Source organism: Eggerthella timonensis, assembly GCF_900184265.1.
Lineage (GTDB): Bacteria > Actinomycetota > Coriobacteriia > Coriobacteriales > Eggerthellaceae > Eggerthella > Eggerthella timonensis.
In genome coordinates this window covers 1,838,806-1,896,476 of record NZ_FXXA01000002.1, presented here as the reverse complement: position 1 = coordinate 1,896,476, position 57,671 = coordinate 1,838,806, and the positions used below count along the sequence as shown (strand labels likewise).

Annotated in this window: 17 protein-coding genes (2 of these 17 only partly in view); 3 read left to right on the top strand and 14 right to left on the bottom strand. The window is 64.9% G+C overall.

The annotated features are described in order from the left end of the window. The 7 genes from C1A15_RS07740 to C1A15_RS07705 form a co-directional block, all read right to left on the bottom strand. Window positions 1-2,629, bottom strand: partial view of a leucine-rich repeat protein gene (locus C1A15_RS07740; RefSeq protein WP_180953033.1) — the 5' end (the start) only. 5,603 nt of this gene lie to the left of the window's left edge; only the first 2,629 of its 8,232 coding nucleotides appear in the window; its start codon is at window positions 2,627-2,629; the stop codon falls past the left edge of the window. Window positions 2,630-3,204: 575 nt separating this feature from the next. After that, window positions 3,205-8,670 (bottom strand): leucine-rich repeat protein, encoded by a 5,466-nt coding sequence (locus C1A15_RS07735; RefSeq protein WP_180953032.1) that lies wholly within the window; start codon window positions 8,668-8,670, stop codon window positions 3,205-3,207. Between the two features lie 1,339 nt (window positions 8,671-10,009). Continuing rightward, window positions 10,010-18,751, bottom strand: coding sequence for a leucine-rich repeat protein (locus C1A15_RS07730; protein WP_180953031.1), 8,742 nt, complete (start codon window positions 18,749-18,751; stop codon window positions 10,010-10,012). Window positions 18,752-19,288: 537 nt separating this feature from the next. Next, complete coding sequence (locus C1A15_RS07725; RefSeq protein ID WP_101722021.1) at window positions 19,289-28,096, bottom strand: leucine-rich repeat protein; 8,808 nt, start codon at window positions 28,094-28,096, stop codon at window positions 19,289-19,291. Between the two features lie 863 nt (window positions 28,097-28,959). Next, window positions 28,960-38,058, bottom strand: a complete 9,099-nt coding sequence (locus tag C1A15_RS07720) for a leucine-rich repeat protein (protein WP_180953030.1) — start codon at window positions 38,056-38,058, stop codon at window positions 28,960-28,962. Between the two features lie 870 nt (window positions 38,059-38,928). Then, window positions 38,929-44,208 (bottom strand): leucine-rich repeat protein, encoded by a 5,280-nt coding sequence (locus C1A15_RS07715; RefSeq protein WP_180953029.1) that lies wholly within the window; start codon window positions 44,206-44,208, stop codon window positions 38,929-38,931. A 675-nt stretch (window positions 44,209-44,883) separates the two neighbouring features. Beyond that, window positions 44,884-45,174, bottom strand: coding sequence for a hypothetical protein (locus C1A15_RS07705; protein ID WP_146001826.1), 291 nt, complete (start codon window positions 45,172-45,174; stop codon window positions 44,884-44,886). Between the two features lie 194 nt (window positions 45,175-45,368). Between C1A15_RS07705 and C1A15_RS07700 the strand changes: the two genes are divergently transcribed. Further along, complete coding sequence (locus C1A15_RS07700; protein ID WP_180953028.1) at window positions 45,369-45,710, top strand: helix-turn-helix transcriptional regulator; 342 nt, start codon at window positions 45,369-45,371, stop codon at window positions 45,708-45,710. Here the strand turns inward: C1A15_RS07700 and C1A15_RS07695 are convergent. Beyond that, window positions 45,697-47,319: a hypothetical protein gene (locus C1A15_RS07695; protein WP_146001825.1), complete on the bottom strand. Its 1,623-nt coding sequence runs from the start codon at window positions 47,317-47,319 to the stop codon at window positions 45,697-45,699. The genes C1A15_RS07700 and C1A15_RS07695 overlap by 14 nt on opposite strands. 228 nt (window positions 47,320-47,547) lie before the next feature. On the opposite strand from C1A15_RS07695, the gene C1A15_RS07690 reads away from it, so the two are divergent. Together C1A15_RS07690 and C1A15_RS07685 are read left to right on the top strand one after the other, a co-directional pair. Continuing rightward, window positions 47,548-48,990: a putative DNA modification/repair radical SAM protein gene (locus tag C1A15_RS07690; protein WP_101722014.1), complete on the top strand. Its 1,443-nt coding sequence runs from the start codon at window positions 47,548-47,550 to the stop codon at window positions 48,988-48,990. Continuing rightward, entirely contained in the window at window positions 48,987-49,832 is an 846-nt protein-coding gene (locus tag C1A15_RS07685; RefSeq protein ID WP_101722013.1) for a TIGR03915 family putative DNA repair protein, read from the top strand. Before C1A15_RS07690 ends, C1A15_RS07685 begins: the two co-directional genes overlap by 4 nt. 911 nt (window positions 49,833-50,743) lie before the next feature. Here C1A15_RS07685 and C1A15_RS07680 read toward each other — a convergent pair. From C1A15_RS07680 to C1A15_RS07655, 6 genes are all read right to left on the bottom strand, one after another. Next, window positions 50,744-51,469, bottom strand: a complete 726-nt coding sequence (locus C1A15_RS07680; RefSeq protein ID WP_245864968.1) for a radical SAM protein — start codon at window positions 51,467-51,469, stop codon at window positions 50,744-50,746. 303 nt (window positions 51,470-51,772) lie between these two features. Further along, window positions 51,773-52,753 (bottom strand): NAD(P)-binding domain-containing protein, encoded by a 981-nt coding sequence (locus C1A15_RS07675; protein ID WP_101722012.1) that lies wholly within the window; start codon window positions 52,751-52,753, stop codon window positions 51,773-51,775. A gap of 60 nt (window positions 52,754-52,813) precedes the next feature. Then, window positions 52,814-53,743 carry a DegV family protein gene (locus tag C1A15_RS07670; RefSeq protein ID WP_101722011.1) on the bottom strand — a complete coding sequence of 310 codons (930 nt, stop codon included), beginning with the start codon at window positions 53,741-53,743 and terminating at the stop codon, window positions 52,814-52,816. Window positions 53,744-53,800: 57 nt separating this feature from the next. Beyond that, complete coding sequence (locus tag C1A15_RS07665; protein ID WP_101722010.1) at window positions 53,801-54,703, bottom strand: DegV family protein; 903 nt, start codon at window positions 54,701-54,703, stop codon at window positions 53,801-53,803. Between the two features lie 61 nt (window positions 54,704-54,764). Next, window positions 54,765-56,225, bottom strand: a complete 1,461-nt coding sequence (locus tag C1A15_RS07660) for a nicotinate phosphoribosyltransferase (protein ID WP_101722009.1) — start codon at window positions 56,223-56,225, stop codon at window positions 54,765-54,767. A 39-nt stretch (window positions 56,226-56,264) separates the two neighbouring features. Further along, window positions 56,265-57,671 carry the 3' portion of a regulatory iron-sulfur-containing complex subunit RicT gene (locus C1A15_RS07655; RefSeq protein ID WP_101722008.1) on the bottom strand. Its footprint extends 162 nt past the window's final position, so 1,407 of the gene's 1,569 nt are visible here — the last part of the coding sequence; its start codon lies beyond the right edge, outside the window; its stop codon occupies window positions 56,265-56,267.

The window sequence follows — 57,671 nt, the reverse complement described above, 5'->3', positions numbered from 1 at the left end:
ACCATCCCGAAAGACCGTAGCCTTCCCTTACGGGCGAAACGGGCTGCACTGCAGGCGTTCCCTGCGCTACCGTCTGCACGAACGATTCAGGCGTACCGCCTTGGGAGTGGAACGAAACCGAACACTGCCCCCCTAAGACCTGCACGTCCTTAAACGAATACCCCGCCTCGTCAGATGCGGAAAGCCAAGCTGCAACGCCTTGGGAATCCGAGGCGTAGACGACGACGTTGCGAGTTGGAACGAGATCGAACGCTCCTCTCCCGAAACCGCTCACGCTTCCTTCTACGAAAACGGAGGAAAGCGAGCCGCAATTCGAGAAAAGAAACTCCGGCAAGCTCGTCAAGCCGGCACCGAACGTCACCGAAGAGAGCATCGTGCAAGTTAGAAAGCATTCCTTCCCGATCGAAACCGCTGACGACAAATCGATGCTGGTTAAACTCGTGCAATTCGTGAACGCCGAATCCCCAACGGTTGCGACCGATTCAGGCAGATCAACCTGAGCCAGCGATCGGCAATTGTTGAAGCTGCTGGTGCCGAGCTTCGACAACGTGCTTCCCGTTTCGAACGACACTGAGTTCAGATAGAACGCAGTCGAGAAGCCATTATCGGCGACGGCCGAAACCTGGTAGGTCGACCCGTCGTGCTGGACTGTCGCTGGAATGACGAGGGACCCTCGCGGATCGCGCGAGGCATCGCTACTTTTCGACACCGAAACCTGACCTACTCCTTGTTCTTCGGCTTCGGCCAATATTGTAAATTTGAGCGTTTGCCCTGATGCCACTTTCTGCTCGAAACTTTCACCCGTTGCAAGCAGGGATACGCGATTGATCATGCCATGATCGTCAACGAGCTCGCCAGTCTCGAAAGACTGAAAGAGCGGATCGAAATCTTCGATCAAAAACGCCGGAGATTCGACCGAAGCCAATTGGGCATCGGTAACGATCTGCTCGTTCGAAGGCCCTTCTCCGTATTCTGCATCAGCATCAGGAGCCAGAGAGGACGCCGCAACCTCCACCGCGCGGGTGGCACAGGCGAGCTCGACGCCGTCGAGGGTCAGCGTTACTGCGACCTCGGAGGAGCCTTCGGCTTTGCCGGTTGCCGTGCCGTCGGGGTCGACGGACAGCGGCTTGGCGGCATAGGCGTAGGAGACCTCGACGGGATCGGGGGCGTCGAGCCGGCCGCCTCCGATGAGGTCAGCGGATTGGCCGACTTCCAGCTGCAGCGGCTCTTCGGGCAGGTCGACTCCGTAAGGCAGGAGGTGGTTGCCGGCGGCCGGGAGGCCGACGTTCCAGAGGTTGTCGGAGCCCGACGGGGCGTAGACCGACACCCCGGAGCACTCGGCGAGCGCGCTGTCCGCGACCCAGGGGGTGCCGAGCGCGACGACGCGCTCGAGCGAGGCGCACGCCGCGAAGGCGCGGTCGCCGACCGTCGCGACGGAGGCAGGGAGCCAGGCTTCCGTGATGCCGGTCGCCTCGAAGGCTCGCTCGCCGACGGCGGTCACGCTCGCGGGGAGCGTAACGCCGGTCAGGCCCGAACGGCCGGCGAACGCGGCGTCGGAGATGGCGGAGACGCGGTAGGACACGCCGCCCACCTCGGCGGTCGCGGGGATCTCGAGGACGCCTTCCGGCCCTTCGGCGCCCTGCCACGAAACTGCCAGCGTGTAGTCGCCGAGCACCTCGTACGTGAGACCGGAGGCCTGCGGGGCCTCGGGCTCGGACGGTTCGGGGACGGACACGTCGCCCGGCTTCGCAGGCTCCTTGAAGCTCGAGAACCCAGCCGCCACCCACACGGCCTTGCGGGCTTCGTAGTCCTCGCCGGCGGGCAGCGCCACGACGGCGCCGGCGCGCGCCTCCGCGTCGAAGGCGTCGGCCGCGATGTCGCGCACGAAGCCGAGCGCGGTGATGGACGTCAGCGCGCATCCGGCGAACGCGCCGGATGCGATCGCGTGGGCCTCCTCTACGATGAGCGCCGCGTCGCCGGCACCAGCCGGGAAGAACACCACAGTCGAGCGATCGGCCGTGTACAGCGTCCCGTTGATCGCGGCGTACGCTTCGTTTCCTTCGGCAACCTGCACGGAGCCCAGGCTCGCACAGCCCGAGAACGCGTCGGGCGAGACTTCGCGTGCGCTCGCGGGCAGTACCGCTGCCCCCTGCTTGCCGCGAGGGCAGCGCAGAAGGGCGGCGCCCTCCTTGTCGAACAGCATGCCGTCATGCGAGCTGAACCGCTCGTTCTTCTTGCTTACCTGGATGGACACGAGCGAGTCGCATTCGTTGAACGCGTTTTCGGCGACGCGCTCAACCGTAGCGGGCAGCGATATCGACACGAGTTCGACGCAGCCGTCGAACGCGCGCTCGGCGATGGCCGTCACGGCGAAGCGATCCGATCCGCTCGAAACGGACGAGGGCACGACGAAATCGCCCCGAAGGGGCGCTGCATCGAAGCCCGTCAGCGCCACGGTGGCGCCATCGGGCTGCACCTCGTATGTCAGTCCGTCATGCACGATAATGCCGATCTTCGCTTGCGCGTTCTCCTCCGACAGCTCGACATCGCCCTTGATCTGGCTCGATGCCTGCTCCTCTTCGCTCGTTCCGCCCTCTTTCGCTCCAGAGCCCGTCTTCTTTCCGAGCACGACCTCCTCGGAGAGCTGCGCGCCGTTCTCCCGTGCGGGCGGCGTCGCGCCTTCTCCCTCGCGCGTCGGTTCCTCCGATGACGGTTCGGCCGGCAATGGCTCGCCCGCGCTCGACGCGTCCGCTTGCGCGGGCTCCGTCGATGGCGCAGCATCGTCCGCATACGCAAAACTCGTCCATGCCGCTCCTTCCAACATCGGTCCTGCCGCCAATAGGCCCGACAGGATGAAAGCGCACGCCACCCTGCCGAACCGCGAGGTTCGGTTTCTCTGTCGCATTGTTCTGTCCCTTTACTCCTGCTTGCAGCGCAATTCCCGTTACGCCGCATTTCCCGAGGTATACGCCTCAAAGAGGCATATATTCGACATCTTAGCACGCAAACGAGAGATGTAAATTCTTGACAGCGAGCTCCCCTAACCCTGCCTTCTTCTCAAAACCTAGGCAGGTGCATTAAAACCGCAGGTGGAATATATTCCACACTATTTCGGTTCCGTTTCGGTTTGGAAACAGTCCTTCACATTTTCTTCACATTGCGCACTCGTGGCGAACGAGCAGGATGAACAGCCGTTTTCCGCTTTCAGCCCGACAATCCGACGGTCCATGCAAGGCGCGCGACGTCATCGAGCTCGTTTTCGGCATAACTCACCTGCGCACCCTTGAAGTCGAGGGAGAGCGAGCCGTCGGCCACGCCGGGGTCGTAGAAACTGGACGCAGCGCCCATTGCGGCCGACAGGGGCACATTGCTGCCGTCCAGCGGGAACGACGTTGTGTAACCGAGCGAGAGGTTCGCCGAGACGAGCGCTCGCTGCCCCTCCTGCGGGACGAGCGCCGCCGCCCCCTCCCCCAGCTGCGACGAAACGGCCTTGATCGATACAGCCTGCGGCGTGAACGAGCGGAAGCGCAGGGCAGCCGGAGTAATCGACCCGTCCGCGTTCAACGTCACGCTCGCCCTCAACGGAACCTCGTAGCGCAGGATCGGATCGCCGAACTTGCCGAACACGACGACATCGCCCGTGACCGCCGCCGCGAAGTCGAACGGCTCGGTGCACGACGGATCGGCGTACCACCCCTGGAACGGGTAGCCGAAGCGCGCCGGGTCGCCGGGGTTCGCGACCTTGCCGGCCGCATCGGTGAGCGAGGTGGCGTACGTGGCCCAACCGTCGGACGATGCCGAATCGGGCACCTTGAAGGTTGCAAGGTGCATGGTGTCGGGCAGCGGGTTGTCGGGATCGTTCGCCAGCACGAGCTTGCGGTTCTGAGCGCCCCAGTCGTAGCTCTTCACCGCATCGCTCGAACCGGCGTAGTACGTCAGCGTGCCGGCAGCCGTTGTTTTGAACGGATCGGCTGAGGCGTTGGCCACCGCCAGCGGGAAATCGAACGAGTCGGGAAGCACCGTGAGGCGGTTGCATCTGACGAACATGCCATCCATGCCCGACGACCCGAGGCCCACGGTGTCCGGAATGGTGAACCCTTCGGGAAGGGATGCCAGGCTGTAGCAGTCGTTGAACATGTACTCCGACGAAACCACCTGCGTCCCGGCCAGCGTGAAGCCCTCCGGAAGCGAGACGAGCGCCCTGCAATACTGGAACATGCGCTCGACCTGCCGCACGCGCGGCCCGAGAGTGAAACCTTCGGGAAGCTTCTTCAACGTCGTGCAGCCCTCGAACATGTACTCGGTTCGCTCCACCCCGCTTGGAAGGCGAAAGCCCTCGGGAAGCGATTCCAACTTGCCGCATGTACGGAACATATGCTGCACCTCGGTGACGGTTTCAGGAATCTTGAAGCTGTCCGGCAAGCTGGAGATGCTCGTTTGCAGGAACATGCCCCCGGTCGTTCTCAGTCCTTCGGGAAGCGTAAAGCTGGCAGGGATCGTGCTCAGCCCGGGGCACCTGTGGAACAATCCGTAGACGGACTTCGTCCCTTCGGGAACGGTTATTCCCGTCGCATCGCGAAGCAAGGGCATTTCCTTGAACCAGTACCCCATGTCGGAGACGCGCACGGTCGGGCTCATGCGCACGCGCTCGACCAGGCCTCGCACCTGCCCCCAACCGTCAAGATCGGCCTGGTTCCAGTTCCATCCGAACGGCTTGATGGACGCTCCTTCCTCGCAATCGATGTACAGAGTGCCGCCTTCCAGTTTCCACGAAGCGTTCCGCCCGCCATCCTCGGTATCCAACAACCCGCTCGTCGCCGCGAATTTCGCGTACAGCGTATCCACCGATGCAGGCGCGATGCCGCCTTGGGCGGTCACGCTCTTCGTGAAGTCGAACTTCTGCGTGCACGCCTTGTCAACGTACCAGCCGACGAACGCGAACCCGTCGCGCTCCGCCGGCTGCGGCTCGACGCTCAACTTACCGGAAGCGTCGGTGACCACCTTCGCCCACGCCTGGTCCGGATAGGAGCCGTCGGCGTTCGGCAGCAGGCACGACACCTCCGCGGCACCTGCGGGCAGGCCCTCGGCCGCGTCGCGGATATGCCGTCCCGACCAGGTGTCGGGACTCACGTCGGCGGGAAGCGTGCCGGCGTAGTAGGTCTGGATCGGCTCGGTCGGCGGGTCGTTGTACTTCCAGTTGAACAGCTTGTCGAAGCCTTCGACGTCCTTGATGGAAGCGAAGTCGAAGCTCGCAGGCAGGTAGGTCAGCGACGTGCAGGACCGGAACATTCCCTCGATGGTTTTCACGGCTTGCTTGCCGTCGTCGCCGATGAATGTGCCCGACGGCGTGGGCATGACGAAGCCCTCAGGCAACGAGGTCAGCTTCGAGCAGCTGTCGAACATGTTGAGCACCGATACGTCGCTCGGGATGCGGAAGCTTGACGGCAGCGAGGTCAGCTCCGAACCGGCGAACATCCACCCGGCATCGACGAGCTTGTCGAAACCCTCGAGGGTGAAGTCCTCGGGCAGCTTCGAGAACTTCGTGCCGGCGAACATGCTGTTCACTGTTACGATGCTCTTCGACAGCGTTTTCAATCCTGTGGGGAACAGCTCCAGCGGGTCGCTGCGGAACATCGCCGCGGCCGAGGTCACCGTGTCGGGCAGCGTGAGGTCGTCGGGGACCGACGTGAGTTTCATGCAGTAGTTGTACATGAAGTTGGCCGACGTGATCTCGAGGGGCACGTGCGTCTGGGATGCGTCGACGAGCTGGGTCATGCCGGAGAACCAGTTCGCCGCGTCTTCGGCTCGGATATGCCCGCCGTCGAACGAGCGCATGACGACCTTCGACACCGCCTCGCGCAGCGGCGACCAGTACCCCGTCGTCGGCACCACGTTCGAGAAATCGGGGCCTGCCCAGCCGAGCGTGGCCATCTTGCCGGCCGCGGTCTGCTCGATAATAAGGGTTCCGAGGCCGGGCGTGTCGGAGTTGGGCTCGAAACGCCACGCCGCCGCACCCTCGTCGTTCACCATCGGCAGGTCTCCGCCGGTGACACTCACGTGAGCGAAGCCGAAGCCGCTCTCGCCCCACGCCGCGGCCATCTGGTCGTACGTCGCTCCCGACGCGGCAACCTGGGGCAGGAGCACGTACGCGCCGGTCTTCTCGGCGGCATCGAACGCGGCGGCCATGCCCGAATCCGGCAAAGCGTCGTAAGCGTACACCGTCTTGAGCGCCGAGCAGCCGAAGAACGCCCCTTCCACGACGTTCACCTCGGTCGTTTGGATGTCGAGCGTCTTCAGGCCCGTGCAATTCTCAAGCGCCTTCGCCAAAATGCTGCGCACCGAGCTCGGTATCGTGAGCGACTCGAGCGACGCGCAGTCGCCGAAGGCGCGCACGCCCAGCTCGCGGTACGCCTCGGGCATGACCACCGTCGCAAGCCTCGCGTCGCCGTAGAACAGGTCGCCGTCGATGACCTGGAGGCCTCGGGGCAGTTTCGCGCGCTCGAGCGACACGTTGTTGTAGAAGGCACGCGCACCGACGCTCGTCACCGAATCGGGCACGTCGATGGAGGTCAGATCGCCGCATTGGGCGAACGCATCGTCCTCGATGGTCTGTAGCGTGCCGGGAAGGTCGACGGAGGTCACGGGCACGCCGTAAAACGAGAGGTTTCCGATGGACACGACGCCGTCCGGAACCGCGAAGGAGCCTCCCCTGCCTTGCGGAAAGCGCAAGAGGCGCGTGCCGTCCTTGCTGTACAGGATGCCTTCGGACGAGGAGAACGTCTCGTTGCGAGCGTCGACCTCGATGGACGTCATGCTTGTGCAGTTGCGCAGGGCGTGCTGGCCGATGACGGCAACGGACGCGGGCAGCGTGATGGATCGGAGCGCGAGGCAGCCCTGGAACGCCTGGGAGCCGATCTCCGTGATGGTGTTCGGGAGAACCACCTTCGCGAGCTTGCTTTCCTTGGGCCCTCCTGCGAAACCGTTGGCCAGGATCTTGGTCACCGGCAACGACCCCTTGTCGGAATACGCGTGTTTCGAAGGGATCAGGGCCTCCTCGATGGCGAGCGGCTCGACGGCCTTCACGCCGAGCGTCCCGTCGTCGAGCAGCACGTAGGCGAGGTCGCCGTCGACCACCTCGGATGCGCCTGCGACAGGCTCAGCAAGGGGCGCAGCGACAGGATGGGCGACCTCGACCGCGCGGGAGGCGCGGGCGAGCTCGACATTGTCGAGGGAGAGGGCGACGGTCACCTCGGAGGAGCCTTCGGCCTTGCCGGTCGCCGTGCCGTCGGGATCGACGGAGAGGGGCTTGGCGGCGTAGGAGTAGGAGGTTTCGACGGGGTCGGGGGCGTCGATCTGGCCGTTTTCCAGGAGGTCGGCGGACTGGCCGACTTCCAGCTGCAGCGGCTCTTCGGGCAGGTCGACTCCGTAAGGCAGGAGGTGGTTGCCGGCGGCAGGGAGGCCGACGTTCCAGGGATTGCCGGAGCCCGACGGGGCGTAGACCGAAACGCCCGAGCACTCGGCGAGCGCGCTGTCGGCGACCCAGGGGGATCCGAGCGCGACGACGCGCGAGAGGCTCGCGCACGCGGCGAAGGCGCGGTCGCCGACCGTCGCGACGGAGGCAGGGAGCCAGGCTTCCGTGACGCCGGTCGCCTCGAAGGCTCGCTCGCCGACGGCGGTCACGCTCGCGGGGAGCGTAACGCCGGTCAATCCGGTTCGCCCCGCGAACGCGGCGTCCGCGATCGCGCTCACGCGGTAGGACACGCCGCCCACCTCGGCGGTCGCGGGGATCTCGAGATGGCCCTCGGGGCCTTCCGCGCCCTGCCACGACACGGCGAGCGTGTAATCGTCCAGCACCTCGTATGCCAGGCCCGATACCTGCGCGCCCTCCCCTTCGCCTTCGGACGGCTCCGGCTGCGACACGTCGCCCGGCTTCGCAGGCTCCTTGAAGCTCGAGAACCCAGCCGCCACCCACACGGCCTTGCGGGCTTCGTAGTCGTCGCCGGCGGGCAGCGCCACGACGGCGCCGGCGCGCGCTTCCGCGTCGAAGGCGTCGGCCGCGATGTCGCGCACGAACCCGAGCGCGGTGATCGACGACACCGCGCACCCGGCGAGCGCTCCAGCCGCGATCGACTCCACGCCTTCCGGCAGCACCACGGCACCGCCCGAGCCGACGGGGCATGCGACCAGGGTATTCATGTCTTTCGTGTACAACAAACCGTCCCGCGAGGAGAATGCGGCGTTGCCCTCCCCGACTTCCACGGCGGCGAGACCGGCACAATGCGACAAGGCCGAAACCGTGACCGTTTGATCGGGGATGCGGGCAACGCCCTCCTTGCCCTCGGGAATGGACAGGAGTTCGGAGAGGTCCTTCGTGAACAGCATGCCGTCGAAGGACGCGAGGGATTCGTTCTTGGTGCCGACCGCGACGCTCGCGAGCGTCGGACAATCGGAAAGAGCCCCGTCGGCGACGGACATCACCGAAGCGGGCAGCGAAACGGACTCGACGGACGAGCCCGCGAACACGCCTTCGGACGCGTCGGCCTCGCCGATCGAGGTCACGGCATAGGAGTCGACGCCGCTCGTCACGAGGGCAGGCACGACCACGTCGCCCTCGAGCGACGGCGCGCGCCAACCGACCAGGACGGCCGTCTCGCCGTCGATCTTGTACACGAGACCTTCCTGAACGATCTCGCCTGCGGCCGGCTTCGCAGCCTCGGGAGCCAACGGGACGTCGACGGCGGTCTGGCCCGCAGAGGGCGCAGAGGGACGTGCAGGCTCGGTCGCCTGGCCCGTCGCCTCAGACTGTTCGGTTGTATCGGGAGATGGTTCGTAAGCAGCGGGAGGATCGAGCTTCGCCTCGCTTTCGACCTGGCCGGACGGCTGGTCGTTCGAAGTGGTTTCGGCACCTTCCCGCTCGCGGGGGTTCTCGCCGGAAGAGGCTAACGGCTCAGAAGCCCCCCCCCCCGGAGATCAACGGGCCCGGAGGCCGCGAGGGCGTCGATAGGCGTGGAGATGGCGAGGATGATCGCCAGCGCGAGCGCGCAGGCCGATCTCGCCGCAGGTGCGAGTGTCTGTCCCATTTGGTCCTGTCCCTTTTTCGTTCCCGAAACCACCCGCTCGGCCGGTTCCCGCCGGCCTGCGCCATCGCGCCTCTCCCCTTCGCCGTTCCCGCGGCTCGGGGGCGCGACGGTGCGCGCGGATCGCCCCCGCCGTTTCGCTCGGTGGGGCATATATTCCGCATATTAGCACGTGGTTTGGGATTGTAAACCGTATTCGTTCGGAGCAAAGTGCAAAGCGGACCCCTCTCCGCCCTCCAAGCGGACCAGCGAAAGCGCAGGTTGGATCACGTCTCCCCTATCGGAAACGCAGTTCGAGAATGATGCACAACCGTTCACAATTTCCACACATCTTTAGAAGAACGAATCGCGGCAACGCCCAAACCAGCTCATCGAGATCGCGAGCGGGTGCGATGCGATAGCGGAAGTGCTGCGTCATGTTCGGGCAGCGTCTTCGAGAGAGGGGGCGTCTATGGACGCACAGACCGTGATCGCCACCTGCGCGTTGATCGGAGCGGCCGCCGCCATTCTCGACCTGATCGGGAGGCGCGGCGAGTGACGAACAGTGTTGGAAAGCTGGAAGATCCGGTCGCCCCTGGAAGGTAAACCGGCTCTAGCTAAGTAACCGACGCTGCTCGGCATGGCGGGGCTCCGATCAGCTCGATGGTATCGCAATCGCCGTCGTACGCCTGCATACCCCCCCCCGAGTCGGTTTACGGATTGCCGAGCACGATAGAGACGCACGATTCTGCCGCTGCTGTTTCTCTGCTCATGCACGCTTTTGTCAATCGAAACAGCCCCTCAGACCCCATTCTGCTTGTCAAAAGCGTGCATTTGCATTGAGGAATCTCGGCAGAACGCCCCTTCACCTCGACCGCACGCACCGCCGGATGTTCAAATCAACGACCGCCCTCCGGAGCCCCTCCTCCTGAAGGGGCTCCGGCTCGGTGCGATCATGCAGGCGCAACCGTGTACTCGAGGGTCACCAGGTCGGTGCTCCAGCCGTCGCGCCAGAGCTTCACCTTCGAAGCGTCGGGGATGTCCAGGCCGATGGCGTAGTTGAACACGCCGGGCGCACCGGGCTTCGCCTCCGGAACCGAGAACGCCTTCGACGACGTGCCAGCCGTTTCCCCCACTTCCACGAACAGGGGACGCTTCGCGCCCTCGGGAAGGAGCGTCGCTGCGACGGCCTGTAGGTCTGCCGAATCCATGATGTCGGAGGACGAGTTCACGGGCGCGCACTTCACCTGCGTGATCGCAAGCGGCACCGGCGTGAACGACTTCATCCGCACGTCGGCTGGGGCGACTTCACCCAAGGCGTTGAGCGTGACCTGCGCTTCGATGGGTATCTCGTATTTCACGATCAAGCTGTGCGTGCCGTACAGCACGCCCTCAGCCGGCAGCGGTGTCTCTCCGAAGACGAACTTCTGCGTGCAGTCGGCATCGGCGTACCACCCGTCGAACGCGTAGCCGAACCTGCCGGCGTAGCGCGGGTCGGCAAGCGCGCCGGCCTGGTCCGTCAGCATCGTCTGCCACGTCGTCCATTCCTGCTCGCCCACGACCTTGGTCTTGAACGTGACGGGTTTCGCCCCGCCGAGGTCGGACGGATCCGTCACGAGCGTGCGGTTGTACTTGGTCGACCAGTACGACGTCGCATCGTTGCCCAGGACGGCGAGCTTCGACAGGTCGCCCCCGATGACGTAGGTGGACAGCGGTCCGGCCGCGACCTTGAACATCGTGTCAAGGCCCGCGCACGTCGAAGGGATGCCGGTGACGTCGAGGCTTGCGGGCAGCGTCATCATCGAGCTGCATCCCTTGAACATGCCGCTTACGTCCGTCAGCAAAGCAGGATTGTCGAAGCAGAACCCATCGGGGAGCGCCGCAAGCGACGGACAGCCCTCAAACATTTTGTCTGCTCTGTTCACGTTCTTCGGAATCTTAAACCCGTCAGGAAGAGAAGCGAGCTGGGCGCATTCCGCGAACATCGACCGGGTTTCTTGAATCCCTTCGGGAAGCAGGAACGAAGAAGGAAGCTTTTCCAACGGCGTGCTACTGAACAGGTATGCCGCAGTCTTAACCGAAGGGGGAAGAACGAATCCGTCAGGCAGCGCAGTTATGTTGCTCCATCCCAACATAGCGTTGACGTTCGTCGCGCCGCTGGGCAAAGTAAACGTCGCAGGAAGGCTTTCTAAACCGCCATTGTGGAACAGCCCATCGAGAATGGTAACAAAATCAGGTATGAAGAAATCGCTTGGTAAAGAGGTCAGGCTCGTGCACCGCGCAAACGTATGCGTGACATCGGCCGCTCCCTCGGGAAACCTGAATTCGGACAGGTCGGACAAGTTGTCCATGCCGGTGAACCAAAAACGGATGTCACTGCGAACGCGCACGTTGCTTTCGATAATGACTTTCGTCACCAGGTCGCGCAACGGGCTCCAATGCTTAGTTTGCGGCTCGCCATTGACGTTGCCGTCCTCAGGCATCTGCCACAACGTGTCGATCGCGGCGCCTTCCACGTCGCAGCGGATGGTGAGCGTACCGTCATCGAACGACCAGGAGGCCTCCTCCCCTTCCGCGCCGTCGCGCACGGTTGGCAGGGTTCCACCCGTCACTACGTACTTCCCGTACAGCGACGTCTCGCCGCTCAGCGTCAGCGGGAACGTCGCCTTCGCCGTGCAGTCCGGGTCGGTGTACCAGCCGAGGAATGCATGATCCCCCCAGCCAGGCGCGACGGGCTCGCCCATCGACGAATTCGCATCCAGCGCCTTGCGCGTCCACAGCTTCTGCGCGCCCGCCTCGTCGGGCAGGCAGAGGTCGACGAACGTCTTCCCAGCCGGAGCGGTGCTCACGATCGTGCGGTTCTGCTTGGCCCAGTAGCCGTCGCCCATATCCAGGTTCGCCGGATCGCCGGGATAGTACGTCTCGGTAAGGTCGTCGCATCGGAAAAGGCTCGGCAAGAGCTCTTTAGTTTTCGCGGGCAGCTTTGCCAAATTCAACGATCCCGGAAGCGTGCGAAGAGTCGGAATGCCATCGAACGCGCGATCGCCGGTCTGCAGCGTTTCAGGAATATCGAATCCTTCCGGCAGCGAAACCAGCCCGGAGCCTTTGGCGAAATACTCTATCGCCGTCACGCCTTCGGGAATCGTGAATCCCGGGGGCAGCGCCTTGAGCGCGCCGCACGCGTTGAACACCCACGTCGCGTACTTCAAATTGCCCTTTCTCAGAATGAAGCTCTGAGGAAGATGCTCGAGCGATAGGCAAGAATTGAACATGCCGATAATGGACTCCACCGAAGTCGGGATGGCGAAATCTTCGTGCAGGGCCTTGAGATTGTTGCATCCGTGGAACAGATCCTGCACGTTTCGAGTTCCCTCAGGGATGACGAGCGAATCAACCGTCTGGAGCTTCGGCAGCCAGCAGAACCATGCGGTCATGCCGTTTTCTCCCGGAACTTTCACTTCGGGCTCCATCAGAATGTCCGTAATCTCTTTGCGGAACGGATCCCAATAGTTAACCCGACCCTTGCTCTGGTCGAACGAGAACCCGAGGTCGCCCACCTGGCCCTCGCCGCCGATGCACAGCTGGCCGTCCACGGTAATGCGCCACCACACGTCGCCCTGCGTGCCCGCGACCAGGGGCAGCTTGGCATCGCGGCCGCCGTGCTTGACCCACTTGCCGTAGAGGATCCTGTCCTCGCTGACGGGTTCGCCGAAATCGAACGGCACGAGGCATTCTTCGTCGACGCACCAGCCGGTGAAGCCGTAGCCGTCGCGCTGCGGTTCCCCGACGTTCGGCACCATGCCGTCGGAACCCGTGAGAACGGTGGAGCGCGTCGACCAGGAACCGTCCTCGTTCACCAGCTTGTACGAAATCTCGCGCATATCGCGATCCGCGGGATCGGCGATCAGCACGCGGTTCTGGCTTGCCCAGTCGTAGTTGAGCACAGTCGGATCGGAGCCGGCGTAATACATAGGAACGCGCGGCTGACCTTCGCCAAGAGCGCATTTGAACACACGGTGCACGGTTTGCGCGTAGAACACATTCGTGAAGGTGAAGCTGTCGGGAAGAGATGTCAAGGACGAGCAATTCTCAAACACCCCGTCAACGAACCAGTCAGCCTTCTTCGACAGCTTGAAACCCTCGGGCAACGAAGAAAGCGAGCTGCAATTAAGGAACATGCCGCTCAGATTCGTCACGGTGTCAGCTACTGCGAATCCTTCCGGAAGCGACCCCAGGGCCCAGCAGTTCTCGAACATCGCCATTGTCTGCTTGATGCCGTCGGGGATGGTGAAACCCTCTGGCAGCGTTTCCAGAGAGTAGCATTGCTGGAAGAGGCGGCTGATGTCGCTGGCCTCCACCGGGATAGCGACCTCTCGAACGTCGAACAAATTCGGCATCCTCATGAACCACGAACGCATGAACTCGGCTCTAACGGAGGGAGCCATGGAGATGCGCACGACGCGATCGCGATACGCGCCCCAATGATCGGTCGCCGCCGAAGGGGTGTTCCAATCCCATCCGAAATTCGACACCTTGCCCGTACCGCGGATGTACAGCGTGCCGTCATCGGAGATCGACCAGAACGCGCTGCCGGTGCCGTCTTCCGTGGGCAGTACGTCCCCGAGCGTGCCAGCGACGAGCTTGCCGTAGATCGTCGCATCCTCGGCGAACGGCTTCGAGAAATCGACGCGCTGCGTGCACGCCTCGTCGGCGTACCACAGGGCGAACACCATGCCCTGGCGCGAGGGCGCGACGGGCTCAGCGAGCATGCCAGAGTTGTCGGTATAGGCGGTCGTCCAATAGGAGCCGGGGCCGGACTCGCCCTCGGCCTTCACATTGAGCGTGACAGTCTTGGCGTTCGCCGGCTTGTCCGAAGGTTTCACCAGCGTGCGGTTCACTTGAGCCCAAGGGTATTGCACGACTTTCGGGTTATCCCCAGCATAGTACATGGGGATGTTAACGCCGCTATGCTGGAACACCGTAGGGTCTTTCCCACTCCATCCATCGGGCAGGTCGAAGCTGTCAGGAAGCGCCACAAGCGAGGTGCAGTTATTGAACATATGCCAATCGGACGTTACCGACATGGGTATGTAGAACCCTTCCGGCAACGAAGAGAGCGAGGTGCAATTGTAAAACATCCACGTCGTGTTCACCGCAGTTTCCGGAAGCGTGAAGCCTTCGGGCAACGACCGCAAGGCCGTACACCCATAGAACATGCTTTGCATCGAAGCTTCCACCGTGCTAAGAATCCTAAACCCTGAGGGAAGGAATTCGAGCGAGGAACAGCCGTTGAACACTTCACCGATCTTGCCCGCCTTACTGGGTATCTTGAAATCGATCGGAAGGTTACGTAAGGAGCTGCATCCTTTGAACATGCCGTGCATGCCCGTTACGCTTTCGGGAATGAGAAGGCTCTCGGGAAGAGATGTCAGCGAGGTGCAGCCCAGAAACATGCCGGATAGCTCAGTCACTGATCGAGGAATCTCGAACCCCTCTGGAAGTGATGCAAGCGAGGCGCATTGGTAAAACATGTTGTTCAGACCGGGAGCTCCCTCCCCTCCGGCGATATTCTCTGAGACCCTGAAGCCCGCAGGCAACGATTCAAGCGAAGAGCATCCGAAGAACATCGCCCTGCACTCCGTCACCGTATCGGGAATCGTGAACCCGTCGGGCAAGCTCTTGAGGCTCGAGCTATTCGAGAACATCGACACGACACTCTGCACATGTTGCGGGATGGCATCCATTCCCACCGAAACGAGATTGGGCATCTCGGCAAACCAGTTCACCATGTCGACGGCATCGACTCCCGAATCCACAACAACGGCTTTCACAGCGGCACGCACCGGTCCCCACCAGGTGTCTGAACACGTGTCGGCCCATCCGAGGTCCTCGATCACCGCACCAGGCTTCGTGCACTCGATGCGCAGCGTACCGTCGGCATCGAGCGTCCAGCGGGCATTCTCGCCCCCGTCGACAGTGGGCAAAGGCCCGCTCATCGGCGAGAACTTCGAGAAGCCGTAACCGCTCCACGTTGCGACCATCTGGTCGTACGTGCTCCCGTCGTCGCCCGTTGCAGGCAGGACGACGGTGACCTTCGACTTGTCGACGTCCGGGAATGCATCATGCTCCGCGTCGGACGGTTTGAGCGCGTCGGCTACATCGTCCATCAGTCCATGCGCCGAGACGGCGGCGAGTGCCGTGCAGCCCCTGAACGCGACGGGATCGAGCGTTTTGAGCCCGGCAGGCAGCGAAACCGCCGCCAATTTGGAGCAGCGATCGAATGCGTACATCTTGATGGCGGTTACCGAAGACGGCACGTCCATCGAGGTCAAGCCGGTGTCCTGGAATGCCTGCTGCCCGATGAATTCCAGCCCTTCGGGCAACTCGATCGATTGAAGGGCCGAGCAGCCGCCGAAAGCATGGTTCTCGATCCTCTTCACGCTTTGGGGAAGGTTGACCTCGCTCAAGGCGCTGCAGTACCCGAACGCGCGGTCGCCGATGCTCTCGATGCTGCTTCCTTCGCCGAACACGACCGTCTTCAAGCTGGAACACCGGTAGAAAGCCGCGCGCGTCAGCTGACGTAGGGAGGCGGGAAGGAACAAGCTTTCGAGCGAAGCACAGCCGGTGAACGCATCCATCCCGATAGATTTGAGCGACGAAGAAGGAGACCAGTCCACCTTTTCGAGATTCGAGCAGCCGACGAAAGCCTCGAAGCCGACCTCCTCGACCGAATCGGGCACTGCGACCGACCTAATGCCGGCAGCACCGTAAAACGCATGGTATCCGATCTCCGCCACGGGCCGCTCGACACCCCCCATGCGATGCGAAGCAGGGATGGAGACGTCGCCTTCCAGCTTCGACGGATCGACCGCTACGACGGTCAAGCCGCCGTCCGGGCGTACGACGAACGAGAAGCCGTTTTCGGTCGCGTTCTCCACCCAGTTCGCGTACAGCACGGTGTCCTCGTTCACGGGCGTATCGATGTCCCACGGAATCGAGCACCCCTCGTCGAGGTACCACCCCTCGAGGCCGAACCCTTCCCTGCTTATCCCGGGATCGACGATCGGTTGACCCGATGCCACCGATTGCACGACCTGCTCCGGAAAACCTCCGCAGCCTTCGAAGGTCACCGTGTGCCGATTCGCAGTGGAAACGATGATGTTCGCCGGATCGAACCCGTATGCGTACTGACTGTTCGCAGCCTCCCACTTGGTTTTTTCCTCGGCCGTCGGAACGAATATCTTCAGCTTGTCCGGGGAGGACATCGCCGCGAACGCGAACGGAGAGAACGTCGAGATCGATCCGCCCACCACAAGCTCCCTCAGGTTGACGGCCTCGCCGAGCACGTAATCCTCCAGAGAGGTCACCTTGCCGCCCAGAGCGAAGGATGCGAGATCGACGCACGATTCGAACGACCAACCCTCCAGCGTCTCGAGCCCTTCAGGCAACTGCACGGAGCGCAGCGCGCTGATCGTGAATGCACGGTCGCGAATGATCTTGAGAGAATCGGGGAAATCGAAGAACTTCAGATTGGAGCATATGGCGAACGCCCATGCGCCGATCGTTTCCAGCTGAACCACTTCGCCCGGTTGGGCACTGAACGAAACCGACGACAATCCCCGGAGCGCTCGAAAGCCTTCCGCAGCGACGCTTTTGACGATGTAACGAGTTCCCTCATGCTCGACGCTTGCAGGAATCACGAGCTCGCCGTCGAGCTTAGGGGAGGCGCTATCCATGGACACCTCGACCGCAGTCGGGTCGTCCGCGAGCACGGAATATGCGAGCAGATGGCCGCTGGGAGAACTCTGGGAGAACGTCTCGCCGGTGGCGAGAGCTGCGGCATATGAGATGGTTTCGGGTTCGGACTCGAGAGATGCGGCTTCCTCGAGGGCGGCCGATGCGAGGGAGGCGGTTTCGGTGATGATTGCCGGCTTGTTTACGTTCTCGGTCGGGGTAGGTTCGACGGGGGCCTCGGGTTCCACCACAGGCGCTTCAGGCTCGGAAGTAGGAGCGACCTCGGCCGGGCGTGAGGCGCGGGCGAGCTCGACGCCGTCGAAGGACAGCGTTACGGCGACCTCGGAGGAGCCTTCGGCCTTGCCGGTCGCCGTGCCGTCGGGATCGACGGAGAGGGGCTTGGCGGCGTAGGCGTAGGAGGTTTCGATAGGCTCGGGGGCGTCGAGCTGGCCGCCTTCGATGATGCTCCAGGATTGGCCAACTTCGAGGGCGAGGGGCTCTTCGGCGAGCGAGACGCCGTAGGGCATGAGGTGGTTGCCGGCGGCCGGGAGGCCGACGTTCCAGGGGTTGTCGGAATCCGAAGGCGCGTAGACGCTCACGCCGGAGCACTCGGCCAGCGCGCTGTCGGCTACCCAAGGGGAGCCGAGGGAGACGACGCGCTCGAGCGAGGGGCACGCCGCGAAGGCACGCTCGCCCACCGTCGCGACGGAGGCCGGGAGCCACGCGTCGGAGACGCCGGTGGCCTCGAAAGCGCGGTCGCCGACGGCGTTCACGCTCGCGGGGAGCGCGACGCCGGTCAGGCCCGAGCGGCCCGCGAAGCCCGCGTCGGCGACGGCCGATACGCGGTAGGACACGCCGCCGACCTCGGCGGCTGCCGGGATCTCGAGCGTCCCCTCGGGCCCTCGCGCGCCCTGCCACGAAACCGCCAGCGTGTAGTCGCCCAGCACCTCGTACGCGAGGCCGGAGGCCTGCGGGGCCTCGGGCTCGGACGGCTCGGGGACGGCGACGTCGCCCGGCTTCGCGGGTTCCTTGAAGCTCCCGAACCCGGCCGCCTCCCATACCGCCTTGCGGGCTTCGTAGTCGTCGCCGGCGGGCAGCGCCACGACGGCGCACTCGCGCGCTTCCGCGTCGAACGCGTCGGCCGCGATGTCGCGCACGAACCCGAGCGCCGTGATCGACGCCGCCGCGCACCCGGCGAACGCTCCGGAGCCGATGAACTCCACGTCTTCAGGAATCACGACCGCGCCGCCCGCGCCGACGGGGCACGCGACCAGGGTCTTCATATCGTTCGTGAAAAGCAAACCGTTCCATGAGGCGAGAGAGCGGCTGCCCTCCCCGACCAGGATGCAGGAGAGCCTGGCGCAATGCGAAAACGCCGAGGCAGGGACAGCATTCGTCTGGTCGGGGATGCGGGCGGCGCCCTCCTTGCCCTCGGGAACGAGCAGGAGGCTTGCAAGGTCCTTCGAGAACAGCATGCCATCGAAGGACGCGAAGGATTCGTTCTTCGAGCTGACGGAGATGCGGGAGAGCGACGGGCAGCCCGCAAGGGCGCCGTCTTCGATGGCAGCGACGGAGGCGGGCAACGACACGGAGGTCGCAGACGAGCCCGCGAGCACGGCCTTGTCGGCGTCGGCTTCGCCGACGCGCGTCACAACATACGAGTCGGCCCCGCTCGAAACGGTCGCGGGCACGACCACGTCGCCTTCGAGCGAGGGCGCGCGCCAGCCGACCAGCACGGCTTCGTCGCCGTCGATCCGGTAGACCAGCCCGTCTTGCACGATCTCGCCCGCGGCGGGCTTCGCCGCCTCGGACGCAAGCGGCACATCGACGGCGGTCTGGCCCGCAGAGGGCTCGGCCGGAACTTCGGCCTTCGTATCTTCGGTTTTCCCAGTTGAAGGTTCCGCCGGAGGTGCCGACGGCTCGGAAACGGCAGGCGGATCGAGCTTGACCTCGTCTTCCACCTGATTGGATTGCGTATCGTCCGAGAAGGTTTCAGCCTCTTCGGCTAACGGCTTAGAAGCCCCCCCCCCCCCCGGAGCGTTCTCAGATGCGTACGCGCTCAACCCGTCGAGGGGAGCGCCGAACGCGAGGAGGATGGACAAAGCGAGCGCGCTCGCCTTTCCGGCTCGTCGAGCCGCAGATGTACCCTGTCCCATGTGTCTGTCCCTTCACATTCCAATGACTCGCCCCGCCGCTTCCCGACGACGGTCGCCGCATCAGACCTCCGCCCGCCCCGCTGTTCCCGCAGCGAGCCGTGCGCAGATGCGCGCGAGCATATGCCGACTGTTTCCCGCAGTGCGGCATATATTCGGCATAGTAGCATGTGATCGGGGAATGTAAACCGCAGCTTGACCCAGCCCACCGACGAGGACAGGGACGTCGGCGAGTCAAAAGCGCAGGTGGGATATATCCATCACGCCGGCCGTCGAATACTGGCTCGACGGCCGGCTGTTCACATTTTCTCCATAGTTCGGGAGGAAGCGATCCCCCGTCGCGAGCTACGACGCCGCTTCCACCGTGTATTCGAGCTTCACCAGATCGGTGCTCCATCCGTCCCGCCAGAACTTCACCTTGGAAGCGTCGGGTATATCCAGCCCGATGGAGCAGCCCAGCTCGCCCGGTTTGCCCGACTCCGCAGCGGGCAATGCGAACGCCTGGTTCGTGCCCGTCCAACCGCCCGGAGACACGCGCACGGGGTACGCCGCCCCTTCGGGGGTGATCGATACGGAGACCTTCAGCAGATCGTCGGAGTCCATAACGTCCGAAGACGAGTTCGCCGCCGTGCAGGAAACCCGAGAAACAGCCAGCGGAACCGGCGTGAACGACTTTATGCGCACGTCGGCAGGCGTGACAGCGCCCGTAGCATCCAAGGTCACCTGAGCCTTGACCGGGATATCGTATTTCATGATCAGGCTGTGCGTGCCGTACAGCACGCCCTCAGCCGGTAGCGGCGTCTTCCCGAACACGTACTTCTGCGTGCAGTCGGCATCGGCGTACCACCCGTCGAACGCGTAGCCGAACCTGCCGGAGTACTGCGGGTCGGCAAGCGCGCCGGCCTGGTCCGTGAGCATCGTCTGCCACGTCGTCCATTCCTGCTCGCCCACGACCTTGGTCTTGAACGTGACGGCCTTCGCGCCGCCGAGCTCGGCCGGGTCTGTCACGAGCTTGCGGTTGTAAGTCGTCAGCCAGTACGACTCCGCATCGTTGCCGCCGACGGAGAGCTTCGCCAGGTCGCCGCCGAGGACGTAGGTGGAGAGCTTTCCCGAGCCGATCTTGAACATCGTGTCAAGGCCCGTGCATGTTGCGGGGATGCCGCTGACGTCGAGGCTCGCGGGAAGCGTCGTCAGCGAGCTGCAATTCTCGAACATGCCGTTCACGTCCGTCAACGCAGAAGGATTCTCTAACGCGAACCCGTCGGGCAGCGCCGCGAGCGACGAGCATCCCCTGAACATCTTGTCCGCGAGGATCATGTTTTTAGGGATCTTGAACCCGTCGGGCAGCGACGTCAGATTCGAGCAGCCGGCAAACATCGATTGCGCTTTCTCGACTGCGTCAGGTAGCAAGAACGAGGGAGGAAGCTCCTTGATGGGGGTCCTGCTCAACATGAACGAGGTCTTTTCAACCGTCGGAGGAAGAGCGAACCCGCTCGGCAGGGAGGTGATCTTGCATCCGTCCAGCATCGATGCGACGTCGACGACGTTTTCCGGCAGCGTGAGGCCTGCGGGCAGGCTTTCCACGGCGCAATTGAGGAACAGGCCGTTCAAGCTGGTGACGTAATCGGGTATGGTGAAATCGCCTGGCACGGAAGCGAGGTTCGAGCACTTCGCGAACAAGTGCGTGACGTCGGCGGCCCCCGCGGGGAAGCGGAACTCGGATATGTCCGTCAGATTCTCCATACCGGTGAACCAGAACCGCATGTCGCGGCGAACGCGCACGTTGCTTTCGATAACGACTTTCGTCACTTGGTCGCGCAGCGGGCTCCAATGCGCGACTCGCGGCACGCCGTTGACGTTGCCGTCCTCCGGCAAGCTCCACAACGTGTCGATCGCGGCGCCTTCCACGTCGCAGCGAATGGTGAGCGTACCGTCATGGAACGACCAGGAGGCCTCCTCCCCCGGCACGCCGTCGCGAACCGTGGGAAGCTTGCCGTCCGAGAGAACGTACTTCCCGTACAGCGACGTCTCGCCGTTCAACGTCAGCGGGAACGTCGCCTTCGCCGTGCAGTCCGGGTCGGTGTACCAGCCGAGAAACGCGCTGTTCTCGCGGCCGGGCGCGACAGGCTCGCCCATCGACGAGTTCGCATCCAGCGCCTCGCGCGTCCACAGCTTCTGCGCGCCCGCCTCGTCGGGCAGGTAGAGGTCGACGAACGTCTTCCCCGTCGGGGCGGCGCTCACAATCGTGCGGTTCTGCTTGGCCCAGTAGCCGTCGCCCATGTTCAGATTCGCCGGGTCGCCGGGATAGAAGGTTTCGGTAAGCTCGTCGCAGAAGAACGCGTTGGACATAGTCCCTTTCGTCCTTCCCGACAGCTTGGACAAGTTCAAAGACTCCGGCAGCACGCGCAGGTTCGCGGCTTTCTCGAACGCATAGCTGCCTGCCTGAACCGACGTCGGGATGTCGAACCCTTCGGGTAGCGAGACGAGCGCGGAACCGCTGGCGAAATGGTCGATCGTCTCCACGCCGGAGGGAATCGTGAACCCTGCCGGCAGGTGCTTGAGCGATTTGCACAAATTGAACATCCACATCACGGACTTCAAATTGCCCGCCTCCGAAAAGACGAAACTCTGAGGGAGCGATTCGAGCGAAAGGCAGGAGTTGAACATGCCGACGACGGATTCCACGGACGCGGGGATGCCGAAGCCCTCGTTCAGGGATTTGAGGTTCGCGCATCCGTAGAACAGGTCCAGCAGGCTCTTGGTTCCCTCGGGAATGACGAGGGAATCCACGTTCACGAGGTTCGGCAGCCAGCAGAACCATGCGGCCATGCCGGTCGATCCGGGAACCGTCACGCCAGGCTCCATCAGGATGTCCTCGACCTCGTCGCGATACGGATCCCAGTAGTTCACCCGCGCGACGCTCTGATTGTACGTGAACCCGAGGTCGCCCACCTGGCCCTCGCCGCCGATGCACAGCTGGCCGTCCACGGTGATGCGCCACCACACGTCGCCCTGCGTGCCCGCGACCAGGGGCAGCTTCGCATCGCGGCCGCCGTGCTTGACCCATTTGCCGTAGAGGGTCCTGTCCTCGCTGACGGGTTCGCTGAAATCGAACGGCACGAGGCATTCTTCGTCGACGCACCAGCCGGTGAAGCCGTAGCCGTCGCGCTGCGGTTCCCCGACGTTCGGCACCATGCCGTCGGAACCCGTGAGAACGGTGGAGCGCGTCGACCAGGAACCGTCCTCGTTCACCAGCTTGTACGAAATCTCGCGCATATCGCGATCCGCGGGATCGGCGATCAGCACGCGGTTCTGGCTTGCCCAGTCATAAGCGAGGACTGCCGCGCTTTCACCCGCATAACTCGTCGCCACGCGAGGCTTCCCCGCCTCAATATCGCAGAAGAATGCCTCGTCAGACTCGCTTGCAACGGCAAGAGGGAAATCGAACGACGCAGGAAGCGAAGCCAACGCATTGCATCGGTAGAACATGCGGTACATGCCGCCCTGCTTCCCCGCGCCTTCGCTCAAGATGCTTTCGGGAATGCGGAACCCATCGGGCAAAGAGACGAGGGACGTGCAAATCTGGAACATGCCTTTAACGCTTGCATTCGAGCCGTCCGGAATGACGAAGCCGGAAGGAAGCGAAACCAAGTCGTAGCAACTACCGAACATCCAATCCGCGACGAGGATGCCTTGCGGGAGCGAGAATCCCTCGGGAAGGGTCTTGAGCTTCTCGCAATGACCGAACATGGAGTTCGCGTTTTCCAAAGAATCCGGCAGCTTGAAGCCGTCGGGAAGCGATTCCAGCTCGCGGCAGTTGTAGAACATGCCCCAGGTGCTTTTCGCTCCTGAGGGGATCGTGCACCCTTCGGGCAGAGATTTGATGCCAGTTGCTCGGAACATGCGATAAAAGCTTGTCGAATCTCGAGGAATGCAGGCCGACGAAGCGTCGGTTAGATTCTGCATGTCCGCAAACCAGTGATCGCAGGTCACAGCTCTCAGCGAAGGCGCCATCGCCACGGCCCGCACCTCCGATGTCCACGGACGCCAGTATCCCTGAGTAGGCGGAGCCGCCAGGTCGCTCGACCAGCCGAGGTCGGCTACCTTCCCCGCGCCGCGGATGTACAGCGTGCCGTCGTCGGCGAGCGTCCAGAACGCGCTGCCGGTGCCGGCCTCGGTGGGCAATGCGCCCCCGATCGTGCCGGGGACGAGCTTGCCGTACAGCGTCGCGTCGGTTTCGAACGGCTGCGAGAAATCCACGCGCTGGGTACACGCCTCGTCGGCGTACCACAGCGTGAACACCATGCCCTGGCGCGAGGGCGCGACGGGCTCGGCGAGCATGCCGGAGCCGTCGGTATAGGCGGTCGTCCAGTACGAGCCGGGGCCGCCTTCGCCCTCGGCCTTCACGTTGAGCGTGACAGTCTTGGCGTTCGCAGGCCTGTCCGAAGGCTTCACCAGCGTGCGGTTCGCCTGATCCCATGCGTAACCGATGACGTTTCCGTTCAGGCCGCTGTAGTACATGGGCAGCTTCGCACCGGCAACTCCGAACACGGAGCCGTCGGCCAACGAAGACGCAGGCAAATCGAAGCTGTCGGGAAGCCTGGTCAGAGAAGCGCAGTTGTTGAACGCGTACGCTGGATTCGCGCCCGACGGCACCGAGAACCCTTCAGGCAGAGCAAGCAACGACGTGCAGCCCGAGAACGTGTACGTCAGCACCTTGCAACTCGAAGGGACGTTGAATCCGTCCGGAAGAGAGGTAAGTGCCGAGCAGTTCTGAAACGTTCCGCTGCATTTTTCAACCCGATCAGGAATGGAGAACCCAACAGGAAGCGTGGCGAGCGAGTTGCAATTCATGAACACGCCATCCATCTTCGTGAGGCCAGGGGTATCGGGAATGGAGAACCCTTCGGGCAGGGCCTTCAGCGAAGAGCAGTTCCAAAACATGCCGCACAAACCGAAGTCGATGTCATCGATGCCAGCGGGCACCGTAAAGCTCGCAGGCAGCGATGCCAGCGCAGAGCAGTCCTTGAACAGGTGGCTGCACGCTTTCACGGAATCGGGAAGCTTGAACCCGTCCGGCAGACCCGTCATCGACGAGCAGCCCGCGAACAGGCCCCGTACGCTTTCGACGCTCGAGGGGAACGAGAAGTCGGGCGCGAACCCAAGGGACGTCATGCCGGCAAACCACCACTCCATATCAAGCGCGTCAGTGCCGGAGGCGAGCTCGATTCGCTTCACCGCAGAGCGCACGGGCGCCCAATAGCCGTCAGAGTACGCCGTCTCCGACCATCCGAGGTTCTCGATTACAGCTCCAGTCTTCGTGCACTCGATGCGCAGCGTGCCGTCCGCATCGAGCGTCCAACGGGCGTTCTCGCCCCCATCGATGGTGGGCAACGTACAGGAAGAAGCGATGACGTGAACGAAACCGTAGCCCTTCCATGCACTGCTCATGGCTTCGAACGTTTCGGTACCGTCTGCGGACTTTTCCGGCAGGATGACGAAGGCGTTTGCTTTGTCCGCAGCGTCGAACACACCGGGGATGTCAGCGTCTTGCATCGAGCCGTCCGCATAGATGGTACTCAGAGGGCAGTTACGAAAAACCGACACGCCAAACGACTTCACCGACGACGGCAGGCTCACGCTGACAAGAGCTTCGCAAAGCCTGAAAGTGGCAGCGGGAATCGCCGAAAGCCGCGCTTGTACCGTTGCATGCGCAAGGCTTTTGCATGCCTCGAACACGTTTGCCTCAAGAGTAGTCACCGACTCGGGGATCACGACGGACACAAGGCCCGAACCGGCAAAAGCCTTATACGCGATGATCTCGATGCCGGACAAATCGATGTCCGCAAGCGACGCGCAATTCAGAAAGGCCCCGTAGTCCAAGGCGGAAAGCGAATCAGGCAACCGAACCTCGCGAAGGTTCGCACAATCCCGGAAGGTGTAGGTAGAAAGCGTGCTCAAGGTCATGTCGTTATTGAATTCGACGGTCGCCAGCGAAGAGCATTTCTCGAATACGCAATTTCCCAACACTTCGAGCGACGCGGGAAACTGAAAACCGGCAAGCGACGTGCATTCCCTGAATGCGTTGGTCTCGATCGACGACAAAGCGCTGCCCTGCTCGAGCACGACCGATCGAAGCTTCTCGCTTTGCCGGAACGCTTCGTTGCCGATGACTTCGACCGTATTCGGGACACTCAGCGTTTCTATCTTCGACAAGCTGAACCCACAAGAAGCTATCTCCTTGACGGGCAGGGCGATGCCGTCCCCTCCGAATTCATACGTCGCCGGAATGGCGATGTCGCCGGAAAGCGATTCGGAATCGACCGCGGCAACCGACAGGCTCGCACCATCGGAACGCATACGGTAGACATAATCTCCGTCCCGAACCTCATCAACCCATTTCGCATACAGCGTCGTATCGGAATCCACGATGGAAGAGAAATCCCATCGACTTCCCTCTTCGCATGCCGGATCGGTAAACCAACCCGCGATGCTGGCTCCGCCTTTGCTCGGGGAGGCGGGCATCCTGACAGGCGATCCCTTGCCGACGACTGCCTCTTGGCGGGCAGGAGTCCCTCCTTGGGCATCGAACACGACAGTGCATACCTCACCCTGCCTCACGATATCCTTGAAATCGTATCCTGCCTCCGATGAAGCCTTGCGCCATGCAGCTTCACTGGCAGCGTCGGGTACGTATACGGAAACGTCGCGAGTCGCCACATGGGAAAACGCTGCTTCGTCTATCGAAGCGACCTCGCCCGCGACGTGCAATTCCGTAAGGCTCGTGCAGTACTCGAACGCCTCGCGCGGAATAACGGCGACGCCGGATCCAAGTTGAATCGTCTCAAGCGCGAGGTTCCGAGCAAACGTTCGTTCTCCGAGAGTCGTAACAGAATCGGGTATATTTACAGAAACGAGCGAGACATCGTTGGAAAACGCATTCGCTCCTATGTATGTGACCGTTTGGGGCAGATCGATAGATCGACAGCTGCCCACGTTGTTGAACGCGTTCGAGCCTACCGTCTTCAAGGAGCTCTGCTCTTCGAACGACACCGATGTCACACGCCAAGCCAGCGAGAAACCGCTATCGGCAACAGCCGTCACTTCGTACAAGACACCATTGTTCGACACGTACGCCGGGATAACGACATCGCCCGACGGTTCGAGAGTCGCATCATCGCTCTTCGCCACAGAAACCGTGCCCGTTTTTGCGGGTTCGTCCTCGGTGAGAACCTCGAACTTGAGCGTCTGCCCCGACGCGACTTTCTGCTCAAACGTATCTCCCGTCGAAAGCAAAGCAACTTGCGACACCCTTTCGCCCTCTGCTACGGATTCTGGCTCGCTTGAAATAAGCTGCTCCATCTGCGACACCTGAGGAGTCAAACCGTCCTCGGCGAATCTGTCGTCGCTTGCCCGCTGATTCTCGTCGGCAAGCTCCTCCTCCGGCTCAGTCGCCGCTGTCACCTCCACCGTGCGGGTGGCGCGGGCGAGCTCGACGCCTTCGATGGCGAGGGCGACGGTCACCTCGGAGGAGCCCTCGGCCTTGCCGCTCGCCGTGCCGTCCGCGTCGACGGAGAGGGGCTTGGCGGCGTAGGAGTAGGAGGCCTCGATGGGGTCGGGGGCGCTAAGCTGGCCGCCTTCCAGGAGGCCGGCGCTTTGGCCGACCTCAAGCTGGAGCGGCTCCTCGGAGAGCGCGACGCCGTAGGGCATGAGGTGGTTGCCGGCGGCCGGAAGGCCGACGTTCCAGAGGTTGTCGGAGTCTGAGGGGGCGTAGACCGACACCCCGGAGCACTCGGCGAGCGCGCTGTCGGCGACCCATGGCGAGCCGAGCGCGACGACGCGCTCTAGGCTCGCGCACGCGGCGAAGGCGCGCTCGCCCACCGTCGCGACGGAGGCCGGCAGCCACACGTCGGAGATGCCGGTCGCCTCGAAGGCGCGGTCGCCGACGACGGCCACGCTCGCAGGGAGCGCGACGCCGGTCAGGCCCGAGCGGCCCGCGAAGCCCGCGTCGGCGACGGCCGATACGCGGTAGGACACGCCGCCGACCTCGGCGGTCGCGGGGATCTCGAGGTCGCCTTCCGGCCCCTCGGCTCCCTGCCAGGAAACGGCCAGCGTGTAGTCGTCGAGGACTTCGTAGACGAGGCCGGAGGCCAGCGCGGCCTCGGGCTCGGACGGCTCGGGGACGGCGACGTCGCCCGGCTTCGCGGGCTCTTTGAAGCTCGAGAACCCGGCCGCCACCCACACGGCCTTGCGGGCTTCGTAGTCGTCGCCGGCGGGCAGCGCCACGACCGCGCACTCGCGCGCTTCCGCGTCGAACGCGTCGGCCGCGATGTCGCGCACGAACCCGAGCGCCGTGATCGACGACACCGCGCACCCGGCGAGCGCGCCAGCCGCGATCGACGCCACGCCTTCCGGCACCACCACGGCGTTGCCCGCGCCGACGGGGCATGCGACCAGGGTCTTCATGTCTTTGCTATACAGGATTCCTTTCTCGGAGCGGAAGGCGACGTTGCCCTCCCCGACTTCGACCATAAGGAGCCCCGGCGCCTGCGAAAACGCCGAGGCAGGGACAGTTTCGGTCTGATCGGGGATATGGGCGACGCCCTCCTTGCCCTCGGGAAAGGTCAGGAGGCTGGTCAGGTCCTTCGAGAACAGCATGCCGTCGAAGGACGCGAAGGATTCGTTCTTCGGGCTGACGTCGATGCGCGCGAGCGACAGGCAACCGGACAGCGCCCCATCCACGACTTCGCGCACCGTCGACGGAAGCGCGACGAAGGCGGCGTTCGACCCGGCGAACACGCCCGCCGACCGGCCGTCTTCGCCAGCCTCGCCGATGCGCGTCACGTCGTAGGAGTCTTCCCCGCTCGAAACGGAGGCGGGCACCTGCATGTCTCCTTTGGGCGCTTCGCCGTACCAGCCCACGAGCGCAGCCGAGGCGCCGTCGGGAAGGATGCGATACAGCAAGCCGTCGGCGCGCACGTCGCCGACAGAAGCCTTGGGATCTTGCGATGCAAGGGGAACGTCGCCCGCTACCTGGGCGTTGGAATTCTTCGTCGCGTTGGGAGACGCGGGGGCGCTGTCGGCGGAAGGCTTGTCCTGCGCTTCGGCCGAGAGGGCGGCTTGCGGGGAGTCGGAGGACTCTGGCAGCTTCACCGTCTCGACGACCTGGTTCTCCTCGACTGAGGGAGCCTCGGCGTCCTCGACGGATTCGGTTTGGGCCGCTAACGGCTTAGAAGCCCCCCCCCCGCCACGTCGAGGGTCGCGGAATCGGCGGCGTACGCACGCGCTGCGTCGATCGGCGCCGAAACAGCCAGAAGCGCCGACAACGCTATCGCGAACGTCGACCTGACGATACGAGATGACGAGGATGCCTGTCCCATGGTTCTCTGCCCCTTATGTCTTTGTTCCCGAAACCGCTCTGCACCGTCTTCCCATTGACGGATACGCTTCGATGGCGCCCGCCCATTCGTTTCCCGCGACAGGGCGCGCCGAAGCGCGAGCGGCTATGCCTCATCGTTTCCCGCGATGCGGCATATATTCGGCATAGTAGCACGCGACCGGGGAATGTAAACGCCACCATCGAACCAGGAGGCGGCAAGCCCGCACCGTCGGGAAGATCGGCGCGAGCGAGTAATCGCAGGTGGGATATATCCACCACTCCGGTCACAAGGCTCGAAGTCGGCGGCTAGGCGTTCACATTTTCTCCACAAGCGATGGGTCTCGCTTGGAGCGTACCGTTACGCGAGAATCGCCGGAACGCGTTCCGAACATTCCCGAACTGCCAACTCTGGCACGAATTTCGACCTAGGCGAATGTTAGCCTCGGCTCAATCGATGCATTACCCGTCAAGTAGCTTTGTGACCTGGCCTTTCCTATTAAAGCTCGTGATCGATGCACGCTTTCGAACCGGTTTCGTTTACCTACCTCGAAATTTGTGCCAGAATCCGGCTTCCAGCCGACCAGCAGCCGCCGATGCCGCCGGGCCCTCTCCTATCGCGGGGCCCGGCGACAACCGGCTACGGGACCGCCACCTCGATCGTCCACGACAACCTCGCGAACGTGGCCATGCCGTCGCCGGGCTGGTAGCTCACCTGCGCGCCGTTGGGCTCCACGGCGATGGAGCACGGCAGGAGCGAGGGCGCGCCCGGAGCCGCGGGGGCGAGGCTCGCGCTCAGGCCGACCGAGCGCTCCGCAGGATCGGGCGACCCCGGCACGACCGCGCCCGACGCGCGCCCGAACGTCGCCTTCACGCCCACCTTCTCGGCGCCGCTCGGGAACAGCTCGCCCGCATGCGGCGCGAGCTCGCCGGACACGCCCGCGACGCGCACCGTCGCCGGCGTGAGCGACCTGAACTCGACCTCGCCGGGGCTCCACTTCCCCGCCGCGTCCACGGTCGCCTTCGCCTGGATCGGCACGTCGACATCCACCTCCATCGCGAGCGTCCCCGCCAGCACGAGATCGGAGGCCACCGGCGCGCCGAAGTCGTAGTCGGCAAGCGAGCCGTCCGCGCCCCTCAGCTTCCAGCCGCCGAAGCGGTAGCCGAACGCGTAGGGGTCGTCCGGCCTCTGCAACGCCGCGCCCTCGTCCACGAGCACGGTCTGCCACGCCGAGGGCGCGTCCTCGCCGGTCCTCTGCAGCATGAAGGTGACTGCGTGGGTGCCTGCAGGCGGCGCGCCCGCCGACAGCTCGCGGCGGTAGCTCTCCTTCCAGTAATAGGCGACGTCAGCCGTCCCCGGCGGAGCGAGCAGCGAGGCGTCGGCTCCTGCGAAGTACGTCGGCAACGTCCCGGAGAATCCCTCCCCCACGTGGAACATGCTCGAGACGCCCGTCGCATGCGTCAGCTTCGAAAGATCGAGCGAGGCGGGAAGCGACCTCAAGGACGTGCAGCCGAAGAACATCTCTCGAACTGCGGTCGCGCTTTCCGGAACGTCGAACCCTTCCGGCAGCGATCCCAAAGACGAGCACCCGTAGAACATGGAATCGAAGCTGGTCGCCACGATGCTCGCAGGGATGGCGAACCCCTGCGGGAGGGACTCGAGCCGCTCGCAGCCGTAGAACATATAGCTCAGGGCATCGACGCTGGACGGAAGCGAGAACCCTTCGGGCAGCGCCCGCAGCTTCGAATCGCCGTAGAACATGCTCTGAACGTTCTTCAAGCCATCGGGCAGCTGGAAACCGCTCGGCAGGCTCTCGAGCTCAGGGCAGTCCGCAAGCAGGGCGTACGCATCCTCGAGGGTGGACGGCAGCGAGAACGACTCGGGCAAGGACCCCAAGCTCGTGCACCAGTCGAACAGGCGATAGGCGTCCGTGACGCCCTCCGGCAAGGTGAATCCGCTCGGCAGGCTTTCCAGCGAGGAGCATCCGTTGAACAGCGACCTCACGGACGCCACCCCGTCGGGAATGCGGAATTCGCCCACGTCGATGAGGTTCGCCATCCCCTGGAACCAACCGTCCATCTCGCTTTCGACCGTCACGTCACGATCCATGGCGATTTTGCTCACCTTCGAGCGCAACGCCCCCCAGTGCTGGGACGAGCCGCTACCGAGGCTCTCGCCCCATCCGAAATCGGCGATAGGCGAGCTGCCCGAGCGGATGGACAGCGTGCCGTCCTGCGCCAGCTCCCACGAGGCATCGTCCTCCCCGCCGACGGTCGGCAGCGGCCCGCTCGTCGCAACGTATTTCGCATACAGAGAAAACGAACCGCCCGTTACGACCACCCCGTTTTCTTCTGGCGTCTTCGAGAAATCGTACGGGGCGGCATCCGAACCGGAGCCAACGAACCATCCGACGAACATGAATCCTTTCTTCAATGGAGCTGCGGGTTCCGAAAAGGCGATTCCCTCATCAACGAGTATCGTGGACCAGGCACGCCACGTATTCGTGTCCGAATCGGAAAGCATCAGACTTACCTCGTTTTTTCCTAAGGGAACCGCAGACACGAGCTCACGATACTGCGCGTTCCAGAAATCGCCGTTCGAGGGCATGTCGGAAAGGGCGCCAGGATAATACGTTGCCAGCCTCGGATTGCGCTCCACCCAGAACGAGAACATAGTCGAAGCCGTCGCTTTCGCCTCGTCCGACAGCTCGGCGATCTTGAGGCTTGCGGGAAGCGCCGTGAGGTTCTCGCATTCGAAGAACGCCCAGCCAACCTTGACCACGGTCGAAGGTATGCTGAAGTCGGAGGGAAGCGCGCGCAGCCTATGGCACTGGTAGAAGAGGTAACTCACGTTTTTAAGATTCGTGCATACAGACAAATCGAAACTGTCCGGCACCAGCTCCAGCTTGGCGCATTCGCCGAACATGCCTTCGGCCTCGACGAGGTCGGCAGGAGCCGAGAACCCGTCCGGTACGGTCTTCAATGCCGTGCGGGCGAACGCCCAGCTCGCGTTTTGGATGCTGTCGGGAAGCTTGAAACCGACAGGCAGCTCGGAAAGGCTCGAGCACATATTGAACATCGACGCCACCGACGTGATTCCTTCACGGATGTTCAGGTCATCAGGCAGCTTCGTCAGCTTCGAGCAGAACCCGAACACATCGCTCAGATCCGAAACACTTGCGGGCACGAAGAAACCCGACGCGTCGACGAGGTTGTCCATGTCGAAGAACCAATAGCGCATACCGCCTTGCACATCGAGAGCACGGCTCATCTCGATTCTCGAGACCTCGGTGCGCCACGGACCCCAATGCTGCGTATTCCTTGCGCTGTCGGTCGCACCGTCCTGCCAAATCCACTGGAAGTCCTCGATCTTGCCTTCGCCGCCGATGGCAAGCGTCCCGTCGGCATCGATGCGCCACCAGGCCTCCCCCGACAAAGTCGGCAGCGCGCCCTCGGCTGTTCCGCGTCCACCGCGCTTCGCCCACTTGCCGTAGAGCGTGTCGACGCCCACGGGCAAGGGCTTCGTGAAGTCGGCGGGCTCGAGGCATGCCTCGTCCACGCACCAGCCGCTGAACGCGTAGCCTTCCAGCTGCGGCTGGCCGGGATCTACGAGGACGCCCTGCTTGTCCGTCCAGGCCACTGTGCGCGTCTCCCACGGGAAGACCTTCGTCTCGTCGGGCGATTGCACTCGGAGCTTCACCTGACGCATGCCCCACTCACCCATGTCGGCGGGGTCGGTGACCAGCGTGCGGTTGTCGGCCTCCCAGTCGTGTCCAAGCACAACGGGATCGGATCCGGAGTAATAGGTGGTCAAGCGCGGCTGACCGAGATCTAGCGGAACATAGAAGAACTTGCCCACCCCCAGCGTATCCGCAGGCATCGAAAAGCTGTCGGGAAGCCCGACGAGCGAGGAGCAGCCGTAGAGCATCATCTCCATATACCGCACCGATCCGGGAACGTAGAACCCCTCGGGCAGCGATGCCAAGGACGTGCACCTTTCGAGTATATGCGACACATTGCCCAGCTTGCCGGTATCGGGAAGCAGGAACGAAGAAGGAAGGGATCGGAGGGAGGTGCACCACCTGAGCATGCTCGCCGCGTTCGTCGCGCTGTCCGGAATGCAGAACCCATCGGGCAGCGAAGTTATGGACTTGCATTCCGAAAACGTCTGGTGCAGGCTCTTGACGCCTTCCGGCAAGAACACCTCACTCACATCGGAAAGGTTCTTGCACTGATAGAACCAGCTGTGCATCTTCGTGGCCTTTACCGAAGGGCACATGGACACTTTGAGCACCGACGACCGATACGAAGCCCACGCATATTCGGGCGCGTTCCATCCGGAATCCGGGATCATGAAATCGATCGTCCCCGCGCCGCGGATGTACAGCGCGCCGTCGTCGGCGAGCGTCCAGAACGCGCTGCCGGTGCCGGCCTCGGTGGGCAGCGCGCCCCCGATCGTGCCGGAAACGAGCTTGCCGTACAGCGTCGCGTCGGCCGAGAACGGCTGCGAGAAGTCCACGCGCTGGGTGCACGCCTCGTCGGCGTACCACAAGGCGAACACCATGCCCAGGCGCGAGGGCGCGTAGGAAGGTTCGGCCACCAAACCGGAGCCGTCGGTGTAGGCGGTCGTCCAGTACGAGCCGGGGCCGGCCTCGCCATCGGCCTTCACGTTTAGGGTGATCTCCTTGGCGTTCGCCGGTTTGGCCGAAGGCGCCACCAGCGTGCGGTTCGACGCCGCCCAATCGTAGCCGGCCAGGCCGCTGCCGGCATAGTAGGTCGAAAGCTTCTGACCGTCGACCAGGCGATCGGCTTCGATCGCGAACATGCTGGTCACATTGCACCCTGCAGACACGGAGAAGCCAGCGGGCAGCGAGGCGAGCGAGGTGCAATTCTGGAACATCCAACGAGCGTCCGTGACCGTCGTGGGCACAGCGAAGTCGTTTGGCAGCAAGGGAAGCGATGCGCAGCCCTCGAACATGCGACTCGCAAGCTTGACGGAACCGCTCTTCGCGAAGATGCCGTCCGGCACCTCGCCAAGCGAAGAGCAACCCATGAACATCCTGGTAGCGTCCTCGATGTCACGAGGCAGCGCGAATCCCTGGGGCAGACGCGCGAGCGAAGTGCTTCCCTCGAACAGGCCGTAAGCATCCGTCACCGTATCCGGCAAGAAGAATGCGGCGGGCAGCTCGGCCAAGCTGGTATTCTCCGCGAACAGGTGCCTCGCCTGGATCAAATTCGGCGGAAGCACGAAATCGTCCGCAATCCTCTCGACTGAGTTGCACGCGTTGAAGCAAGCCCACACGCTGGTGACGCTGTCCGGGAACGCAATGGCGGGGATCTCCGTCAGCGCTTCGTCGCTTGTGAACACGTCGATGACCTCGACGGTTTCGGCAGGCACCGCGAACTTCGAGATGTCGGTGAGGTTCGGCATGTTGCGGAACCATGCCCACAGGCTGTACGCCGAGTGCACGCCCGTCGTGTCGACGCTCTTCACGAGGCTCCGCACCGGGCCCCAGTACTGTTCGCGGAACTCGGAGCCGGTGTGCCGCCACTGGAAATCGGCAAGCTTCTCAGTGCTCCATACCTTGAGCACGCCGTTCTCGTCGAGCGACCAGCCGGCCTTCGCCGGATCGGCATTGGGCGAGCCGGGCGCATCGCTTTCCAGCGGCAGCGCTCCTTCGGTGCAGATCACCTTGCTGAACCCGTGCTTGGACTTCCACACCTCGGACATCGTCTCGAAGCTCTCGCCGCTTCCATCGCGCGACGTCGGCGGAAGCGCCACCGTCGCCTTGGATTTGACGTCGTCGGAGAACACCGAAGCTATATCGACGGAGCGCATCGAGCCTTCCGCCCTCACCGCAGACAGCGACTCGCATCCCTCGAACGCATTGGAGGCCACCGTCGTCAGAGACAGGGGCAGGTTGATGGAAGAAAGAGCGCTGCACGAACCGAAAGCCGACGTCTTGATTTCCGCGATGCCGTCGTCAAGAAGCACGGAGACGAGACCGGTGCACTCGGAGAACAGCCACGCAGGAACCGCTTCGACACGTGCGTCCACCGTGGCCGTTTTCAAATCGGCGCACTTGCTGAACGCACCCATGGAGAGGCTTCTGACCGAAGACGGGATCTCGACCGAGCGGAGACCCGATCCATTGAACGCATCCTGCCCGATCGACGTTAGCGTGTCGGGAAGCGAAACCGATGCCAAAGAGACATCCCCCTTGAAAGCCAAGGGCGCGATACTGGACACCGAAGGCATCGAAACGGATTCGAGACTCGTGCAAGACTCGAATGCTTGCTCACCGATCTTTTTTACGCCAGGCAAGTCCACCGAAGGCAAAGCAGAGCATCCTTGGAAGGTGGAGTCGAACATGAATTCAACGCCCGAAGGCACTTCGATGCCCTGCGACAAATTAGCGCATTCGAAGAAGGCTCGGGTACCGATGGTTTTCAGCGCCGATGGCAATACGATGGAATCGAGCGACGCGCACCGGTAAAACACGTTTTTCTCAATGGCCTCTAGCGTGTCAGGCAGCATAACGGACTCAAGCGATGCGCAATCGCTGAAAGCAGCGGATTTGATCGTCTTCAAGTTGGCGCATGCTGAAAGATCCGCCGTCGCAAGCTCGGAGCAACCGTAGAACGCACCGGGCTCGATCGATTCGACCAAGGAGGGCAAACGCACGCTTTCGAGCGACGTGCAGCCCGAGAAGGAGTCAAAGCCGACCACCTCAAGCTCGCTCGCGTCCCCGATCACCACGGTAGCGAGAGAGGCGCAGCCCTTGAAAGCCGTAGACCCGATCTCCCGAATAGAGTCGGGAATCTCTATCGACGTCAACCCCGATGCGCCCGAGAACGCGTTAGAGGCAATTTCCGCGACGGGATACACCGTCCCTCCCATGTCCTTGCCGCCAGGAATAGCCACGGCACCGCGAAGGCCCGATGCGTTCTCAGCCGAAACGGACAGGCTCGTCCCGTCTTCGCGCATGCGGTACACGAACCCGCCGTCTCGAGCCTCTTGGACCCATTCGGCATACAAGGTCATATCTTCCATGACAGGATCCGTCGCCGTCCAAGCGCTCGTGCACGCTTCGTCGGTGTACCAGCCAGCAAAGCCGAAACCGTTTTTCCAAGGAACCGTAGTCGACCCTAAGGGCTCTCCCTTCGGCACCGCCTTCGTAAACACCGCGGGCGTGCCCCCGTTCGCCTCGAACGTGACGGTCCACATCTCCCCTGCCACCCTAACCCGGCTATCCGAGAATGCGATTCCGGCAGCGCGTGACGATTCGAGCCAAGCTGTTCTTGCCTGGTCAGACGAAACGAGCACATCCACCGATTCGGTGGGCACATAGTTGAAAGAGCTCGACGCGAACGAAGCAACCTCGCCTTCAACCACGATCCTGCTCAAGCGGCCGCATCCGGCAAAATCTCCTGCAGATGCGCTGCGGTACCCGGTTCCCAAGGTAACCTCGGACAGCGAGCTGGAGTCAAGGAACAGGTATTCCCCGAAGGTCCTTACTGAATCGGGAATGCTCACGTTAATCAAGGAACCGCAGTTCGCGAACGACCTCCTGCCCAACGATTCGAGGCTTTCCGGAAGGGCGATGCCCAGCATGCCGCGACACCCGTCAAACGAGCTTTCGCCGAAGGACTTCATCTTGTCCCCTTCGAAGGAAACAGACATCAGCGCATTGCACTCGAAGAAGCCGCGCGCACCCACGGCAACCACATCGTACGTGATGCCGCCATGCTCAACCACAGCCGGCACGGTCAGCGCGCCCACCGGCTCAACGTCGCCTTTCGAAACCGACACGGTGCCGGTTTTGCTTTGCTCGTCTTCTGAGACCACGTCGAATGCAAGCGTTTGGCCAGTGCTCACCGTCTTTTCAAACGAAGATCCCGTAGTCAACAGCGCAGCCATCGACAACGGATCGACGCTATCGCGATCGATCGCACGTTCCTCTTTCGCAGCCGTCGAGGCGAGGGAAACGGTCTGCGACAAGACTTCCGGTTCGCTCGAAGGTGCCTGCACTTGGGGATCCTCAAGAGCTTCGGGCTCTACTGCGGGCGCTTCGGGCTCCGGCACCGCCGCAACCTCGACCGAGCGGGTGGCGCGGGCGAGCTCGACGCCGTCGAGGGACAGCGTCACGGCGACCTCGGAGGAGCCTTCGGCCTTGCCGGTCGCCGTGCCATCCGGGTCGACGGAGAGGGGCTTGGCGGCGTAGGAGTAGGAGGCCTCGACGGGGTCGGGGGCGTCGAGCTGGCCGCCTTCCAGGAGGCTGGCGCTTTGGCCGACTTCGAGGGCGAGTGACTCTTCGGCGAGCGAGGCGCCGTAGGGCATGAGGTGGTTTCCGGCGGCGGGCAGGCCGACGTTCCAGGAGTCCGCAGAACCCGACGGGGCGTAGACGCTCACGCCAGAGCACTCGGCGAGCGCGCTGTCGGCGACCCAGGGGGTGCCGAGGGAGACGACGCGCTCGAGCGAGGGGCACGCTGCGAAAGCGCGGTCGCCGACCGTCGCGACGGAGGCCGGGAGCCAGGCCTCGGCGAGGCCGGTCGCTTCGAACGCACGATCGCCTACGACGGCCACGCTCGCAGGGAGCGCGACGCCCGTCAGGTTCGCGCGCCCCGCGAACGCGGCGTCCGCGATCGCGCTCACGCGGTAGGACACGCCGCCCACCTCGGCGGTCGCGGGGATCTCGAGATGGCCTTCCGGCCCCTCGGCTCCCTGCCAAGACACGGCCAGCGTGTAGTCGTCCAGCACCTCGTACGCGAGGCCGGAGGCTTGCGGGGCGGTCGAGCCGTCGCCGCCTTCGGGCTCGGACGGCTCCGGCTGCGACACGTCGCCCGGCTTCGCGGGCTCCTTGAAGTTCGAGAACCCGGCCGCCTTCCACACGGCCTTGCGCTCGTCGTAGTCCTCGCCGACGGGCAGCGCCACGACGGCATCGGCGCGCGCTTCCGCGTCGAACGCGTCGGCCGCGATGTCGCGCACGAAACCGAGCGCCGTGATCGACGCCGCCGCGCAACCGGCGAACGCGCCGGAGCCGATGAACTCCACGTCTTCAGGAATCACGACCGCGCCGCCCGCGCCGACGGGGCACGCGACCAGGGTATTCATGTCTTTCGTGAAAAGCAAACCGTTCCGCGAGGCGAAGGCTGCGCTGCCCACCCCGACTTCGACGGCGGAGAGCCTGGCGCAATGCGAGAAAGCCGAGGCTGGGACAGTAACCGTCTGGTCGGGGATGCAGGCAACGCCCTCCTTGCCCTCGGGAACGAGCAAGAGGCCGGTCATATCCTTCGTAAACAGCATGCCGTCGAAGGACGCGAAGGATTCGTTCTTCGAGCTGACGGAGATGCGGGAGAGCGACGGGCAGCCCGCGAGGGCGCCGTCTTCGATGGTTTCGATGGATTCGGACAGCGAAAGCGAAACGACGGCCGCCCCGTCAAGCACGCCCTCGGACGCGTCGGGATCGCCGACCGCAACGACCGCATAGGAATCCGAGCCGCTCGACACGGTTGCAGGCACGACGACCTCGCCGTCGAGACTCGAGGCGCGCACTCCCACGAGGGCTGCCGTCTCGCCGTCGATGCGGAAGACGAGCCCGTCCTGGACGAGCTCGCCAGTGGAGGCTTTCGGAGTTTCCGAAGCCAGCGGCACGTCGGCCGAGGTCTGATTGGCGGGAGGAGCAGGTTCTACGGGGGGAAGGACGGGTTCCGAAGACTCCTTCGACTCGCCAGACAACTCGATTTCTTCCACCACCTGCCCGGAAGCAGGAGCATCGGCGCGCCCCGAATCACCGGAGCCGCCTTCAGCGCCTTCGGCGTTAGTTAGAGGCTGTGAAGCCCCCCCCCCCGGATTTTGCTCGACCTGAAGGTCGGCGGCATAGGCGCCGGCAGCGTCAAGCGGAGCGCCCATGGCGAGGAGGAGAGCAAGGGTTAGCGCGAGCGCGGAAGCGCTCGTCCGTGCATGAACGATTCTCGATCCCATGATTCCTCTGTCCCTTTGCATATTCCCGTTGTATCCACGCCGATTCCCGTCGGCGCGCGCATCGCCGAAACGGCACGATCGTCGTTTCCCGCGACGATTCGCCCCCTCGATGCACATGCAACAGCTTCCCTACCTGCTGCATATATTCCGCATAGTAGCACGCGTTCCCAGTTTGTAAACCTCGTCTCGCAGGCAAGCGCATTCCGAAGCGCCCGTGCTAAACCATGCAGCGCTCCCCGCAAAAGCGCAGGTAGAATATATGCAGCACAGGTGCCGCCTGCTCCTCTCACCCGATTGCGCGTTCACATTTTCTACACAATAAGCAAGCGAGGCAGCAAGGCTCTGGGCGGCGGGATTTCAGACGGCCGGGCGACCGGCCACCGCTTCCCCAACGTTGCGCTTGCCGCCACGGCCCTCATCGCGATCGAGGGCAACGATCCGTCCATGCAGCAGCTCGCGCACGCTTTTGTCAACCAATTTTGGCCATTCGAGGCCGTTTTGGTTGACAAAAGCGTGCGCGAACGAAGAAAAGCGAGCACCCCCCCCCCAGCGGGGCAAGACCGGGCGCGCTGCATAAGCGCGCCCTTCCGGCAGCGCCCGAGATGGGCGCCGCCGCACCTCAGCCTACGAAGCCGCCTTCACGGTCCACACCAGCCTCGCCACGTCTTCGACGGGCTTCTCGGAATAGGCAACCTGCACGCCGTCGAGGTCCAGAGACAGCGCCCCCCTCGCTTCCGTCGGCGCGAGGAAGCCCGCCGACGGCTCCATGGCCGCGAAGGCGGCGGCGTACTCGTCGCCGAACCACACCGGCGTGTCGCGTTTGCCGAAACGCAGCACCAGCGACACGTTCTGGCGCTGCCCAGGGTCGGGGAACAGCAATGCCGCCCCGGGGCCTTCCACCGCGCTCACTCCCGCCACCTGCGTCTTCACTGGCGTGAACGAACGGAACACCAGGTCGTCGTCCACCACGTCGCCCGACGCTTGGACGGTCACCTCAGCGGACACGGGCACCTCGTAACGCAGAACAGGCGCACCGAACTTGCCGTACACGGTCACGTCGCCCGCCACCGCCGCGTCGAAGTCGAAGGGCTGCGCGCACCCGTCATCGGCATACCAGCCTTCGAAGGCGTAGCCGAACCGAGCCGGGTCGCCGGGGTTCGCCACCAGGCCGTCGGCGTCCGCGAGCGCGACGGCATACGTGTCCCACCGCGAAGGATCGGCGGCCTTCGGCAGCTTGAACGTGGCGACGCGCACGCCGTCGGGAACCGGATGGTCGGGGTCGCCCGGCACAGCGAGCGTCCGGTTCTGAGCGCTCCAGTCGTACGCCTTCACCGCCTCGCTCGGATCGGCGCAGTACGTGAGCGTGCCCGCCGAGGAGGCAAGGAACGGGTTCGTCGACGCCCTTGCCGCATCAAGCGGAAAGTCGAAGGAGGACGGCAGTGCGACGAGTCGGTCGCACCCCTCGAACAAACGGTTCATGAGCGTGGCCGGGTCAAGCGGCGCGTCCGTCGGAATAGCGAACCCCTCCGGCAGCATCGCCAACGACGTGCACCGGTAGAACATCATGTCGACCTTCGTGGCGCTCGCGGGGATGGTGAACCCTTCCGGCAGCGAAGCCAGCGACGAACAGCTTTGGAACATCGACGAAAGCTCCTCCATGCCGTCGTGCAACAGGAAGCCGTCCGGCAGCACGACCAGCCCGGAATCCCTGAACATAGAGCGCACGGAGGTCACGCTCCCAGGCAGCGAGAACCCGGACGGCAGCTCGCGCAGCTGGGCGCAGCGTCCGAACATCCACGACACGTCCCACACGTTGTCGGGCAGCCTGAACCCGGTCGGCAGCGAAGCCAGCGACGAGCAGCCGTTGAATACGCCGTTGAGCGTTTCCGTTGAAGCGGGGAACGCGAAATCCCCGGGCAGCGACACGAGCGACGAGCAGCCGTTGAACGCGTTATCCAGTCTCTTGCACCCCTGCGGTATGCGAGCCTCGGCGATGTCGGCTAGGTTCACCATATCCAGGAACCACATCTCCATGTTCTCGATCTTGAGACGCGGGTCGATGACCACCTTCTTCACGAGGTTGCGGTACGGGCCCCAGTGCGTTTTGTTCCACAGCTCGCCGGGCGCGTTGGTCACCCACCCGAGGCTGTCGACCTCGCCCTCGCCCGTGATGGACAGCGTCCCGGCGGCGTCGATCGACCACCGGCCCTCGCCCGTTCCGACCATCGGAAGCGGGTTCGACAACTCGCTGGGGTTGAGAATGCGACCGTCGGACAGCCAGTCGTAATCGAGCAGCCTGCGATCGTCGCCGTCGTATTTGGTGGCGACCCAGGCGGCGGGCTTCTCGGTGAAACCGAATGTGCCGGCCATGTCGCAGCCATCGGCGAAGGACAGGTTCACGGGCACCACGATGAGCGCCGGGCAGTCGAAGAACATGCGCGCGGCAGTCGACACGCTCGCGCCCACGAACCCGTCGGGAACCTTCAGCGAGGAAAGGACCGAGCAGCCTTTGAACATGCCGCCCATGTCCTCCACCTGCGACGTTCTGAAATGCGAAACGTCGAGCACTTCGAGCTTGGAGCAGCCTTGGAACAGGTTGGACATGCTCGTAGCGTTGGTCGTGTCGAGGCCCGCGAGGTCCGCCGCAGTCATATTAGCGCAGCCTTGGAAGAGGCATGCCAAGCCGCCGTCGGCAGCCACGCCCGGCCGCACTTCCACCGAGGTCACCGACGCGCGCAGGGCATCCCACGGCACATCGGTCGCAGCCGTCATCGAGGGGAGCGTGCCGCTCGTCCCCTCGGCAGGCCAGACGGTCAGCTTGCCCGCATTGTCAATGCTCCAACCGCAGGTGCCGAACGGATTGCCCGCGACCCACCGAGCGTACAACACGGTGTCGCGGGCCACCTTGTCGGCGGCGAAATCCCACGCGCTCTCGCACGTCGGCTCCTTGTACCAGCCGCTGAACACGTAGCCCGCGCGCGACGGATTCGCCGGCTTCGCGAGGGCCGAGCCCACCGCCACCGGCGACGTCCCCGGCGAGACGCTCGAGCCGCCTTGCGAGTCGTATGCCACAGTGCAGTCAACCTGCACATCCATTGACGAAGTAGCGATTACCGTCGAACCGTACCGCAGCTGAGCCTGCACCTGGGCAGTCCCGCCCGCTACCGCGGTGAACGCAGCCGTCGCAGAGCCCGCGGCCGCGCTGACGGTTGCCACCGATTCGTCGGTAGACCCCCACCCCACGGTCGTCTCGATGAGCGACGGCTTCACGATGGTCGTAGACGCATCGTAGGAAGCAGTACCTGTTTCGCCGCGTCCTAAGCGCGCTGATGTCGGCGTGACGGCCGGCATGGACAGACGGGTAAGACGAGCGTTCACGAAATCGGCGGCAGATCCCGAAAAGACCGAGCCTTGCCTCGCGTAAAACCGAACGCTGTCGGACACGTTCTGGAACGTCTCCGATCCGTCGATCGACAGCGTCGCCCCATCCTCTTGAAGAAGCAGCATCTCATCGAGCTCAACGCAGCCCAGAAACGAGTCGGCACCGAAACGTTCCACCGTAGAGGGAATCACCACAGATTCGAGCATCTGGCACAACCTGAACGTACCGTTTTTGATGTCGCGAACTCCCTCGGGCAGTGAAACCGATGTTAACTCGCACGAGTAGAACGCCAGATCCGAAACGTTCACGATTCCATCCGGAACGACATAGGAACCCTTCGTCCTGCGTTCAGGATAGCGAACGAACGTCTTCATGTCCCTGGAGAACAGTACGCCATCTTGTGAGACGTAAGCCGGATTGCCCGCGTCCACCTCGAATTCCTTGAATGAGATCGACAGCGATACGACAGGAGATGCCAAGCGAGTCGTGGATGGCCCGACGGAAAGCTTCTCCAAAAATCGCGGGCTTCGAAAAGCCGTAGAAACGACGCTCGCAACCTTGTCGGGAATACGATACGAAGCGCCCGGCTTGGCAGGAGGATACCGTACGATCTCGCTTCCGTCCTTGCTAAGCAGGATTCCATCGCTTGAAGAGAAGCGGGGGTTGGCTGCATCAACGGTGATGGAGGTCATCTTCAAGCCGTCTACCAGGGTATAGTCATCTTTGAATTCTACTAACGTCGAAGGAAAATGAATGCTCGTCAGATTGAAGCACTTGGAGAAGCAGAACGAGCTGAACGAACGCACGATATAGGACTTGCCCGTGGAGGCATCAGTGATTGTTTCGGGGATGACCAGATCGCCGGCGATTTTGTTAGACGCTTCAGCAATCGCAACGGTGTCGCCCCCGCTTTCGATCGTGCACAGCAGCTGCTGACCTCCGGGGACGGTGGCAACGAACGTGTCTCCCGCCGCACGCGAGGTCGCAGGCCCTTCCAAAGTTCCAAGCAAGTCTTCAGGGAGCGCAGTGAACGACATGGGCTTGATGCGTTCAGCAGAGAACGACTCCCGCTTGATCGGCCCCGCCAGCTCAGTTGGTGCTGCCGCAACCTCGACCGTGCGGGTGGCGCGGGCGAGCTCGACGCCGTCGAGGGACAGCGTTACGGCGACCTCGGAGGAGCCTTCGGCCTTGCCGGTCGCCGTGCCGTCGGCGTCGACGGAGAGGGGCTTCGCGGCGTAGGAGTAGGAGGCCTCTATCGGCTCGGGAGCGCTGAGCTGGCCGCCTTCGAGGATGCTCGCGGACTTGCCGACTTCGAGGGCGAGGGGCTCTTCGGGGAGCGAGACGCCGTAGGGCATGAGGTGGTTGCCCGCGGCCGGTAGGCCGACGTTCCAGGAGTCCGCCGATCCCGACGGGGCGTAGACGCTCACGCCGGAGCACTCGGCGAGCGCGCTGTCGGCGACCCATGGCGAGCCGAGGGCGACGACGCGCTCGAGCGAAGGGCACGCCGCGAATGCGCGCTCGCCCACCGACGCGACGGAGGCAGGGAGCCAGGCTTCCGTGATGCCGGTCGCCTCGAAGGCTCGCTCGCCGACGGCGGTCACGCTCGCGGGGAGCGTAACGCCGGTCAATCCGGTTCGTCCTGCGAACGCGGCGTCCGCGATCGCGCTCACGCGGTAGGACACGCCGCCCACCTCGGCGGCTGCCGGGATCTCGAGGGCGCCTTCCGGCCCCTCGGCGCCCTGCCAGGAGACGGCCAGCGTGTAGTCGACCAGCACCTCGTAGGCGAGGCCGGAGGCCTGCGGGGCCTCGGGCTCGGACGGCTCGGGGACGGCGACGTCGCCCGGCTTCGCAGGCTCCTTGAAGCTCGAGAACCCGGCCGCCTTCCACACGGCCCTGCGGGCTTCGTAGTCCTCGCCGGCGGGCAGCGCCACGACGGAGCCGGCGCGCGCCTCCGCGTCGAACGCGTCGGCCGCGATGTCGCGCACGAAGCCGAGCGCGGTGATGGACGTCAGCGCGCACCCGGCGAACGCGCCGGATGCGATCGACTCCACGCCTTCCGGCAGCACCACGGCACCGCCCGCGCCCGGCGGGCACGCGACCAGGGTATTCATGTCTTTCGTGTACAGCAAACCGTCCCGCGAGGAGAATGCGGCGCTGCCCTCCCCGACCACGGCTTCGCAGAGGCCGGGCGCTCGGGAAAACGCTCCGGCCGGGACAGAGGTCGCCGGGTCGGGGATGCGGGCAACGCCCTCCTTGCCCTCGGGAACGAGCAGGAGGTCGGAGAGGTCCTTCGAGAACAGCATGCCGTCGAAGGACGCGTAGGTTTGATTTTCGGAGGAGACGGACACCCGGGAAAGCGTGGGGCATCCGGAAAGCGCGCCGTCGGCTACGGCATCGACGAGCGCAGGTATCGAGAGGGACGCGACGGGAGCATCCGCGAACAGGCCCTCTCCCGAGGAATCGCCCAGCGCGACGACGGCGAAGGAAGTTTCGCCGACCGCTATGCGGGCGGGAACGGACACGTCGCCCGTAGGGGCATCGCCGTACCAACCGACGAGTGCAACGGACGCGCCGTCGGGGTTGACGGAGTAAACGAAGCCGTCGACGCGAACCTCACCGGCAACGGGTCGGGGCTCGTCGTGGGACAGCGGGGCTTCGGCGGTCGCCTGCCCTACATTGCCGGGAGCGGCAGGGGCGGTTTCGCGGCCGGAAGCCCCCTCGGACGCCTCCGACAGCTCGACGATTTCGCTGCGTTGGGAGCCCTCCGGCTCCCCTTCGCCGCCTGCGGCGGCGCTATCTAGCTGTGACCCCCCCCCCCCCGGAGGTTTCCGCAGTTGCGGTATCAACGGCCCATGCCCGCGCGCCATCAAGCGCCGGACCGAGCACGAGGACGCACGACAGGACGGCCGCGCAGGCCGACCTGCCGATCATCTGAGATCGGCTTCCCATAGTAACTGCCCCTTTTTCTTGCTTCCCGGCATCGCTGCCAGGTTCCCGTTGCATGCCGATATGCGGCATATATTCGACATGATAGCATGCAAGACCCGCACGCCAAGCGTTCGGTCGCACAGCGCGGCGTCCGCGGCCGAGCGCGAGCAACCCCGTCTCCGCAGATGGGAAGCCGTCAATCCCCGCGATCCCACCGGTCGACAATGCGGAATATAGTCCACATATTCTTCACAACAGAGGCTGAGCGATCACCGGCCGCGATCGAACTCCACGTGCCACGACCCGTTCTCGTCGCACCAGGCGAGATACCCCAAGCTCCGACACGCCTCCACCGTCGCATCGATGCGCCCTTGGCAGCAATCCCACGTCATCCAGTCGTCTTCCGACAGATCCCCCACGATCCTGCGCCCGTGCCACACGTGCTCGTTGCGCGTCCTCACCTCGTCCAAAGCCCGTTGGTAGTCGTCGAGAGCCCCTTCGATGCTCGCGGCGCCCGCCCGCAGCTGATCGAGCGTCGACAGAGCATGCTTCATTGCCAACAGCAAATCCGTGCAGGCGGCCTCACGCGCTCTCCGCCGTATCCCCATACCACATCCCCTTGCCAAAACTTACAATATACATGTACTTATATCACATTATCACAGCATTTATGTACCTTCAAGCTCAGGATGAATGTATATATTTGCGATGCACTCATTCTTTCTGTACCATGAAGAACGACAGAAAGGGCATCATGCACAACCTGCAACTGAAGAGTCTCCGCAAACAAGCAGGGTACGACACGCAAGCCGACCTCGCTCACGTCCTTGGCGCAAACCCTCGCACCTATGCTTCATGGGAGCGTGAAGAAGTGGGGCTGTCGCTCAACGAGGCCCGCCGCATCGCCGATGTCCTCGATTGCTCCATCGACGAACTAGCAGGCCGAACATGGCCCGAGAACCGTTTCGCAGACGAACGCCAAAACGAGATCAACCGACTCTACGAACAGCTCGACGAGGCGCGCAAGGCGTTTCTACTCGACGCCGTGAAGGGGCTTGCCGCCGCCATGCAGCAGCCGGCCGCTAAGATTTCTTGACGATCGTCAAATCCTGCACGCTCACGCGCAGAGCGTCCTCGTATCCTTCGCGGTCGAGCTTGTTCGCCGACACGTCGATGACGGCGCGCGCGTTCGCTCCCTGCGCCTCGCTCTCCTTGCAGCCCGATCCGAAGTCGCGCTCCAACTCGGCGAGGAAAGCCTCCACCGCCTCACCGTCGGCAAGCTGCACCTCGAGCGTCGACGTTTCGCACAACCCCCCGGCGTCGAACTGCACGGTCTCCGTGGTCTGCCGCTCTTCCCCGTCGGGACCGGCCGTCATGTAGCGGTACGTGACGGAACCCGACAGGTCTTTCTCCTTCTCGACCGGCTTCGCTTTCTCCGCCTCGCCCTCGGGCGCATCGATCCGCTCGGGTGCCGTCTCGGCAGCCGGAGGGTCATCGCTCGCCTCCCGCTCCCCGCCGTCCAACCGAGGCAGCTGGAACGCCGCGAACGCGATCAGACCCAGGACGAGTGCGCCCGATGCGACGATCAAGCCCGCCTTGCGCGCGAACCCGCGCCGATGAAGCGCCTCGGCCTCCCTCATGCCCTCTTCGAGGCTGGTGGGAGGCTCGTCGAACATCACGCTCGACACCGCCTCGACCTTCGGCTCTTCGGTTTTCCGGGACCCCGCTTCAGCCTTCGCTTCCGCCTTCGCCTCAGCCTTGCGCTCCACGGGCTCGGGGCGTCGCTGCTCAGCCGGCTCAGGCGCGCGCTCCGGCGAAGCCGCCTGCGGCTCCCCGGGCTCCTCGTCGGCGGACGCGCGCGCTCCGGCCCCTTCGCGCACCTCGTCCAAGCGCTGCTGGATGAGCTGCTCCAACCGCTCGTCTATCAGGGCGCGAACCTCGCCCGGATCGTCCTGGATTCCGGCCAACGCCTCGAGAAGCGTCGGAACCGTCCTCCCCTTCTCGAGAGCCGTCTCGCACGGCTCCTCGAACGCGCCGCACTCGTCCTTCGGCTTCGCGACGGGACGCTCCGCCGTTTCCGCCGCGCCTTCGGAGATCGCAGCCGCGCCTTCGTCGACCGAGGCGTGCTTCCCCCGAAAAGCCCGCTCGAACGATTGGCGGCCGGAGGAATGCTTCCCGCGCGGCGCCGCGGTCGCGCGATCGGCGCTCGGAGCGGCCGCCTCGGCCGAGCTTGGCCTCGCGGCCGGCTCGCGCCCTTCGGAATCCGTCGCCGACGGCTCGGCCGCCGCAACCGGCAGCGCGAACACGGCCGGAGCCTTGGCGATCATCTCGAGCACGCGCAGATCCTCGCCGCCTGCAACCGGCGCGCTTCCACGGCGCTTCGCTTCCGGCTCCAGGATCTCCGCGGCGGTCGCGGGTGCGGGCTGAGGCGCAGGCTGGGGCATTGGTTGAGATTCGGGCCGAGGCTCTGGCCGGGGTTCCGGCCGGGGCGCAGGCTGCGGCTCAGGTCGGGGCTCCGGCTCCGGCTCGCGTTCCGGCGCGGCCAGCGGCGGCTCGATGGGAGCATCCGTCGAAGCCTGAGGTTCGGCAGGAGGCTCGTCGTCGGCCGGATCGCGACGCGCTTCGTCCTCGACATGCTCCGCCGGCCCGTTCACGAACGCGAACAGGCTCTCCAAAGACAATGACTCGTCGTCGAAACCCGACATCCTCCCGCTTTCCCGCACCGACGCAACCGGCGCGCCTCTCGCGCCGCCCTCGCGCCTCGATCGATCAAATGTTGAATATATTCATCTTATCAGAAATCGGCGGGATGGGCGAAAGAAGCCCGAACGCGCATACACCCCTCACGCTTTCCCCTTGACTTCGAACACTCGTTTGCGTAGTATACGAACATACATTCTCGCGAACATTTGATCTGACGAACGGATGAACGAATGGACTTGGTTGGCAAGCTCGAAATCCTCGCCGATGCCGCGAAATACGACGTGGCGTGCACGTCGTCGGGCATCGACCGCGACGCGCAAAAGGGCAAGCTGGGCAACACGCTGGCCGCCGGATGCTGCCACAGCTTCGCGGCCGACGGGCGCTGCATCACGCTGCTCAAGGTGCTCATGACGAACGTCTGCGTGTACGATTGCGCCTACTGCGTGAACCGCGTGTCGAACGAGGTGCCGCGCGCCGCGTTCAAGCCGCGCGAGCTGGCCGACCTCACCATCGCGTTCTACCGCCGCAACTACATCGAGGGCCTGTTCCTCAGCTCGGGCGTCATCCGCAACCCCGACTACACCACCGAGCTCATGATCCAGACGCTCGCCATCCTGCGCGAGGAGCACGGCTTCCGCGGCTACATCCACGCGAAGGCGGTGCCCGGCACCTCGCCCGAGCTCGTGCAGCAGCTGGGGCACCTGGCCGATCGCATGAGCGTGAACATGGAGCTGCCCTCCCAGAAGAGCCTGCAGCTGCTCGCGCCCGAGAAGGACAAGCAGCGCATCATCGCGCCCATGCGCCAGATCCGCGACAACATCGCCGTGGACAAGGACACCCGGGCGCTCGTGCGCAAGCAGACCACCTACATGAAGCAGATCCGCCCCAAGAAGAAGGAGCGCGCCTTCGTGCCCGCCGGCCAGTCCACGCAGATGATCGTCGGCGCCTCCCCCGAGAGCGACTTCCAGATCCTCAACCTATCGGCCGCGCTGTACCGTACGCTGTCGCTCAAGCGCGTGTTCTTCAGCGCCTACACCCCCGTGAACGACGACAAGCGCCTGCCCGGCACCGACGCCATCCAGCTCAACCGCGAGCACCGGCTCTACCAGGCGGACTGGCTGCTGCGCTTCTACCGCTTCGACGTGACCGAGATCATCGACGAGGACAACCCGTTCCTCGATCCCGACCTCGACCCGAAGGCGAACTGGGCCATCAACCACCTCGACTTCTTCCCGGTGGAGGTGAACACGGCCCCGCTCGAGGCGCTGCTGCGCGTGCCCGGCATCGGCGTGCGCGGGGCGAACCTCATCGTGCGGGCGCGGCGCACGACCAGCCTTCGCGAGCCGGAGCTGCGCAAGCTCGGCATCGCCTACAAGCGCGCCCGCTTCTTCATCACGTGCAGCGGGGGCTACGCGGGCCAGGGAGTCGACTTCTCCCGCGAGGGGCTGCGCGCGCAGCTGGCAGCGCCCATCAAGGGCGGCAACCACGGCCGCCGCGCCGACAAGACCACGCCGGGGCAGATGAGCCTGTTCGAGAGCGTCGAGACGCCCGAGAAGGCGCGCATCGCCGGGGGCGCGCCCGCGCGCGAGCTCGCCCCCGCCGCCCCGACGGCGGCCGACGGGGTCTACGGGTGGCAGCGCGCCCTCGAAATGCCGGAAGCAGTGTGCGCATGAAAGGCTCGCCTCGGCCCGACGATGCCCCCGTCGCCGCGGAAGAGCCCCTCGCCGACGTGGCGTACTGCCACGACGGCACGCTCGAGGGGCTGCTGTCGGCCGTGTTCGAAGCGTACGCGCGCCGCGAGGACCCGCAGGACGTCGCCTCCGCGGACGTGCTGCAGCCGCGCCTCGGGCAGACCGTGCGCGTCATCGAGACGAACGAGCAGCACGCCGTGCGCGTTCGGCGCGGACTGAGGCGCCGCTGCGGCGACGCGGCCTACGACGCCGTCAAGCACGCCTCGCTCAGCGACCACCCCGACGCCGGCACCATCGTCTACCGTTTCATCCGCTACGCCATGGCGCAGAGCCGCGGAGGGCGGACGCGCCGCAACGTGCTGAACGACCTCGCGCACCCCGCCGTCCAGCCGCTCCATCGCCTCGAGCGCTCCGTCCTGAACGAGCGCCACCGGATGCTGCAGTTCCTCCGCTTCGAACACCTGGAGAACGGCGTCTGGTTCGCGCGCTGCAACCCTGCGGCCTCGGTCATCCCCCTGCTCATGAACTGGTTCAGCGGGCGCTTCAACACGCAGCCGTTCATCATCTTCGACGAGGCGCACAACGTCGCCGGCGTGTACGGGGGCTCCGACTGGTACCTCGTGGAGGCGCAGCACGTCGACCTTCCCGATCGCGCGTCCGAAGAGCGGCTCATGCAGCAGGCTTGGAAGCGCTTCTACGACACCGTCGCCGTGGAGGCTCGCTACAATCCCGAGCTGCGCCGTCAGTTCATGCCCAAGCGCTTCTGGAAGAACCTCACCGAGATGCAGGAAGACCTCCCCGGCACCGAGATCTCCCCGCGATAGCCCCGCGCCTCGCCCGTCGGCCAGCGATGGCCGGCCGCCGCTGCCGGCCGAGGGCCCCGCGCCCGCCGCTGCCGGCCGAGGGTGCCGCGCCCGCCGCTGCCGGCAGNCATGCGCCGCGAACATATGTTCGGACTCCCCCTTTGACGCACAACGCCCGACCGAGCGCTTTTCCGGGCGGGCCCAAGTTCCCGCCTCGTCCTATCCGGCATGCGCCCGCTGCTTCGCCGTTTGCGCGAGGAACCCGGGTCCGCGGCGGTTTTCGACGGTAAAACGCCTTCGGGGGCCTTCCCCGCCCGCCCCGGCGTCCGCCCGTCCCCCATTCTCCCAGGTCGCGGAGGCACCGCGGGAAGGGCTCGCGGGAAACGCCCTCGGACGGGGCCGTCCGAGGGCGTTTTTCCGTCGAAAACCGCCACGGGCCGCGCCCTCGCCCCCCCTTCTCGGAACCGGCGTGGCGGTTCCCGCTCATGCGCGCTTTCGCCAATCGAATCGGACCGGCGCGTGCGGAAACGCTTGTCGAAAGCGCGCATGAGCGGAAAGCGTCGCCGTTCCGGCACGGCGAGCGAGCGCCGCAACGGGGGCCGCCCCGCTCAGCCGTTTCCGGGCCCATGCGGAAGGCGCCTGTTCGGCGCATTCGCCCCGATTGCGCGCTTAAGGCATAACCGCATAGCGCCCGTCGGCGGGCGTTATGCGCCAAAGAGGGAGTTAGAGCATTCGTTCTACCTTCAAGCACGACCGCGGCTCAAGGCCCGCGCGCTCAACCGGTCGGCAGCCTTTCCCTTCGCGCAGCGGCGTGCGCGAGGCTTCCCGAGGGTGCATAACTCGGGGACTTCGCCTGACAACGGTCCGTCGGCGCGCGAACCGTCCGGCGCGCAGGCCCCTCCGCACTCGTCCCCGTTCCGCGGGCGGGCGGCTCACCCCTGTGCGCCGCTCGGCTCTCGAACTCCGGTCAGGTCGAACGGAGGGATGAAGCTGTCCTCGGCGGCGCCGCCCTGCTGCCAGAAGTAGTCCCCGACGCCCAGCTCGTCGGCGAAGTCCAGCAGGCGCTCGTACTCCTCGTCGGGCACGCGTCGAGCAAGCTCGGGGCAGCGGCGCAGCGTCGCGGACGCGCGCGCGTCGCCCGCTTCGGCCGCATCGGCCAGCACGGGCGTGTACTGGTTCATGAGCGACAGCAGCACCGAATCGCCGAAGCGCTCGTGCACGAGCCGCACGACGCGCTTCGAGTCCTCGAGCGCGCCCGGCAGCATGAGATGGCGCACGACGACGCCGCCCGTCAGGCGCGGCGCGACATCGACCTCGTCGAACGTCGGCATCCCCGCCTCCTCCGCCATCGCCTCGAGCGCGGCGAGCGCGACATCGGGGTAGTCGGGCGCCTGCGAGTAGCGGCGCGCCAGCTCGGCATCGGCGTACTTGAAGTCGGTAAGGTACGCGTCCACCGTGCCCGCGTTCGCCCGCACGGCGGCGACCGTCTCGTACCCGGAGGTGTTCCACACGACGGGCAGCCCCAGCCCGCGGGCCCGCGCCAGGACGACGGCCGCGCGCGCCTCGGGGGCGTAGTGCGTCGGCGTGACGAAGTTGATGTTGAGGGCGCCCTGCTCCTGCAGCTCGAGGCACATCGCGGCGAGGCGCTCGACGCTCACCGCCTCGCCGCGATGTGCCTCGAGCTGCAGGAGCAGGGCGCCCTCAACNCGAGGCGCTCGACGCTCACCGCCTCGCCCGCCTCACCTGCGGCGATCACCGCGTTCTGGCAGTACGCGCACCTGAGCGGGCAATGCGCGAAGAACACCGTGCCGCTGCCGCGCTCTCCGCTGATGGGAGGCTCCTCCCAGAAGTGCAGCGCCGCGCGCGCAACCACGAGGCGATCATCGGCCCCGCACGCGCCGCGCTCCCCCGCCGCCCGGTCGGCCCCGCACGAACGCGGGCACAGGTCGCAGCCCATGGGCTCAGTTGGCCGAGTACGCGCCGTAGCCGGGATAGTCGGGATAGGAGCCGTGATCGTGCCCGTGGTCGTGGTCGTGCCCGCAGCCGTCGTCCAGCTCCTCGAAGCCTTCGGACGCGTCGCCGTAGGCCTGCTCGGCGCGGGTCCAGTCGAGGCCCTGCTCGGCGCACGCCTTCTCCTCGCCGTACACGAGCGCCAGCGCCGAGGGCGCTTTGTCGGCGCCGCCGATGACGGCCAGCAGCTCCAGCAGGTGCAGGCACGCCTCGGCCTGCGGAAGGATGAGGTCCACGTCGTCGGCCGCCGTCAGCGCGGCGGACAGCTCGGCCATGAACATCTCCACCGTGTACGTGCCGTCGAAGCGGCCCGTGTTCACCGCGGCCAGCACCTGCTCGGCCACGGGCGTCGCGGCGCCCACGCGCTCAACGGCCTGGTCGAGCGACGCCGACGAGCGGCGTACGGCGCGGTACAGCGCGTCGGCTTCCACGGCCGAGATCACCTGCGCCGTCGTCTGCAGCGTGTACGCGGCGCGCGCGAGCTGCGCCGAGCCCGCCCCGCCCGTGTCCTGCACCGTGCCGGCGATCGCCTCGAGCACGGGGCGCGCCTCGTCCACGGCCTCCTCGTCTCCGCCGACGAAGCACACGAGGTTGTCGCGGTCGCCGAACGCGTCGGCGCGCGCCACGTCGACCACCACGAGCGGCGCTTCCACCGACATGAGGTCGCTCACCACGGCAACGGCGTTCAGCTCGCGCGCGAAGCTCGGCGTCGACGCCGACAGGTCGATGAGCAGCGCGCCCTTGCCCGCCGCCTGCACGAGCCCTTCCTCGTCGAAGTACGCGTCCTCGAGCGCCGTCTGCGACGTGCAGTACGTGATGATGGCCTCGGCATGCGCAACGTCCTCGGTGCGCGTGCAGCCGGCGGCCTCGAGACGGGCCGTCACCATGGCGCCCACCCCCTCGTTGCCGGAGTATACGAACGAAAGTTCCATCTAAGCACCTTTCCCGATGCGTCTGAATTCCATATGCCGGGCACGCTGCGAGCGTGCGGGCTATTCGCCGCCCTTGACCTTCTTCGCGATGCGGTCGGCAACCGACAGCTCCTCGCGCTTGTCGTTGCCCCAGAACACCACCGCGATCATGTCCGGCCCCACGTGGCTGCCGATGACCGGCCCGATGCTGCTCTCCAGAAACAGGATGCTGTCGTCGGTTTTGCCGAGCGCTTCCTGCAAACGCGCGGCGTCCTTCGGGCAGTCGGCGTTGCCGATGACCACGCAGCGGCCCGGCCGCGAGTCGGCCTTGCGCTTGTTGTAGTACTCGGCCAGCTGCTTGATGCCCTTCTTGCGCCCGCGCGCCACGCCCGCCAGCGACAGCTTGCCGTCGGTGGTGATGGTCAACAGCGGCTTCACGTCCAGCTTCGAGCCCGCGTACGCCACCGAGCTGGGGATGCGGCCCCCTCGGCGCAGCGCCTCGAGGTCGTCCACCATGAACTCGGCGTCCACGAAGTAGCGCGCCTCCTCGGCCCAGCGCGCCAGCTCGAGCGCCGTCATGCCGTTGTCGCGCTGCCGCAGCGCCTCGTACACCAGCAGCGCCTCGGCCACCGAGGCCAGGCACGTGTCCACGATGTACAGCTCGGCATCGGGGTGCTCGGCCATCAGCTGCTCGTGCACGAGCGCGGCTGCGTCGAAGCTGCCGGACAGCCCGCTGGAGAAGCTGAGGAACACGGTGGGCACGCCGCTTTCGATGGCGCGCTCGAACGCGTCGCGGAACACGGGCACGGGCACCTGCGCCGTGGTGGGCTCTTCGCCGTTGCGCATCGCCTGGTAGAAGTCGTGCGCCGTCGAGGTTTGGTACAGATCGTCGGCGTGCTCCCCGTCGCTCATGACGTAGGGGAACTCGATGAGCTCGACGCCTTCCCGATCGACGACCTCATGCGGCAGGTCGCAGCACGAATCGATGATGAGGTTGCACTGATGCTGCATAGAGGGGTTCTCGCTTTCTGGGCGGTTTGCAGACGTGTCGGTTCGGGGCGCGAACGCCTAGGACGCGCAGGCGCGCGCCTGAGCCGGGCCGGAGAGCTTGCCGGCCAACGAGCTCGCGCACTCGTAGGCTATCCCCACGGCCGGCCCCACGTGCAGGCCGATGACGGGGCTCACCGGCAGCACGCTCACCGAGCGCCCGATGAGCGGCTCGATGACCTCGCGCGCCCACTCGACGGCCGGCGCCTTGTCGCCGATGTAGTGCACCACGACGTGCTTCAAGCCGTGCTGCTCGACGTCGCTCTTGAACGTCGACACGATCTTGTCGAGCGCCTTCTTGCGCGTGCGCACTTTCGCGAACGTCGAGGCCTTGCCGTCGCTCACCGTGAGCACGGGAGCCAGCTGGATGAGGTTGCCCAAGAGCGCGGCCGCGTTGCCGATGCGCCCGCCCCGTTGCAGGAACGTGAGCGTCTCGGGCGTGAACAGGAAGCGGGTGGACGCCACGCCCTCGAGCGCAGCGGCGGCGCAGCCGGCGAGATCCTCGCCCGCATCGCGCGCGGCGACGGCATCGAACACCGGCCACGCCTCGTCGTATCCGCACGAGGTGGAGTCGATGATGACGTAGGAGAAGTCGATGTTGCGCGCCTTCACGGCGCGGGCGGCGCGCACGGCGCCCTCGTAGGTTCCGGACAGCTCCGACGAGATGAAGATGCCCAGCACCTCGTCGCCCGCCTTCGCCGTCTCCTCGAACAGGCTCTCCAGCACGAGCTGGGACGGCTGGCTGGACGTGGGGATGTTGTCCACCATGTCGTAGATGTCGGCGTAGAACTCGTCGAGGTCCATCTCGGCGTCCGCGTACTCGGTGCCCTCGCGGTTCACGAACAGCGTGACCACGTCGATGCCGGCCTCGCGCGCCACGTCGGCGGGAATGGAAGCGACCGAATCGGTGAGTATCTTGATCATGACATCCTTCCTTGACATGGGGCGCATGCCCCCGAGAAAATCGATGACGTACCCTCGTACACTACGCGATGCCCCGCAGCTTCACAACCAGATCGCGGCGACGCTCAAAAAGACCATATTCGAGCCCCACCGGGTAGGTATGGGCGTTCAGCATGCGCTTCTGGCTCTCGTCGAGCGTGGCGAGCCCGGCCTGCGCGCGTTCGCGCGCGGCCCACGCGTCGCGCTCGGAGGCATCGAGCACCGTGGCGCCGTCGCGTGCGAGCGGCTTGAGCAGCGTCTCGGAGCACAGTCCCGCGAGGTTCTTCTGCCGCAGGTCGTCGGAAGGGTCCACGATGACCTCGCGCAGCCCCTCGCACGGCGCGTTCACGTCGAACACCATGTCGCCGGCCAAGCGCCCGCTGCCGCAGTAGAAGTAGCGGCGCACGTCCAGAACGCCGGGCGTGGTCAGCTTGGCGGCCGACTCGGATATCTTCAGACGGTCGGTCCACCTCTCCTCCCCCGGCGCGCGCGTGGCCGACAGCTTGTACACGCCGCCCAGCGTGGGCTGGTCGTAGGCGCAGGCCAGCTTCGTGCCCACGCCCCACGAGGTCACCTGCGCCCCCTCGTCGCGAATGGACTGGATGGTGAACTCGTCCAAGTCGTTGGACAGCACGATGCCGCAATCGGTCAGGCCGGCCTCGTCCAGCATGCGGCGCGCCATGCGCGCGAGCCACGACAGGTCGCCCGAATCGATGCGGATGCCCGCGAGGCGCTCGCCGCGCTCGCGCATCTCGAGGCCCACCGTGATGGCGTTTTCGATGCCCTGCTCCACGTCGTAGGTGTCGACGAGCAGCACGCAGTTCTTCGGGAACGCCTCGGCGTACGCGCGGAACGCGGTGAGCTCGTCGGAAAACGACATGACCCACGAGTGGGCGTGCGTGCCCGACACGGGGATGTCGAACAGCTTGCCCGCCAGCACGTTGGACGTGGAGGAGCAGCCGCCCACGATGGCCGCGCGGCTGGCCCACAGGCCGCCGCCCGCGCCCTGGGCGCGCCTCAGGCCGAACTCGGCCACGGGCGCCTGGGCGGCCAGGCACACGCGCGCCGCCTTCGTGGCGATGAGCGTCTCGAAGTTGACGCAGTTCAGAAGCGCCGTCTCGATGAGCTGGCAGTCCATGATGGGGCCGCACACGCGCACGAGCGGCTCATGCGGGAACACGACGGTGCCCTCGAGCACCGCGTCGATGTCCACGCGCAGCCTGAACGTGCGCAGGTAGTCGAGGAACTCGGGCTTGAACAGCTTGCCGCCGCCGGGGGCGTCGAGCGAGGCGAGGTAGGCCACGTCGTCTTCGGAGAACGAGAACTCGTCCACGAGGTCGGCCAGCTGCGCCATACCGCACGCGATGGCGTAGCCGCCCTTGAACGGGTAGTCGCGGAAGTACATGTGGAAGCAGGCCTGCGTGTCGCCTTGGCCGGTCTCCCAATAGCCCTGCGCCATCGTGAGCTGGTACAGGTCCGTCAACAACGCGTAGTCGATCCTCATGGACGATGAGCCTCCTCGCAAACGTCGGGTATCCGTCGGTTATTCGCCGCTCGGGGCCGCGCCGCCCGTGCCGGGCGTACCCGCGCCCTCCGAGCCGCCGGCCTTGTGGCTGCGGCGACGGGCGCGACGGTGCCCGCCGTCCCCTGTGCGGTTGGCCTCGGGATTCGCGCCGCCCGAACGCTCGGGGCGCGGCGCCTTGTCCTGGCGCGACTGCGGCTTCTGGCCCTGGCGCAGGCCCGAGGACTTCTGGCCGGGACGCGGCTTCGAGGGCTGCATGCCCTTCGGCCCCTGCTTCTTCGCGCCCTCGCCGCCCGGGCGCTGGCCCTGCTGCTTCTTGCCGCCGCCGTTGCCGTTGCCGCCGTTGCCGCCCTGGCCCGACCGGCGCTTCTGCTGCGCGCCGCCCTGCCCGCCCTTCGGCGAGCCGCCCTGCTGCTTCTGCTTGCGTTTCTGCGCGTCGGCCGCCTCGGGCGCGGCGCCCTCGCCGCCGACCTTCGTCGAGCGCCTCCTGCGCGGCTTGCGCGCGCTCGAGCCCTGCGCGTCGTCCTGCTGCCGCCCGCCGTTCTTCTGACCGCCGCCGTTGCCGTTGCCGCCGCGCCCGCCGTTCGATCCGCCGCCCTTCGACGCCTTCTGGCCCCCGCGGCCCGTACGGCGCACCGAACCCGGATCGGCCAGCTTGTCCTGCCCGGTCAGTTGCGCGGTGTTGCCGAACAGCGTCGACTCGAGCGGCGAGCCGATGGGATCGGCCGTCGTGGCGTCCTGCCAGGCCTCCTCGCCCACGCGGTTCGGGCGGTTCGAGCCCTCCTCGGGCGGGTCGAAGTCGGCCAGCGGCACCTTCACGGGCTTCTCGCCCATGATCTTGAGCGACACGATCTCGCGCGGCACGTCGAGGTCGACCACCTTCGCGGGGCCGTCGGGCGTCTCCACCGTGGCGTTCTGTTTCGGCGCGCGGCTCTTGAAGTCTTTGTACGCGTCGAACTCGTAGCGCAAGCAGCACATGAGACGGCCGCACACGCCCGAGATCTTCTGCGGGTTGAGCGAGAGGTCCTGCTCCTTCGCCATGCGGATGGACACGGGACAGAACTCGCCGCCCAGGCGCTTGCAGCACAGCTCCTGGCCGCAATGCCCCAGGCCGCCCACCATGCGGGCCTCGTCGCGCACGCCGATCTGGCGCATGTCGATGCGCACGTGGAAGTGCGCGGCAAGCTTGCGCACGAGCTCGCGGAAGTCAACGCGCTCCTCGGCCTCGAAGTAGAAGATGGCCTTGTCGCCCTCGAACAGGTACTCCACCGACACGGGGTGCATGTCGCCGTTCGCCTCGGCCGCCATCTCCTTGAACACGGGAAGCGCTTCGCGCGACAGGGCCTCCAGCTCGGCCGCGCGGGCCGCGTCCTCGTCCGTCGCGACGCGCTTGACGGGCTTGAGCGGGCTTTTCAGCTTCTTGACTTG

Excerpts from the sequence above, each read along its gene's own strand:
- C1A15_RS07700 (WP_180953028.1), top strand. The coding sequence starts at position 45,369 with ATGCACAACCTGCAACTGAAGAGTCTCCGCAAACAAGCAGGGTACGAC.
- C1A15_RS07695 (WP_146001825.1), bottom strand. The coding sequence starts at position 47,319 with ATGTCGGGTTTCGACGACGAGTCATTGTCTTTGGAGAGCCTGTTCGCG.
- C1A15_RS07690 (WP_101722014.1), top strand. The coding sequence starts at position 47,548 with ATGGACTTGGTTGGCAAGCTCGAAATCCTCGCCGATGCCGCGAAATAC.
- C1A15_RS07685 (WP_101722013.1), top strand. The coding sequence starts at position 48,987 with ATGAAAGGCTCGCCTCGGCCCGACGATGCCCCCGTCGCCGCGGAAGAG.
- C1A15_RS07675 (WP_101722012.1), bottom strand. The coding sequence starts at position 52,753 with ATGGAACTTTCGTTCGTATACTCCGGCAACGAGGGGGTGGGCGCCATG.
- C1A15_RS07670 (WP_101722011.1), bottom strand. The coding sequence starts at position 53,743 with ATGCAGCATCAGTGCAACCTCATCATCGATTCGTGCTGCGACCTGCCG.
- C1A15_RS07665 (WP_101722010.1), bottom strand. The coding sequence starts at position 54,703 with ATGATCAAGATACTCACCGATTCGGTCGCTTCCATTCCCGCCGACGTG.
- C1A15_RS07660 (WP_101722009.1), bottom strand. The coding sequence starts at position 56,225 with ATGAGGATCGACTACGCGTTGTTGACGGACCTGTACCAGCTCACGATG.